The organism is Melghirimyces algeriensis (assembly GCF_900182565.1).
Classification (GTDB): domain Bacteria; phylum Bacillota; class Bacilli; order Thermoactinomycetales; family DSM-45169; genus Melghirimyces; species Melghirimyces algeriensis.
The window spans coordinates 228,890-286,560 of record NZ_FXTI01000004.1; the positions used below are offsets into that span (position 1 = coordinate 228,890).

Annotated in this window: 38 protein-coding genes, 2 pseudogenes and 1 CRISPR repeat array (2 of these 41 running past the window's edge); of the genes and pseudogenes, 33 read left to right on the forward strand and 7 right to left on the reverse strand. The window is 46.5% G+C overall.

Annotated elements, in window-relative coordinates; all coding sequences use genetic code 11:
- The 15 genes from FN782_RS08190 to gabT all read left to right on the forward strand — a co-directional run.
- Positions 1–12 carry the 3' portion of an Hsp20/alpha crystallin family protein gene (locus tag FN782_RS08190; RefSeq protein WP_142505286.1) on the forward strand. It extends 450 nt beyond the left edge of the window, so 12 of the gene's 462 nt are visible here — the last part of the coding sequence; its start codon lies off the left edge, out of view; the stop codon is at positions 10–12.
- Positions 13–525: 513 nt separating this feature from the next.
- The gene (locus FN782_RS08195; protein WP_142505287.1) at positions 526–2,019 is read left to right on the forward strand and encodes an argininosuccinate lyase; all 1,494 of its coding nucleotides are present in this window, start codon (positions 526–528) and stop codon (positions 2,017–2,019) included.
- Positions 2,020–2,053: 34 nt separating this feature from the next.
- Positions 2,054–3,094 carry a cysteine synthase family protein gene (locus tag FN782_RS08200; RefSeq protein ID WP_425462697.1) on the forward strand — a complete coding sequence of 347 codons (1,041 nt, stop codon included), beginning with the start codon at positions 2,054–2,056 and terminating at the stop codon, positions 3,092–3,094.
- Positions 3,069–4,313, forward strand: coding sequence for an ATP-grasp domain-containing protein (locus FN782_RS08205; protein WP_142505289.1), 1,245 nt, complete (start codon positions 3,069–3,071; stop codon positions 4,311–4,313). The genes FN782_RS08200 and FN782_RS08205 overlap by 26 nt, the downstream gene beginning before the upstream one ends.
- Positions 4,310–5,353, forward strand: a complete 1,044-nt coding sequence (locus FN782_RS08210; protein ID WP_142505290.1) for a GntG family PLP-dependent aldolase — start codon at positions 4,310–4,312, stop codon at positions 5,351–5,353. Before FN782_RS08205 ends, FN782_RS08210 begins: the two co-directional genes overlap by 4 nt.
- A gap of 36 nt (positions 5,354–5,389) precedes the next feature.
- Positions 5,390–6,100, forward strand: coding sequence for a thioesterase II family protein (locus tag FN782_RS08215; RefSeq protein WP_142505291.1), 711 nt, complete (start codon positions 5,390–5,392; stop codon positions 6,098–6,100).
- A complete protein-coding gene (gene fabD / locus FN782_RS08220; RefSeq protein ID WP_142505292.1) occupies positions 6,101–7,363 on the forward strand; it encodes an ACP S-malonyltransferase in 1,263 nt (420 codons plus the stop codon).
- Positions 7,364–7,382: 19 nt separating this feature from the next.
- A complete protein-coding gene (locus tag FN782_RS08225) occupies positions 7,383–16,820 on the forward strand; it encodes an aminotransferase class III-fold pyridoxal phosphate-dependent enzyme (RefSeq protein ID WP_185956145.1) in 9,438 nt (3,145 codons plus the stop codon).
- Positions 16,821–16,920: 100 nt separating this feature from the next.
- Positions 16,921–24,084, forward strand: a complete 7,164-nt coding sequence (locus FN782_RS08230; protein WP_185956146.1) for an amino acid adenylation domain-containing protein — start codon at positions 16,921–16,923, stop codon at positions 24,082–24,084.
- Complete coding sequence (locus FN782_RS08235; RefSeq protein WP_142505295.1) at positions 24,084–24,992, forward strand: GHMP family kinase ATP-binding protein; 909 nt, start codon at positions 24,084–24,086, stop codon at positions 24,990–24,992. The genes FN782_RS08230 and FN782_RS08235 overlap by 1 nt, the downstream gene beginning before the upstream one ends.
- 69 nt (positions 24,993–25,061) lie before the next feature.
- Positions 25,062–32,030 (forward strand): amino acid adenylation domain-containing protein, encoded by a 6,969-nt coding sequence (locus tag FN782_RS08240; RefSeq protein WP_142505296.1) that lies wholly within the window; start codon positions 25,062–25,064, stop codon positions 32,028–32,030.
- Between the two features lie 196 nt (positions 32,031–32,226).
- Positions 32,227–33,933 (forward strand): sigma-54 interaction domain-containing protein, encoded by a 1,707-nt coding sequence (locus FN782_RS08245; protein ID WP_185956147.1) that lies wholly within the window; start codon positions 32,227–32,229, stop codon positions 33,931–33,933.
- Between the two features lie 388 nt (positions 33,934–34,321).
- Complete coding sequence (locus FN782_RS08250) at positions 34,322–35,710, forward strand: APC family permease (RefSeq protein ID WP_142505298.1); 1,389 nt, start codon at positions 34,322–34,324, stop codon at positions 35,708–35,710.
- Positions 35,711–35,749: 39 nt separating this feature from the next.
- The gene (locus FN782_RS08255) at positions 35,750–37,201 is read left to right on the forward strand and encodes an NAD-dependent succinate-semialdehyde dehydrogenase (RefSeq protein WP_142505299.1); all 1,452 of its coding nucleotides are present in this window, start codon (positions 35,750–35,752) and stop codon (positions 37,199–37,201) included.
- A 25-nt stretch (positions 37,202–37,226) separates the two neighbouring features.
- A complete protein-coding gene (gene gabT / locus FN782_RS08260; RefSeq protein WP_142505300.1) occupies positions 37,227–38,576 on the forward strand; it encodes a 4-aminobutyrate--2-oxoglutarate transaminase in 1,350 nt (449 codons plus the stop codon).
- A 21-nt stretch (positions 38,577–38,597) separates the two neighbouring features.
- On the opposite strand, the gene FN782_RS08265 is transcribed toward gabT, so the two are convergent.
- Positions 38,598–38,780, reverse strand: a complete 183-nt coding sequence (locus tag FN782_RS08265; RefSeq protein WP_142505301.1) for a hypothetical protein — start codon at positions 38,778–38,780, stop codon at positions 38,598–38,600.
- A 199-nt stretch (positions 38,781–38,979) separates the two neighbouring features.
- Between FN782_RS08265 and FN782_RS08270 the strand changes: the two are divergent.
- Positions 38,980–39,333: pseudogene (locus FN782_RS08270) on the forward strand (sigma-70 family RNA polymerase sigma factor); the annotation flags it as partial.
- Positions 39,334–39,397: 64 nt separating this feature from the next.
- Here FN782_RS08270 and FN782_RS08275 read toward each other — a convergent pair.
- Positions 39,398–41,236 carry a glycosyl hydrolase family 18 protein gene (locus FN782_RS08275; RefSeq protein WP_246064895.1) on the reverse strand — a complete coding sequence of 613 codons (1,839 nt, stop codon included), beginning with the start codon at positions 41,234–41,236 and terminating at the stop codon, positions 39,398–39,400.
- 300 nt (positions 41,237–41,536) lie between these two features.
- On the opposite strand from FN782_RS08275, the gene FN782_RS16805 reads away from it, so the two are divergent.
- Together FN782_RS16805 and FN782_RS08280 are read left to right on the forward strand one after the other, a co-directional pair.
- The gene (locus FN782_RS16805; protein ID WP_185956148.1) at positions 41,537–41,677 is read left to right on the forward strand and encodes a hypothetical protein; all 141 of its coding nucleotides are present in this window, start codon (positions 41,537–41,539) and stop codon (positions 41,675–41,677) included.
- 171 nt (positions 41,678–41,848) lie between these two features.
- Positions 41,849–43,357, forward strand: a complete 1,509-nt coding sequence (locus FN782_RS08280; protein WP_142505303.1) for a recombinase family protein — start codon at positions 41,849–41,851, stop codon at positions 43,355–43,357.
- Between the two features lie 2 nt (positions 43,358–43,359).
- Here the strand turns inward: FN782_RS08280 and FN782_RS08285 are convergent, their stop codons facing one another.
- Positions 43,360–43,839, reverse strand: a complete 480-nt coding sequence (locus tag FN782_RS08285; RefSeq protein WP_142505304.1) for a hypothetical protein — start codon at positions 43,837–43,839, stop codon at positions 43,360–43,362.
- Between the two features lie 224 nt (positions 43,840–44,063).
- Between FN782_RS08285 and FN782_RS08290 the strand changes: the two genes are divergently transcribed.
- The 8 genes and pseudogenes from FN782_RS08290 to FN782_RS17155 form a co-directional block, all read left to right on the forward strand.
- Positions 44,064–44,849, forward strand: coding sequence for a hypothetical protein (locus FN782_RS08290; protein ID WP_142505305.1), 786 nt, complete (start codon positions 44,064–44,066; stop codon positions 44,847–44,849).
- Positions 44,850–45,189: 340 nt separating this feature from the next.
- On the forward strand, positions 45,190–45,669 hold the full coding sequence (locus tag FN782_RS08295; RefSeq protein WP_142505306.1) for a glutathione peroxidase: 480 nt from the start codon (positions 45,190–45,192) through the stop codon (positions 45,667–45,669).
- 10 nt (positions 45,670–45,679) lie between these two features.
- Positions 45,680–46,129 carry a MarR family winged helix-turn-helix transcriptional regulator gene (locus tag FN782_RS08300; RefSeq protein ID WP_142505307.1) on the forward strand — a complete coding sequence of 150 codons (450 nt, stop codon included), beginning with the start codon at positions 45,680–45,682 and terminating at the stop codon, positions 46,127–46,129.
- 17 nt (positions 46,130–46,146) lie between these two features.
- Positions 46,147–46,572 carry an organic hydroperoxide resistance protein gene (locus FN782_RS08305; RefSeq protein WP_142505308.1) on the forward strand — a complete coding sequence of 142 codons (426 nt, stop codon included), beginning with the start codon at positions 46,147–46,149 and terminating at the stop codon, positions 46,570–46,572.
- Between the two features lie 810 nt (positions 46,573–47,382).
- Positions 47,383–48,405, forward strand: a complete 1,023-nt coding sequence (locus FN782_RS08310; protein WP_185956149.1) for a DUF4244 domain-containing protein — start codon at positions 47,383–47,385, stop codon at positions 48,403–48,405.
- Between the two features lie 34 nt (positions 48,406–48,439).
- Positions 48,440–48,775: an HNH/ENDO VII family nuclease gene (locus FN782_RS08315; protein WP_246064896.1), complete on the forward strand. Its 336-nt coding sequence runs from the start codon at positions 48,440–48,442 to the stop codon at positions 48,773–48,775.
- A 2-nt stretch (positions 48,776–48,777) separates the two neighbouring features.
- On the forward strand, positions 48,778–49,221 hold the full coding sequence (locus FN782_RS08320; RefSeq protein ID WP_142505311.1) for an SMI1/KNR4 family protein: 444 nt from the start codon (positions 48,778–48,780) through the stop codon (positions 49,219–49,221).
- Between the two features lie 322 nt (positions 49,222–49,543).
- Positions 49,544–49,648, forward strand: a pseudogene (locus FN782_RS17155) (flagellar biosynthesis protein FliA); the annotation flags it as partial.
- Positions 49,649–49,668: 20 nt separating this feature from the next.
- Here the strand turns inward: FN782_RS17155 and FN782_RS08330 are convergent.
- Positions 49,669–51,210, reverse strand: coding sequence for a recombinase family protein (locus tag FN782_RS08330; RefSeq protein ID WP_142505312.1), 1,542 nt, complete (start codon positions 51,208–51,210; stop codon positions 49,669–49,671).
- Between the two features lie 79 nt (positions 51,211–51,289).
- On the opposite strand from FN782_RS08330, the gene FN782_RS16810 reads away from it, so the two are divergent.
- From FN782_RS16810 to FN782_RS08345, 4 genes are all read left to right on the forward strand, one after another.
- Positions 51,290–51,466, forward strand: a complete 177-nt coding sequence (locus tag FN782_RS16810) for a hypothetical protein (RefSeq protein WP_185956150.1) — start codon at positions 51,290–51,292, stop codon at positions 51,464–51,466.
- Positions 51,457–51,735 (forward strand): poly-gamma-glutamate hydrolase family protein, encoded by a 279-nt coding sequence (locus tag FN782_RS08335; protein ID WP_142505313.1) that lies wholly within the window; start codon positions 51,457–51,459, stop codon positions 51,733–51,735. The genes FN782_RS16810 and FN782_RS08335 overlap by 10 nt, the downstream gene beginning before the upstream one ends.
- Before the next feature lie 232 nt (positions 51,736–51,967).
- Complete coding sequence (locus tag FN782_RS08340; protein ID WP_185956152.1) at positions 51,968–53,416, forward strand: HNH endonuclease; 1,449 nt, start codon at positions 51,968–51,970, stop codon at positions 53,414–53,416.
- 15 nt (positions 53,417–53,431) lie between these two features.
- Positions 53,432–53,872, forward strand: coding sequence for an SMI1/KNR4 family protein (locus FN782_RS08345; protein WP_246064897.1), 441 nt, complete (start codon positions 53,432–53,434; stop codon positions 53,870–53,872).
- A gap of 165 nt (positions 53,873–54,037) precedes the next feature.
- Here FN782_RS08345 and FN782_RS08350 read toward each other — a convergent pair whose 3' ends face one another.
- Entirely contained in the window at positions 54,038–54,250 is a 213-nt protein-coding gene (locus tag FN782_RS08350) for a hypothetical protein (protein ID WP_185956153.1), read from the reverse strand.
- A complete protein-coding gene (locus tag FN782_RS17470; protein ID WP_142505344.1) occupies positions 54,201–54,464 on the reverse strand; it encodes a type II toxin-antitoxin system HicB family antitoxin in 264 nt (87 codons plus the stop codon). The genes FN782_RS08350 and FN782_RS17470 overlap by 50 nt, the downstream gene beginning before the upstream one ends.
- 285 nt (positions 54,465–54,749) lie before the next feature.
- Between FN782_RS17470 and FN782_RS08360 the strand changes: the two genes are divergently transcribed.
- Complete coding sequence (locus tag FN782_RS08360) at positions 54,750–55,616, forward strand: metallophosphoesterase (protein ID WP_142505317.1); 867 nt, start codon at positions 54,750–54,752, stop codon at positions 55,614–55,616.
- 98 nt (positions 55,617–55,714) lie between these two features.
- On the forward strand, positions 55,715–55,858 hold the full coding sequence (locus tag FN782_RS17060; protein ID WP_221930167.1) for a hypothetical protein: 144 nt from the start codon (positions 55,715–55,717) through the stop codon (positions 55,856–55,858).
- A gap of 220 nt (positions 55,859–56,078) precedes the next feature.
- Positions 56,079–56,911: a CRISPR direct-repeat array (repeat unit 30 nt; unit sequence GTTTCAATTCCTCATAGGTACGATACAAAC).
- 269 nt (positions 56,912–57,180) lie between these two features.
- On the opposite strand, the gene FN782_RS16815 is transcribed toward FN782_RS17060, so the two are convergent.
- On the reverse strand, positions 57,181–57,318 hold the full coding sequence (locus FN782_RS16815; RefSeq protein WP_185956154.1) for a hypothetical protein: 138 nt from the start codon (positions 57,316–57,318) through the stop codon (positions 57,181–57,183).
- A 245-nt stretch (positions 57,319–57,563) separates the two neighbouring features.
- On the opposite strand from FN782_RS16815, the gene FN782_RS08365 reads away from it, so the two are divergent.
- On the forward strand, positions 57,564–57,671 hold the start of the coding sequence (locus FN782_RS08365; RefSeq protein WP_142505318.1) for a hypothetical protein. Its footprint extends 156 nt past the window's final position; only the first 108 of its 264 coding nucleotides appear in the window; its start codon is at positions 57,564–57,566; its stop codon lies off the right edge, out of view.

The following is a 57,671-nucleotide window of genomic DNA, read 5'->3' on the forward strand; positions in this document are numbered from 1 at the left end:
CCGAATCAATAAACGGTTGGGAAGCTTATACCGCAATCCGTAAGGAATTGCGGTTTTTGTTGTATATTCTGTTTTTACTTATTATAGATTGAAGAATAAATTATATTAAGTTAGTAGACTTTATACAATCTATTCATATTATCATTATTGTAATCAATAATGTTGTTTGATAAAATATTTACATAAATATAAATACTATTTAAAAATGTTCGATGCGTGGATTATATCCATGAATTTTTGGTCATTCAAGCTTGATAGGAGTGCTCCTTTGATCCTGATTTTTATTTTTCTTTGGCATGATTTTATATTGCTATACTTGTTTATGGATTTTTGTCTGTTTTTTTAAGTTGTTAAATAGCAGAGGTAACGATCTGCCAGGGTCTTGCTTTTTAATGGGAATAATACAGGAGTGGGACTTTAGTAGAATGTTTGTTTATCTTCTCTCGGTTGCGAGAGATTACCCAAGAATCCCCTGTGTTTACGTATGGGGAGTTGGTCAAACGTTTAAAATGAGGTGTATTTTGAATGCGAGAGAAGTTGACGGGTCGTATATCAGGAATGCCCACTCATCCTCTGCATGAAGAAATTTTGGAACCGCAGTTTGCGTACGAGGTTGAAAATTTGTTACCTGCGTACATTCAAATTGAGTTGGTGATGCTTTTTGAATACGTTAGAATGGGCTACATTCCCAAACCGGAAGCACAGAAAATATCCGATCTATTGCTTTCCATCAATCACGATACGTTGACTGCAGATCCAACCAAAAATATGTCGGATATTGCCTTTGCCATTGAACGCACGGTAGAGTCTTCGCTTCCTGCTTCGGTGCCTGCTTGGCATATGGACCGGAGCCGCAATGATTTTCAAGCGTGTGCTCAGGTAATGTTTGCTCGTTCTGAGTGGCTGGAGTTAATGGAAGGTCTTCAAACACTGATTGAATCCATGGTTGTATTGGCAGAACGATATCGGGAGATGCCCATGCCGGGGTATACACACTACCAGACAGCGCAGATTATTACACCAGGTTATTATCTGACCGCAATTGCCGAGGAGCTTTTACAAACCTTCACGCGTTGGGTTCAATTATATGATGAGATCAACCAGTGCCCTCTTGGATCAGGAGCGATGTCTGGTACCGAGTTGGACTGGGATCGCAATCGGCTTTCTGGTCTGTTGGGATTTCGTCAGCCTCGTTCAAACGCTCTTGTAGCCGTCGCTTCCCGCGAATGGGTATTGCGAATATCATCTGAATGTTCTGTTTTATCTGTCTTACTATCCCGGTTTGTAACCGATCTGATTCAATGGGGCAACAGTGAGATGCGTTTGATTGATTTGCCGGATGAGCTATCCGGAATTTCCTCAGCCATGCCACAAAAGAAGAATTTCCCTATTTTGGAAAGGATACGAGGGAAAAGCGCTCATTTGTCTGCGTTTCATCTGGACATGGTTCTTGGACAGCGCAACACCCCGTTCACAAACTTAGTGGAAGTTTCAAAAGAAGCGGGTACTCATCTTTGGACCCTGTTTCAAACATGCAAGTCGTTGTTTCGCTTGTTAACCGTTGTTACGGATCATTTAAGCTTTAAGGAAAAAGAAATGCTTGCGATCTGCCAACGTGATTTCTTTGGCGGCTTTACTCTTGCCAATAGGCTGACTATGAGAGAAAACATTCCATACCGAACCTCTCAGGTGATTGCAGGAAAGTATATTATGAGTCTCATTCAACAGGGCTTAAAACCGTCCGATAAACACCCTCAATTATTGAGAGAAAAGTGTGCTGAGGAAGGTTTTGAAGTCTCGGACTTAAGTGACATACTTGCCGATGTATTTGATGTGCAGGGAAATCTGTATGTAAAAAGGTCTACAGGCTCTACCCATCCAGAACAAGTGCGGAAACGGTTGATGGTACAAAAGGATCGGGTACAGGACTTGGACAGGGAGCGGAGAAGGCGATTGAAGCAATTGGTGACGGCAGAAACAGAGAGAAAGCGGCTGTTGCAGGAACTATCCTCTACATAGAATGAAAGGACGGGGTTCGGTGTTATACAAAAGTATGGTGGATGTCATCGGCAAAACTCCGTTGGTTAAGCTGCGCTTGAACATTCCATCGGCCGCTTCGGTATACGCCAAGCTTGAATTAATGAATCCTTTTGGAATGAAAGACCGAGTGGCCAAGCAAACCATTCTTGCAGCAAAATCTTCCGGAGAATTAAGGGATGGTATACCGATCATTGAAAGCTCTTCAGGTACAATGGCTTGCGGAGTGGCACTTGTCGGAAGATATCTTGGGCACCCAGTGCACATTGTAACCGATCCGCGGATCGATTCCATCACCTATGCCAAATTGACGTCGCTGGGCTGTCACATACATATTGTAACGGAAATGGGTCAAAATGGGTGGCAGAGCTCGCGCCTTGTACGTCTACAGGAACTGATGAAGGAATATCCGGGGGCGTTTTGGCCCCGACAGTATGAGAATCCGGAAAATCCAAAAGCGTACCAAGAGTTGGCGATGGAACTCATGCATGATCTGGAACGAATTGATATCTTGGTCGGTTCTGTCGGTAGTGGAGGTTCTCTGTCCGGAACGGCACGTGCTTTGAAAGAGGTGCACCCGGAACTGAGAGTTGTGGCGGTCGATGCAACTGGAAGTGTGATTTTTGGACAACCGGATCGACCCACCCGTTTACAGGGAGGAATCGGCAACAGTTTGGTTGCAGCCAATGTAGAATTTGATGTGATGGATGATGTGCATTGGTTGAATGATGAAGAGGCCTTTGCGGCCACACTGGAGCTTGCACAAAATGAACAAATTTTTGCAGGGAACAGTTCAGGGTCCGTATATGCAGTTGCCAGATGGCTTGCAGGTCAGATTTCAGAGGAATGCAATATTGTGGCGATCCTGCCGGATCGAGGGGATCGTTATACGGATACAGTCTACAGCGATCTGTATCATAAACAGAACCAATTATCAAAAACGTGTATGTTTTCTAAAGAGCCCAAATGCGTCAATTTGGATGCTGAGGTGACCACATGGTCGTATGCAAAACTGATGGGAGTTCATCCACATGAAGAAAAAACTGTTATTCGTTGAAGGAAATACAACAGGTACAGGAATGCTGGCCATTTGCAAGGCGGAAAAACTCGGTTATCAGTCGGTGTTCTTGACACAAAATGCGAATCGTTATGATGGGCTCAATGAGTCAGGGTGTCACACGATCATAACGGACACCGATTCAATAGAAGATCTGAAGCAATGCATATTACAAGAGAATGTGGAAGAAATCGCCGGAATATTGACGACCAGTGACTTTTATCTGGAAACGGTGGCCAAATTGGTACAGGCATTTGGGCTCACTGGAAACACTCCACAGGCCATCCGCTTATGTCGAAACAAGGCGTTGTACCGGGAAACGCTTAGCTCTGAAGGAGTGCGACAACCGGGATTTACTGTGGTTCAGTCAGTGGAGGAGCTTCAGGACATTCGCAAGTCGGTTTTCCTTCCTTGTTTAGTGAAACCGGCGGATGGCAGTGGATCAAACAATGTTCGTCTCTGTTTCAATTGGGAAGAAGTAGAGCAAATGACCATGGAGATCCTTGCCAAAAAGCATAATGCGCGAGGACAGAAAACATTACAGACCGTATTGTTGGAAGAGTATATTGAAGGTCCGGAATATAGTGTGGAGATGTTTTCCTGGGAAGGAAAATCAATCTGTGTCGGGATTACAGAAAAACATGTAACGGGATTTCCACACTTTGTAGAGTCAAGACATGTTTTTCCGTCTGTACTTCCGGCTGAAGTGAAGCAGGAAATCATGCAGACGGTGAAACGTACGCTTGAGGCAGTTGATTTTCAGTTTGGGGCATCGCATTCAGAAGTGAAATGGACGCCGGACGGATGCGTCATGATTGAAACGAATGCCCGGCTTGCAGGAGGAATGATCCCGGAATTGATCCGTCATTCAACCGGAATGGATTTACTCGATTGGCAGATACGCTGTGCCGCAGGAGTGCCCCCCGAAAGCAACCAATTCGAGCAAAACAGGTACTCCGGTATTCAGTTTCTTATGGCACAAGAAGAAGGGCGACTATCCTCCGTGGACAATTTGGAAAGCCTCTTGAAGCTTGAGGGCGTGCAGGAAGTTGTGATCAAAGCACAGGTTGGACAGGCTGTTCAGCCGCCGAAAAGCTTTTCTGACCGTCTGGGATATATCATTGTTAGTGGAACGTCCTATGATGAGGTGACGGAACGGTTAGACCAGATCTCCGACATATTATCCACCAAGACATTGGTTATGGAACCGGGAGTGTGAATCGTGTGATTGAACTGAGAAGCGATACGTTTACATTGCCAACAGACAAGATGATGGAGTCTATCCAAGCAGTGGAGCTGGGTGACAATGTTTATGATGAGGACCCGATGACGCAACGATTAGAAGAAGAGGTTGCCCGAAAGCTGGGCAAAGAGGCAGCGATTTTAATGCCAAGCGGAACCATGGCCAACCTTGCATCGATACTGGCGCATTGTCCACGTGGATCAAAAGTGATTGTAGGTGATGAATCCGATATCTATATATATGAAGCCGCTGGCGCGTCTGTATGTGGTGGGATTATGTATGAACCGGTTCCGACGCAGTTGGATGGACGATTGGCAATATCCGATATGGAAAAGGCGTTTCCGATCGAGCCGGAAGATCCGCAGTTTGCCCTGCCTTCATTGATCTGTATCGAAAATACACACAATCGGATGGGTGGGCGCGTATTACCTCTTTCCTATCTGCAAGAGGTGCGGACGTTTGCTGAAATGAAGGGTGTGTCCGTACATATGGACGGGGCCCGTCTGTTTCACGCTTCGGTGGCATTGGGGATTGAGGCGTCAGAGATTGTAAGCTATGCCGATTCCGTTCAGTTTTGTTTGTCCAAAGGATTGTCAGCACCGATCGGTTCAATTGTTGCTGGAACAAAAGAATTTGTCCAAAAGGTTTATCGATTGCGTAAAATGCTTGGCGGGGGGATGCGGCAGACTGGGATTATTGCTGCACCGGGGTTGGTTGCTATCCAACATATGATTGATCGTTTAAACGATGATCATGCCAATGCATTGCGGTTAGCAAAAGGACTTTCAGAGATCCCAGGCATTGACATTCGTGTGGAAGATGTGGAGACCAATATTGTTTTTTTCCGAATCGATCATCCAAGGCATACGTGGCAAACATTTGTGCAAGCTGCCCGTGAACACGGTCTCCATATCGGGGAATTAGGGCATGGACGGATTCGGGCTGTGACGCATTCCGGTGTGCAGACGGCTGATATTGATCAGGCTTTGCTGATTATACGTAAGTTGATGTCCTGAAGAATGAGATCAAGTGATTAAAGTGAGGAATACGGGGTGGGGAAGATCAAGCTGTTTTGTTTACCTTATGCCGGTGGGTCAGCCACAATCTATCGCAAATGGAAGGATCATTTGCATCCCCAAATCGAGTGTGTGCCTATTGAGTTGGCGGGAAGAGGGCTGCGATTTTCTGAACCCTTGTATACTTCCTGGCATCAGGCGATTGAAGATCTGTTTGATCGGGTGAAGCCGTATCTGGATGGCTCTCCGGTAGCTCTTTTTGGATACAGTATGGGCAGTATGCTTGCATTTGAACTGGCGCATAAGGTAAAGGACTGGACAGGACGAGATCCTCAACACGTCTTTTTGGCGGCAAGATCGGCGCCGGATCGGCAAAGGAAAAGGAGGAGCATTCATCATTTACCGGACGCGGAGTTTTTGGATGAGGTGATGAAAATGGGGGGGACACCGGATGAAATCAAAAAACACAAGGATTTGTTACATTTGTTTCTTCCCATTTTACGAGCTGATTTCACAATCATTGAGACCTATGAATGTTTTCCGAAGGAAACAAAATTAAATTGCAACTTCACTGTTTTGGGTGGAGCGAAAGACAATATTCATAATGAAGATTTGATGGCATGGAATGCTTATACGGATGGTCATACATCCTTGTATCAACTTGATGGAGATCATTTCTTTATTCATCACAATATGGATCAGATGATCCATCTCATCCATCAAAAAATATTAAAAAGGAGGGCGTGAATGAATTTCGCTTTATTGTTTCCTGGGCAAGGAAGCCAGTATGCCGGTATGGGAAAAAGTCTCTGTCAGGATTTCGCTTCGGCTGATCTTGTGTTTGAAGAAGCAAGCGATATCCTGAAAATGGATATGAAAAAACGATGCTTCAATGATCCCCATGAATTGTCAAAAACTGTCCATGCACAACCTGCTATTTTAACGGTCAGTGTGGCCGCTTTTCGAGTGTTTATGCAGGAAGTGGCGCTTAAGCCGAAAGTTGCAGCAGGACATAGCTTAGGTGAATACTCTGCGCTTGTATGCAACGGAACATTATCGTTTTCTGATGCCTTAAGAATCGTCAAGCGGCGCGGGGAGTTGATGCAACAGGCAAAAGGGGTGATGATTTCTGTTTTTCATAACAATTTCAGATGGATGGAGCAAATCTGTGATGAGATGCTTCAGCAAGGATATTTGATTTCCATTGCCTGTTACAACACAAACAGACAGACCGTTATTTCCGGCGAAAGTCAAGCGATCACTTCCATCACCCGAAAGTTGGATGGTTGGAGGATCAAATACCGTTTTTTAAATGTTTCTGCCGCCTTTCACAGTCCGCTTATGCAACAGGCGGCCAATCAATTGGCGTTGGAATTTGAGGATTACCAATTTTGTCAATGGTCCTGGCCCGTGATCTCCAATGTGGATGCACTCCCTTATATCAAGAAGGATGAGATTAAAGGGGCACTGACATTACAGATGACGCATCCTGTTCGTTGGCTGGACACCATGGCGTATATCAAAGGGTTAGGGGTGGAGATGGCTGTTGAACTCGGCCCCAAAACCGTATTGCGTCATTTCATGAACGAGTTTGACAGTCAGATGGATGCGGTTGCCTTGGGTACAAGCACGGATCTAAACAAAGTGATATCGGTTATTTCTGAGCGGGATAAACAAACCTCTTCGGGTGACCCGTCCCCCCAACAGATGAATCTGTTCCTTGCAAAATGTTACACGGCAGCCATCAGTATGCCAAACCGAAATGAAGATGACATGGAATACCAGCGGAGTACCAGCGAGGTTTACAGGAAGCTTAAGCATTTGCAACAAGGGATGGATCATTCTTCACCCACACTTCAACATTTGCAACAGGCGGTGGATCTGTTGTGTACAGTATGGAAAGCCAAAAAAACTCCCGGTGAGGTTCAGCGAGAGCGTTTACAATCGCTATTTCAAGAGAGCGGAATGAAGGATCTATTGAGAAGTCAGAAAATCACAACCATTGAATAAATAGATGGAGGCTGTTTCCATGCAATCACCTTTAACATTGGTCGATGTGATCACGGCTTTAAAAGAAGAAGAAAATCGTGGCATCACCTTTATTTCCAGCGATAAGGAAGAAAAGTTTGTCTCCTATCAACAACTGTATAACCGTGCCCGGTCTATTTTGGGATATATGCAAAGTATGGGAATCAAAGCGGGGGACGAACTTATTCTTCAGATTCGAGACAATGACCTGTATTCGTTTACCGCAACGTTTTGGGGCTGTATTCTGGGTGGAATCATCGCGGTTCCGGTAACGGTAGGGAGTAACAATGAACAGCGCAAAAAGCTGTTTAAAATCTGGAAAACGTTGAACAACCCCTATGTGATGACCACTGATTCAGCGATTCAACGGTTGTTTCAACATACAAAAGATCCTCAGGATCTCCACTGTGTCCAACAAATGAACAAACGTTCCCTTTTGCTGGAGGATATAAACGGTGACCGGCAGAAAGGAACGGTTTACGATGCATCTCCGCAAGAACTTGCATTTATTCAGTTTTCTTCAGGGTCGACGGGATCTCCCAAAGGGGTCATGCTCACCCATGAAAATTTGATCACCAATACACGTGCTATAAAAAATCGACTTGAGATTCAGCCAAAAGATGCTTTCCTTTCCTGGATGCCATTAACCCATGATATGGGGATTATTACGTTTCATCTTACACCAGTGCTTGCAGGTGTACAACACTATTTGATGCCTACATCGCTGTTTATTCGGCGTCCATCGTTGTGGATGAAAAAAACAAATGATCATCGAGCAACGATCCTTGGTTCTCCCAATTTCGGCTATAAATATTTTCTCTCAAAACTTAAACCGAACGTTGCAAAGGGATGGGATCTGTCCCATGTCAAGGTGATCTTGAACGGAGCGGAGCCCATCTCCACGCAACTTTGCGACCAATTTTTAAACCGTTTGGGCCAGTATGGGTTAAAGCGAAATGTTATGCATATGGGATATGGTCTGGCTGAAGCTTCTGTGGCTGTATCCATTGGGAGATATGAATTTCGTCCCATTCATCTCCATCGCCATCAACTCAATGTCGGAGAGCCGATCCATGAAGTGGAAGAGGGAGACAGAGATTGTCTTACATTTGTTGATGAAGGTTTGCCCGTGGACGATTGTTCTTTTCGGATTTGTGACGATCATAACCGTCCGTTACCGGAACGGGTGATCGGTCAGATCCAGATCAAGGGGAAAAATGTGACACAGGGATATTACAATAATCCTGAAGCGACGAAAAAAGCGATTACCCAGGATGGCTGGGTACGGACGGGTGATTTGGGGTTCGTTCAAAACGGACGGTTGATTATTACCGGCAGAAGAAAAGAAATTATCTTTATCAATGGACAAAATGTTTATCCCCATGACATTGAAAGAATTGCTGAAGAAGTGCAAGGGGTTGAATTAGGGAAAGCAGCGGTTTGCGGAGTGCGTCATGCTGATACGCATGAGGAGAAGATTGTTGTTTTTGTCGTTTATAAAAATAAGCTGGAAACATTTGTTCATCTGGCTCAGGAGTTGCGCAAGCATATCAATGAACGAACGGGCTGGTTGATCAGCGATGTGATTCCCATTCGACAAATTCCAAAAACGACGAGTGGAAAAGTGCAACGTTTCAAATTGGCCTATGATTATGAGAATGGAGTCTATGATGATATTTCGAAAGAGTTGAAAAAATGGGTGTCACAAGAAGCGAATGATTCCGCTCTCTCAAAGAACCAGATAGAAAAACGGTTGTTGGAAATATTCAGGGAACATTTGCAGTCTGGAGAAATCAGCGTACAGGATCGTTTTTTTCAGATCGGTATCAGTTCGATGAAGTTGGTAGAAATTGCAGAACGCATTGATGAGGAGCTTGGGGTTCATCTTGAGGTTGCTGATTTTTTTGCCAATCCGACGATTTCCAAGCTTGCGGATTTCATCGGAACCAGTCGGCATGGTCAAGAGTCGCATTTGAACCGTCCAGCGAATAAGGCGCAAGATGGCAACACCCAACAAAGCGAAAAGGATATTGCCGTCATCGGTATTTCCCTGAAATTTCCCAAAGCAGATGATATAGACAGTTTTTGGAGAAACGTCGCAACCGGAAGGGATTGTATCGGTCCTCTGAATGAAACAAGAAGAAAGGATGCTGAAGCGTACCTGAATGGTTTGGGAAGAAAGGGGGAATTTGTGGAGGGTGGCTATCTGGATGAGATTGATACATTTGACTATCCTTTCTTTAAACTGACACCCAAAGAAGCAAGTCTGACAGATCCCAATCAACGACTGTTTTTACAAACTGCATGGAACGCAATTGAAAATGCTGGCTATGGTGGAGAGAAGTTGTCAGGGGATCAAGTAGGTGTTTATGTAGGCTTTTCTAAAAGCGGATATGAATATGATCGTTTATTGTCCGAAGTGACTCCGGAATCGTTGCCCCAGTATGCAGTGGGAAACCTTTCCTCCATTATTTCCAGTCGCATCAGTTATCTTCTGAATTTGAAGGGACCGGCCGTTACGGTTGATACCGCTTGTTCCTCCTCTCTGGTTGCGGTTCATATGGCATGCAAAAGCATGTTGAACGGCGATTGCAGGATGGCTCTTGCAGGTGGAGTCAATACCCTCCCTTTGCCTGTACGGGCGGGAATCGGAATGGAGTCGTCGGATAGCCGAGCACGAGCATTTGATGATCATGCTGACGGAACCGGATGGGGTGAGGGGGTGGCAGCCGTTCTGTTGAAACCCCTCAACCAAGCGATCCAGGATGGAGATTATATTCATGCGGTTATCAAGGGAAGCGCCATCAATCAAGACGGTACCACTGTTGGCATCACAGCGCCCAATCCCCAAGCACAGAGTGAATTGATGGTTCAGGCGTGGGAGGATGCTGATATTCATCCGGAAACCATCACCTATATGGAAACGCATGGAACGGGAACACCATTGGGAGACCCTGTGGAAATTGATGGGATTCAACGGGCATTTCGCACGTATACGTCCAAAAAACAATACTGTGCGATTGGCTCTGTCAAAGCCAACATTGGACATTTATACGAGGCGGCTGGAATTGCCGGATTGATTAAAGCAGTTTTGTGCTTACAACATCAAAAGATTCCCCAAATGACCCATTTTGAGAAACCGAACCGGAACATTCACTTTGAACAATCTCCGGTCTATGTCCCGACACAATTGACAGAATGGACAACGGACGGTGTGCCCCGAAGGTGCGGTGTCAGTTCATTCGGTTTCAGCGGGACAAACTGTCATATTGTGTTGGAAGAGTTTACAGAGAACGGTGAGGAGCATACCCAACCCTCTTCTGACGATTTAAACCTGTTTACCCTGTCCGGCAAAACCCGCGGTGCCTTAAAGAAGCTGGCACAGCGGTATGCAGACTTTGTGGTGAGGAAACCGAATGTATCTGTAAATGATCTGTGCTATACAACCAATACGGGTAGAGCGCACCATCATCATCGACTGGCCATGATCGTAAAAAATCGAAACGAACTGAAAGAAAGACTGGCAGCATTTATCGAGAACGATGCTTCATATGACAACGTATTCAGCGGTGTGTGTTCACCCGATGGAAATATGGAGCAGACCGAAGCTGCTCAGACGCTCCAGATGAAATGGTTGGAAAAGAAAAAAATCACAGAAAATGACTTGTCTGCTTTGTGCCAGTTCTATATCAAAGGGGCCAACATCGATTGGGAACAGTTTTATGTTCATAAAACACCGCGAAAAAAATGCCCATTACCGGATTATCCATTTGAAAAATTGCGTTGTTGGGTAGATTTTCCCACCGATCAAACAGATAAAAATGTTGAGGAAACGGAACATAAGAGGAGGACAAACTTGGGAGAGAAAGAGGTATATTCGATTTCACCGGATATTCATTCATCCGTAAAAAGCATCATTCAACATGCGACAGGTCTAAAATCGGATGAAATAGGGACCTCGACTCATTTCCTGGAGCTGGGAATGGATTCCATTATGCTGAATCAGGTGAGGCAGGAGATTTTGAATGCTTTTCATATAGATATTCCTGTCAACCGGTTTTTTGAATCGATCACCGATTTGCATAAATTGGTTCGCTTTATTGAAGAAAAAGTCCCTACCCAGGCGCTGAAAAAGATGCCTTCAGATACAGATACCCCCATGGAGCATACGGAACAGCCGGCACAGAAGCTGGATGACTCAATGGAAACAAAAATTTATGGTGACCGGTCATCGGTTGAACACATTATGGAGAATCAACTGCAGTTGCTGAATCAGCAGCAACAAAATATGAATCAGATCTTCAGTCAACAATTGGAAGTGCTCAAAGGGCTGCAAACAGAAAGAGAAGTTGCCGCTGCCACTTCGCTTCAGGAGTTGCCCAAGCCGGTTCAACAAGAGGGACGAGTCAAAACGTCTTCCAAGCAAGTTACATCTTCGTCCAACCGGACCCGTCCCAACGATCCATCCAATCCCTTTACTCCCTATCAACCCATTGTGGTTGGAGAAGAGGGAAATTTTACGGAAAAGCAAAAGGTGTTTTTGCATCGTTTTATTGAGAAGTATGTCAAACGGACGCAAGGCTCCAAAACCTTTATCCAGGATAACCGGTTTGTCCATGCAAATAACCGAAATGCAGCCGGGTATCGTTCCTACTGGAAGGAAATCATATACCCCATTGTTACGGAACGGGGTTTTGGTCCCTATATGTGGGATGTGGATGGAAACAAATATATTGATCTGACAATGGGATTTGGTGTCAATCTGTTCGGTCATAATCCAGAATGGATAACAGATAAATTACACAAACAGATCCATTCCAATACGCCGCCTTTGGGTCCAATGTCCAATACTGCAAGTAAAGTGGCTGAATTGATCAGTGAGCTCACAGGGGTTGAACGCGTTGCGTTTTATAACTCCGGTACCGAAGCCGTGATGGTTGCGCTTCGTTTGGCCAGAGCGGTCACGGGACGCTCCAAAATTGCTTTGTTTGCCGGCTCCTATCATGGAACGTTTGATGGGGTGCTTGCCGTTTCAGATCCCAACTCGGAAAATGCACAAGCCCAACCGATGGCTCCAGGAGTTCCTTCCAGCATGATGGAGGACGTGATCGTTCTAAACTATAACCATCCACATTCCTTGGAACTGCTTCAAAAGCATGCGGATGAACTGGCCGCCGTTCTTGTTGAACCCGTCCAAAGCCGCAGGCCTGACTTGCAACCGGAAAACTTTTTGAAGCAAGTCAGGGAAATCACCCAACAATCCGGTACCGCTCTGATCTTCGATGAGATTATTACAGGGTTTCGCATTCACCTTCGAGGTGCTCAGGCCTGGTATGGGATTGAGGCAGATTTGGTGACCTATGGAAAAGTGATCGGTGGAGGCATGCCAATCGGGGTGGTTGCAGGAAAATCTAAATTTATGGATGCTGTGGACGGAGGCATGTGGCAGTTTGGAGATGCATCTGAGCCCTCCAATGTAAGGAAGAAAACGTTTGTTGGGGGAACATTCTGTACCCATCCACTGGCAATGACGGCAGCGATGCAAGTGCTTCAGCATCTGAAATCAAAGGGAGTAGGTCTTCAATCAGAATTAAATCATCGAACGGCCAAAATGGTAGCAACACTTAACACATTCTTCAAAGAAAACAATGTACCCATGCAAGTGGTTCATTGCGGTTCATTGTTCCGATTTGTTTCCTTTGGAGATATTGAACTGTTTTTCTATCTCTTGATTCATAAAGGGATCTATATCTGGGAGGGACGCAACTGCTTTTTGTCAACGGCTCACTCCGATGAGGATATTGACCGGATCATTCAGGCGGTGAAAGAAAGTATCCATGAATTGAGAGAAGGTGGATTTCTGCCGGAACCGCCACAGCCACCGGATGGAGATGGAGATGGCAGAAGCGATGATACACCCAGCACTCCTGTAACCCTACCGTTAACAGAGGAACAGAAACAGATCTGGTTTGCTTCAAAGGCGCGGAACGACCAGTCAGTAGCATTTAATGAAACGGTGGCGCTTCGGTTGAATGGGGCATTCCAACGGAATGCATTCAATGATGCCGTAAAAACTCTTGTAAAACGCCACGAAACCTTGCGAACGGTGATCCATCCCAATGGCGAAGAGCAACATATTTTACCGGATGTTCCCGTCACCATTCCGATTGTGGATTTTTCCGATGATCCAGAGGATCAACGGGAGCAACACATGGAGGAGTGGTTTGAAAAGCAAGGCCGAATCCCGTTTGATCTGTCGTCCAATCATCCGTTGTTCCGGATTCATGTTTTAAAATCGGATCCATCTTCATATATCCTGGTGTTTACTTTCCACCATATTATGATGGATGGATGGTCGATCGATCTGTTTATCCGCGAATTGGCGACGCTTTATACCTCAATTTGTCAAGGAAAACCAACGGAGAGTTTGCCCGCTCCAACACAGTTTCAGGATTTTATGGATTGGCAGCAGCGACAATTGATGAATCATACAAACAAAGAGGCTGCTGCATTTTGGAATCAAGTGTTTGCTTCCCCCATTCCCGCGATGGACCTTCCATCCGAGCATGGAGGGATGATGAAACCATCCTTTCGGGGGGAAAGAGTCAGCATTCAAATCGATCGTTCACTGACACAGAAATTGCGAGCGCTGAGCATTCGGTCAGGAAACAGCCTATTTGTCACACTTCTTGCAGCCTATCAAGTGTTTATACATCGTTTGACCGGAAACCAATCGATTGTGGTGGGGGTTCCAATCGCCGGACAGGCCCAGATGGAACAGCCTGTTCTGATGGGCAATTGTACACACTTGCTGCCCGTTTGCACCCAGATCGGGGAGCAAGAATCCTTCTTCAACTATCTTGCTCAGGTAAAGCAATTGATGATGGATCTCGAAAACTATCAGCATATTCCATTGTCTTTGATAACAGAGAATCTAAATGAACCTGCCATTCCAAGGATGAATGTTCTGTTTAATATGGACAGGCCCATGAAAGAGCTTGATTTTGCTGGCTTTAAGGCCAAATGGATGTCCATTCCCATTCAGTATTCAAAATATGATATGTTCCTGAATGCCATGGATGTAAATGGGGAGATTTGGTTTGATTTTGATATCAATACGGACTGGGTGAGCCCTGAAACATTCCGGCAGTGGGCTAAGTATTTTCATCATCTTTTGAAAACCTTGGCCAACAGTGATAATCCCGATTTTTCAGAGCTATCTTTACTTGCCGATCCAGATCTTGAACAAGCGTTTGTGGGCTACCGGGACACCCATACTGCGGTTTATTTGTTAGATTCCTATATGCAACCGGCTCCTGTCGGTGTGATGGGTGAGTATGTTGTTCGGGATGGAAAAACGTTCTCTTCAACCGGAATGCTGGCCCTTCAAAATGCGGATGGTCGAATAACAGAATTTGGATCGGTAAAACGCCGAAAGCGGGTTCAAGGTCACGATGTATATCTGGATTTGCTTGAACAATCGATTGTAGCCATGCCATCCATCACGTCGTGCTTCGTTAGGGCACAAACGGACGAGGATGGTAAAAATGCTATGCTTACAGCTTATGTGACAACGGATGAGAACAATGTGGATACAGCACAGCTGCGAAAACAACTGTTGCAAAAAATGCCGGATTATTGGGTGCCAAAACAGTTGGTTGTCGTTGATGTGATTCCGCGGACACCAGAAGGAGATATTGATATGAACCGGTTGCCAACACCGGAAGAAGCGGCGGATGGCGAGTCGGATTTAAAAGATATGGGCAGTGAAACAGAAGAAACAATTCGAGAGATATGGAAGAACGTACTGGGGATCTCAACGGTCCGTCTGGATGATCATTTCTTTGATTTGGGCGGAAACTCTTTGCAAGCGACCATGATGTTTTCCAGAATACAGAAGGAGTTTAAAAAGCAACTTTCCCTTAGTGAGCTGTTTCAGACGCCAACCGTTTCTGAGTTGGCCAAACGATTGGATGAAATGGATGAAAAAGACTGCCGACCGATTCAGTCATTGCAAGAAACGAAGGTCAACGCGATTGAACCGGGAGTTTATGAGCTTTCCCATGGACAGAAACGCATATGGTTTCGGGAACAGTTTACCCGTCACACTGTTGGGGATTTGTACATTTACGAGATGGATGGAGAAGTGGATGCGAAAGCGATGCAACGAGCATTGCACGTCCTGATTGACCGACATGGGATTATGCGTACCACATTGATTGAACGTGAAGGGAAACCGTATCAAAAGGTGCAACCGTCATTGGACGTACCGTGTCAATATGAGGATCTGTCACAACAATCGGAGGTAGAACGCTCCAAACGATTGGCCCAAGCGGTTGCAGAAGAGAGTCACAAGTTGTTTGATTTAACACGGGAATCGTTTTACAGGATGACGCTTTTTCGGTTGACCCCGCATAAGCATTTGCTTTTGTTGTGTGTACATCACATTGGACATGATGGTTGGTCCCATCAGGTATTCATGAAAGATCTGTTTAAAATGTACCGAGCGATTGTTCAGGGAGAAGATCCATCACAGTTGCCATTGCCACTGCAATATGTAGATTTTGTCCGTTGGCAACATGAACGACTCAACGACGGTTCTTTGGAGTTACAGCGAACGTATTGGTTGGACAAGCTGAAAGACGTGGTGGAAGTACCATATGTTCCACATGATACAGATATTCCACCGGAAGAACAGAACCCTTCGGATGTTCGGGTACGCTCACTGAAAACGGAGTTGGTTCAGTCCCTTCGTCAGTTAACGTCTGAGGTGGGTGGGACAAGCTATATGACCGTTCTTGCAGCGTTGAAAATCTGGCTGGGAAGACTGACCAACCAGACTATGATTACGATTGGGTCGACACTCTCCGGACGAACACACTCCGATTTGGAAAAAATTCTTGGCGTTTGTATTAATCCGGTGGCGATGCGTACGGATTTGTCGGGCAATCCGACACTTTTGCAGATCTTGAAGCGTGTTCAGAAGACAGCGATTGGTGCTTATGAGAACCAGGATTATCCCTTTGACCTGATTGTTCAAGATCAGCGAACACGACACGGTGGGGATCCCACCTTCTATACCATCAGTTTCATCGGTCAGAATGCGCATACGGAAAAGCTGGAGTATGACGGGGTTACACTTCGCCTATGTCCGCCAGAGAGTCTCCTACAGGAAGAGAAAATGGAAAGCATTGCAAACGACAGGTTTAACGATGATGAAAAGGTTACGTTTGATCTGATGCTATATCTCTTTGAAGACCCAAACAGCCTGTTGCTGGAAGCGCGCTACAATCCGAGCAAATTTCGACCGGAGACGGTGGACAGTTTTCTGGAACAGATGGAGCATGTACTTACCCAAATGGCTGAACATCCAGAGCTTCGTCTGTCACAAGTGGAGCTATCAAAAGAAGAAGAAGATTTGGATGAATTATTTGATTAACAGATTACAATCGTGGATCTGAGTCTGATTTGGAGAACAACCTATCGCATGCGTCACGTTTTCATCGAATCAGCAGATGATTGAATGTTTAGAAAGGGTGATGGATTTGAATTATCTGTCCAAAGAAAATGTACAGGGGATAGTGGAACTTTCTCTGATACAAAAAGAGATGTTAGATGGCAATACCTTTACACAGGTTGTCTACACCCTGAGGGATCGTCTTCATCGGGATTGTCTGCGCGAGGCATGGGAGGAGACAGTGGCGGAGCATCCGTCGTTGCGATCCGTGTTTCGTACACTTAAGAACCGAATAGTGCAGGTGTTGCTCAAACAACGGCCGATTGCCATGGAATGGCAGGATCTGTGTGGTTTGAAGGAGGAGGAAAAACAGGCCCGATTTCAATCGCTTGCCAACCGTCATCGCGAACCGATCAAATTCGATCAGGGACCGTTGATCCGTTTGGCCGTGTGCCGATGGGACGATGAGCGGATGCTGCTTCTGTGGACCCATCATCCCTTGTGTATGGATGACAACAGTCGTGACATGATTGTCAACGAGTGGTTGGCGCGTGCAAAAGGGATGGAGCAAACCATCCCGCAGCGCAGGTTGTATCAGGATTACCTGAAATGGGAAGCAGGACAGGATGGGATGCCGGCCAAGCAATATTGGACAGAGAAACTGGCCGACTGGGAACCGGCTCCGATGCTGGAGACAATGAACCAGGCGCTGGAAAACGGCACAAACCTTCGTTGTCGTACTCTACTGTCAAAAGGACTTTCTCGTCAGTTGGAAGAGGTTGCGAAGCAGTACAATGTTTCTTCCGAAGCAGTGACACTTGCATCATGGTTTCTGTTGCTCAATGTGTACAGCGGGGAAGAGAGCGTTTCTTGTGGTGCAACCGTGCCAGGGCGTCCAGATTCGTGTGAAGGGGCAGAGCTGATCATTGGTCCGTTATCCCATGCCTTGCCGATGCGGACGGTTCTTGCCGCTGATCAACGTGTGGATGAATTGCTGCTCTCCACACAGCAACAATGGGAAAACTTGAACACCTTTGGTTATATCCCAAATGAGACCGTGCGCAAGTATGGCGGTTTCAGAGAAGACACCGACCTGTTTGACAGTTTGGTGACCGTACGGCACAAGGCTGAAGGTGACTCCGGCAATCCCCAGCTCCTCTGCCGTGCGGGGCAAGAACAGGTTGAAGTGATTGTATCGATTGGATCACAGTGGGAAATTGAATGCTTTCAGCCTGGCAATGGATCTTTACAATCTTTGGAACGTTTACAACAGCATTTTATCAGAATGCTGACCAATATCGCCGAACATCCGAGTGCACAACTTCGTGAACTAATTCTGTTGTCCAATGAGGAACGCCAGTTGATTCAGGAGCAGATTAACCAAACCAAACTGGCCGTACCCTCCCTCAACCGTATAGCTCATCAGGTGATTGAGGATCAGGTGGAAAAACGACCACATGCCATTGCAGCGGTGTGCGGTATGGAGTCTGTCACTTATGCGGAGTTAAACCAGCGCGCCAACCAATTGGCGCACTGGCTTCGTGAACAAGGGTTTGGGCGTGATGATCTGGCCGCTCTGTTGGCTGAACGAAGTATTGAGATGCTGGTTGGGATTCTTGGCATATTGAAAGCAGGTGGGGCTTATGTACCATTGGATTCTGCACATCCTGACAGTCGACTGTTGACTATCCTGGAAAACAGTGGTGCCAAGATGATTCTGACGGAATCCCGTTGGCAATCCCGAAGCCTAGAGTTGAGTTCGGCACTTTTGCAAGCACCTGTTGTTTTTTCTCTCAATAAGGGAGATGGTCGGTGTGCAGATATAGACGGGCTGACTTCCTACCCTGCACAAAATCCGGAGTTGGTGAATCAACAGGGAGATCTGGCCAATGTGTTCTTTACCTCCGGTTCTACGGGGCAGCCGAAGGGGGCGATGGTGGAGCATGTAGGGATGCTTAATCACCTATATGCCAAAATTCATCTCTTGGGGTTAAACGAGAACAGTGTGGTTGCCCAGAACGCATCCCATTGCTTTGATATTTCTGTCTGGCAGTTTCTGGCGCCCTTGATGACTGGTGGGCGGGTTGTGATCTATGGCAATGATACGGCGACCGATCCGCGGGCACTATTTCGTTCTGTGCAACGGGATGGTGTGACCGTCTTGGAAATGGTGCCTGCCATGATTGAAATGCTTCTGCATGAAGCAGGTGATTATGAACCAAAGCAACGCCTTCTTCCTCAGCTTCAATATATGATTTCCACAGGAGAGGGGTTGCCAGTTTCCCTTTGTCGCAAGTGGCTTAAAGCGTATCCGAACGTAAAGGTTGTCAATACGTATGGAGCAACCGAATGTTCAGATGATACGGTCCATGAAGTGATAAGTGGTTCGTATCCGCATGATGATCATTCCCATGTTGCTCTCGGAACATCGATTCCCAACATGCAACATTATCTGCTTGATCCTTGGCAACGGCCGGTGCCGGTTGGCTGTGTCGGAGAAGTTTATATTACGGGGATCGGAGTGGGACGTGGCTATTTGAACGATCCGGAACGCACGGCTGAAGCCTACCTGAAAAATCCATTTTCGGATGGATTGGGCGAGCGAATGTATAAAACGGGAGATTTGGCCCGGATAACGCCTGATGGTCGGATGGTATTTATCTCACGTGCTGATTTTCAAGTGAAAGTTCGGGGATATCGTATTGAACTGGGTGAAATCGAGTCCGTTTTATTGCGTCATCAAGCGGTCAGACAATGTCTGACACTTGTCCGGCCAGATCAAGGTGGCAACAATCGCATCTTGGCCTATATGGTGTTAAATGAATCCGTGGAAGAACACAAATTGCGCGAATACCTGGAGACACATTTGCCAGAGTATATGGTGCCGGAACACCTGATGATTCTGGAATCGATGCCTTTGAACCGCAATGGAAAGGTTGATCGCAAGGCTTTGCCGGACCCTGATGCCTCCGGACGGTCCACCACGGTTTACATACCTCCGCGTGACGATTGGGAAAAGGCACTGGTGAAGATCTGGCAAGACGTTTTGGAGGTTGACAAGATTGGTATCGACGATAATTTCTTTGATCTGGGAGGGCATTCGCTTAAAACAATTCAGATCCGTTCTCGAATCAAAGAGCTGCTTGGGGTAGAGATGGTGTTAAAAGATTTGTTTGACAACCAAACCATTCGGGAGCTGGCACCGGTGCTAAAAGCCTCACAGACTGATCAGGATGATATGGAAAAAAACTTGATTCCACAAATAGAGAAAGCCGCGTTTTATCCCATGTCCCATGCCCAGCGCCGTCTGTTTTTACTAAATCGGCTCGAACCGGAAAATCGATCCTATAATATGCCGGTTGCCATTCAATTGAAAGGTGTCTTGGATGTGGAAGCGGTTCAGGAAGCATTCCGACTGTTGTTGGACAGACATGAGGGACTGCGCACCACATTTACGGTCTATGACGGGCAACCTGTCCAACGGGTGGAGGATGCGATTTCCTGGGAATGTCCGTATGAGGATCTGTCAAACAAAGACGAAAATGCACAGCAACAATGGATGAAAGCTGTGGAACGAGAGGAGGCGGAGAGAGATTTTGATCTGGAGAGAGGACCGCTTTTCCGTGCGCGTCTATTTAAACTGGCCGAGGAGTGCCATGTGTTGTGGATGAATATGCACCATATCATTGGGGATTTCTGGTCATGGCAGGTGCTGATCCGGGATTTTGCCACTCTGTATGATGCATTGCACGAAGGAAAGACACCTTCCTTACCACCTTTGACGATACAGTACAAAGACTATGCCAGCTGGCAAAATGATCGTCTGAAGCGTGGGATGCTGGCGGAAGCGGAGTCTTATTGGCTGGAGCAGTTTAGCGGTGACCTTCCCGTTCTGGATCTGCCCACGGATCACCCGCGTCCATCGATGCAGACATTTTCTGCTTCGGAGGTAACGTTCACACTGGCACCGGAGCGCTTGGAGCGGATGAAGATGCTGGCCCAGGAGCAGGGGGCAACCTTGTTTATTACGCTCTTGTCTGCTGTTGGAGCATTTCTATCAAAAATGAGCGGGCAAAAGGATCTTGTCATCGGTACGCCGGAAGCTGGACGGGGTCAAGTGGAGCTGGAGAATCTGATTGGATTTTTTGTCAATACCTTGCCATTGCGCCTGGATGTCCACTCTGAACAAACGTTTAGGGAATGGTTGCAACATTGTAAACAGGTTGCGCTGGATGGATATACTCACCATGAATACCCCTTTGACCAATTGGTGGAAAAGCTGAAACCGGAGCGTGATTTAAGTCGATCCCCCATTTTTTCCGTGATGTTTCAGTTGGACCAACGCTCAGTTGAGGTTTCATCCAATCGATTGGACCTCCATTTGTTACCGATCGAAACCCGTATGATCCAATTTGATCTGAACATCGTCTGTGCCGAAACAGAATCGGGACTTGATATCCGGTTCCAATTCCGCACAGATCTGTTTCAGGAAGAAACCATGAACCGTTGGCTGGAGCAGTTTGTTGTGATGATGGATGCAATTTTAGAGAATCCCATGAAAAAAATTGTGGAGCTGCCTTTGTTGACGGATCAGCAACGCCATCAATTATTAGCGGAGTGGAATGAGACCAAAGTAGATGCTCCAGAAACGCTTATACATGAACGGTTTGCGGCGATCGCACAACAAAAGCCTGACCATATCGCAGTGGAATCGGATGGTGCGACCTTCACCTATCAAGAGTTGGATGAACGTTCTGAGCGTTTGGCGCACTTTCTGCGCAGCCAGGGTGTTGGACCGGATGTGCGGGTGGGGATCTGTATGGAGCGCTCCGTGGAAATGCTGGTTGGACTGTTCGGGATCTTAAAGGCGGGCGGGGCATATGTACCCATCGACCCTGCCCATCCACAGGAACGGCTGACATTTTTGCTCGCCGACTCAGCAGTATCCCTGTTGCTGACACAGGAACGGCTGCTTGCCCGGTTCTCGCAGGTTAACGGACAGGTGGTCTGTCTGGATCGCGATGCGTCCCGGATCGCCTCCACGGTGGATGGTCCACCACCAAGCCGTGTTGGCGCCGACAATCTGGCCTATATGATCTATACCTCAGGCTCCACGGGAACCCCCAAGGGAGTATTGATTCCGCACCGCGGTTTGAGCAACTATCTCACATGGGCGTTGGATGCTTATGAGGTGGAGAAAGGCATTGGATCGATTGTATCCACCTCACTGGCCTTTGATGCGACCATCACCAGTCTGTTTCTCCCCCTGTTAGCCGGCGGTCGGGTGATTCTGCTTCGGGAAGGGGAAGAGGTGGAACAACTGAGTCAGGAATTGCGGAAGCGCCGAAATGTAAGCCTGTTAAAGATTACACCGACACATTTGCAACTTCTCTCCCAACAGCTTTCTCCGGAGGAATTGTCCGGTCGTGTGCGTACCGTCGTCATCGGTGGAGAAGCCCTCTTGGGTGAACATATTGCTTTCTGGAAGCAGGCGGCTCCGGAAACCCGATTGATCAACGAGTATGGTCCCACGGAGACGGTGGTGGGTTGCGCAGTGTATGAAGCTGTCGAGGCGACAGACCGACCGGTGCCCATCGGACGGCCCATCGCCAATATGCAATTATATGTCCTGGATGAATTCATGCAACCTGTTCCGATCGGGGTGCAGGGAGAGTTGTATATCGGTGGGATTGCACTGGCGGATGGTTACCATAACCGTCCAGAGTTGACGGCTGAGCGATTTGTGCCCCATCCTTTTTCCAATCAGCCGGGTGACCGATTATATAAAACAGGGGATATGGTTCGCTATCTTTCAGACGGCAACCTGGAGTACATGGGTCGGGTGGATGATCAGGTCAAAGTGCGAGGCTACCGCATTGAACCCGGTGAAATTGAGGCGGTTTTACTTCAGCATTCCCGTGTTGCAGAGGCAACGGTGATTTTACGTGAAGATACCCCCGGTGATCAACGTTTGGTTGCGTATGTGACCGTTTCGGAGGGAAATGAATGGAATGCCCGCGATGTGCAACAGCACCTTGCAAAACGGTTGCCATCCTATATGGTACCTTCTGCGACAGTGGTGTTGGATGAACTGCCACTGAATGTAAACGGCAAAGTGGATCACAGACAACTTCCTTCCCCGGATCATGCGACACTTCATGATACCTATGCCCCTCCGCGGGATATGAATGAGCTGGGCATGGTACAGATCTGGGAGGACCTCTTGCATATCAAACCGATCGGTATTTACGACAATTTCTTTGCCATCGGAGGGAACTCGCTGAAGGCATTGCAACTGTTAAACGGGATTCGGGAGCAATTCGGTGTGGAAATACCGATGACCACGTTATTTCAGAAACCGACCATCGCTGAGTTGTGTGTGTATCTGAAAGGCCAAACGGAGATGAACAGCGATTCATGTTTGATCCAGCTTCAACAGGGGAATGGCAGCCATCCACCTTTGATATGCATCCATCCTCAGGGTGGGGGCGTATTGCCCTATGTTCATCTGGTTCAGGCACTTGGACCCCAGGAAGCGGTGTATGGCTTGCAAGCGGTTGGCTATGAGTCAGATGCTCAACCGTTGACGTCGATTGAAGCGATGGCTGAACGGTATCTGGAGGAAATTCGTCGTGTGGTGCCAAAGGGTCCGTACCGTCTGTTGGGTTGGTCCTTTGGCGGTACCGTTGCGTACGAGATGGCGAGAAAGCTGGAGAATGCAGGGGAACAGGTGGATTTCATCGGACTGTTGGATGTGCACCCGTTGGATCGCCCCGGAGAGGTGTCGGAGGAATTTACTGAACAGGATGCGATGACTTATTTTGCAACATTGTTTGATCTGCATTCGGATCAATTTGCAGGAATGGACCGGGAAGAGGGACTGGTTTTGCTTTTGGAGCATGCTAAAGAGCGTGGCGACTTACCACCAGGTATGACAATCGATTCGATGCAACGAAAGGTTGATGTCTTAATCGCATGTGGACAAGCGGCGACAAATTATCAATACCGTGGACCCATTGGTTCGGATCTTTATCTGTTTCGCGTAAACAATGTGTCCAATCACGGTCATGAACTGGTTCGACCAGAAGAGTGGACACCTCGGACCACCGGGGAGGTTCATGTGTTTCACGTACCGGGCGATCATATGACGATGGGAGAACCGCCAAATGTGGAGGAATTGGCCCAGAGGATGAAAAGTGTTTTGAGCTGGGAGAAAGCCTCTCCACTGTCGGGAGGTGAAGGGTGATGCAGAAGCAATTGAGATCAGGAGATACAACAGAGCGTGGAAGAATGGGAACGGGTACGGCAAATGGAACGTTTGGGGAATTGTTACAGGGTGTTCATGCGGATAATGATCTTGATTTTCTGGTTACATTCCCCATCGACCAAGGTTCAAGAGTCACCCTCCGTCCCGATTCATCCAATGTATTGAAAGTGGTGCCTTGCTTTAAACAAAAGTCTGTTCAGTTAGCTGCGTGTTTACTGGAGCATTTTGACCTTCCAAGCGGTGGAACACTGACGATTGAGAGTGATTTACCCGTTGGAAAAGGATTGGCGAGTTCCTCTGCAGATCTTTTGGCAACAGCACGGGCCATCGAATCATGTTATGAGATCAAGATTCCGGTTTCTTTCCTGCAGTCGTTAATGGCAAAAATTGAGCCGACCGACGGAGTGATGTATCCGGAGGTCGTCTCCTTCTATCACCGTAAAGTGGAGCTTCATCAAATATTTGGGTTTATTCCGCGTCTGACCGTTGTCGCGATCGACGAGGGTGGAGAAGTGGATACCATTGAATATAACAATTGTCGAATTCCCTATACATCAGCGGAAAAGTTGGAATATATCCGCCTCTTGGAATGTTTGAAACAAGCCGTTCAAATGAAGGATGTTCAAACGATTGGACAGGTGGCAACCCGAAGCACCATGATGAATCAATCGAGAAACAAGAAGCATTCGTTGCAATATCTATTGGAGCTTTCCCGTGAGCATGATGCACTGGGTGTTGTCAATGCACACAGTGGTACGTTCATCGGTTTGTTACTCTGTCAGGAAGATCAACGATATCGGCAAAAGTTGTCGAAGTTAAAGGAAAAATTGCAACAATCCTATTTGAACGTGTATGTGTACCATTCGCTATCTAACGAATGGAAGTGAAGGCGGCAATTTTATGATGTTTTTTCACATGTTTTGCAATGATACTCGCTTTTAAGGGTGGTTTTATCAATGACCAGCATGGTTCAACAACCTCCACAGATTGAATTACCTATCGATCAAAAAAGATCGGGAATTCACTCGTTTATGCCTGGAAATCATTCCGTATCCATTACAGGTTCTGTATGGGAAGCGTTATCTCAATATTCCCGTCGAGCGGGCGTTTCACAGAGTACCGTTTTGTTGGCAGCCTATTTCCTATTCATCCACCGCTATTCTTCACAAAACAGACTGGCAGTAGGCCTTGTGGAGGAGGGCCGATTGCAATCCGTTCCGTTTGATTGCACAGGGGATGTTTCATTCGGACAAATGCTCCGACAACTGGTTGAAAAAAAGAAGGGTGACGAGGGATTGCAGGAAAACCCGTCCACCCAGGTACTTTTTTATGGCGGAAACGATTCAGACCGTTTGGATATGAGTCAGTGGACAGGATATGATCTGTTTTTGGTATGTTCCTTTGCAGAGCAAAAGACGGATGCAACCTTTTTCTACAATGCCCAGCGGTTTGATCATTCCACGATTCAACGCATGTTGACCAATTTTTCTGTCTTACTGGAAGCGATCGTATCCAATCCCGATCAGGCGGTCAAAGATCTTCCATTCTTAAGTAAAGAAGAACGGCGGACGTTGCTGGTGGAATGGAATCAAACCGACCGTTCCTATCCCGCAGATTCCTGTCTGCATCATTTGTTTGAGAAGACAGCGCTTCATCATCCTGACCGGATTGCCGTGGAATTTGGGGAGGAACACATGACATACCGCCGACTGGACGAGCGCTCCAATCAATGGGCCCATTATCTCCGTAAGCAGGGTGTGGAATCGGGAGTGAAGGTTGCTGTCTGTATGGAACGCTCTCCCGATATGGTCGTGGCTCTTCTTGGAATTTTGAAGGCAGGCGGGACTTATGTCCCGCTTGACCCAATCTTTCCGGAACATCGTCTGGCCTATATGCTGGAAGACTCCTGTAGCGAGGTGGTGGTGACAGATCAGTCGTCCATGCCTTTATGGGCACAATCGGATGTTCAGATCATTCACTTAAATGATATTGGCAGGAAACTCGCTTCGGAGTCTTGCCAAGCAACACCGGAACTCCAAGCATCGAGTGAACAGACGGCCTATGTGATCTATACATCCGGATCAACCGGCAAACCCAAGGGGGTTCAGGTCTCACATCGATCGTTGATCAATTTTCTGACCAGCATGTCGAAAGAGCCGGGCATCCGTAAGGAAGACCGTCTGCTTTCAGTGACGACGTTGTCCTTTGATATTTGCGCATTGGAACTCTTTTTGCCATGGATGGCGGGGGCTACTACTGTACTGGTTAGTCGCGATGTAGCAATGGATGGGAAGCGTCTGGCTGAGGCGATCCAGAAGAGCAGCGCAACGGTGATGCAAGCCACTCCAGCAACATGGCGTTTATTACTCGCTGCAGGATGGAAGGGAAGCCCGCAGTTGAAGATTCTTTGCGGGGGAGAAGCGTGGACGCGCGAGTTGGCCCAGGAATTGCAAGCTCGCAGTGCAGAGCTGTGGAATATGTACGGGCCGACTGAGACTACGGTCTGGTCAACGGTACACCATGTAACGGAAGATGTTCGGATGGGGCGACCGATTGGAAATACCCAGTTGTATGTGTTGGACAAAGCGATGCAGCCAGTGCCGATCGGTGTACCGGGTGAATTGTATATCGGTGGTGAGGGGGTGGCACAAGGCTACTTGAATCGCCCGGATTTGACCGCAGAGCGCTTTCTTCCCAACCCCTTTTCAGGGAAGGGGAGGATGTATCGGACCGGTGATTTGGTACGCTATTTGTCCGACGGAACGGTGGAATATTTGGGACGTATTGACCATCAGGTGAAGGTGCGTGGTTACCGCATTGAACTGCCGGAAATTGAAACGGTGTTGCAACGACATCCAGCGGTCCATCAAGCGGTGGTGATTGCCCATGGCGATGAAACGGGTGAGAAGCGGTTGATCGCCTATCTTGAAGGTAAAGCACTGCCTGCGGACAGAATGATACGTGATTATTGCCTCACACAATTGCCGGAGTATATGGTGCCATCTGCTTATATCGAAATGGAATCGCTGCCGTTGACACCCAACGGAAAAGTGGATCGCCGTGCCTTGCCTGCCCCCAGTTCGTCTCATATAAATCGAAATGTTGCTGTTTCGCCACCGAGAACTACCGAAGAAGAGAAGTTAGTTGCTATTTTTAGTGAATTGCTGGGTGTGCAACCGATTGGAGTCGATGAGAGTTTCTTTGATCTTGGCGGCCATTCGTTGCTTGTCTCCCAGTTGATTTCCCGAATCGATGATCTGTTTCAGGTCCGGTTATCGATGCATCAGGTGTTTGAGAAGAAATCTGCGGAAAAACTGGCTGAGCGGATTGAAGATGAACGGTGTGAAAAAAAAGAGAGAGAAGCACTTTCGCTGCATCCGATTCCACGAAACCGGGCGTTGCGCATGTCATTCGCCCAGCAGCGGATGTGGTTCCTGCATTGTTTGGACCCGGAGAATCCTGCGTACAATATTCCAACGGTGCTGCATCTGAAGGGATCTTTACATGTGGATGTGTTGATGCGCAGTGTCCAGGAAATCATTCAGCGTCATGAGTCTTTTCGTACAAGGGTTTGCGAAAAAGATGGGAAACCCATACAGGTGATCCAGGAATCGATTGATGTGGAGATTCCGCTGGTGCATTTGGACCAGGCGGACTGCGGGCAAGTATATACGTTGGCAAAGGAACTGGCGAACAAGCCCTTCGATTTGACTGACGTTCCGCTGTTTCGGGGTGCACTGGTGCAGACGGACGAGCAGGAGCATTATCTGATCTGGGTTGTGCATCATATGGTCTCGGACGGATGGTCAGAAGAGTTATTCAAAAGGGAACTGGTAACGCTGTATGATGCCTTCCTCAATGGAGAGCCCTCACCATTGGCTGAATTGCCGATTCAGTATGCGGATTATGCCGATTGGCAACATGAGTGGATGAATGGGAATGTGGCAAAGCAACAGTTACAGTATTGGAAGCAACAACTTGCTGGCTCTTTGCCTGTTTTGCAATTGCCCACGGACAAGCCGCGCACGGCGGTGCAGACGTTTCGAGGAGCGATTCACCGCTTTACGATCCAAGGACGTTTCTACGAAAAGATCAAACAGTTGTCCCACGAGGCGGATCAGACCCTGTTTATGACCCTGTTGGCTGCATTTAACACCTTGCTCCATCGGTATAGTGGGGAAACGGATATTCTGGTCGGTTTCCCTGTTGCCAACCGCAATCACAGTGAAACGGAAGGGATCATGGGTTTTTTTGTCAACACTTTGGTGTTGCGCACCGATTTGTCAGGCAATCCAACCTTTCAGGATCTGTTGCATCAGGTGAAGGAAGTGGCTCTTCAAGCGTATGACAACCAGGATATTCCCTTTGAGAAATTGGTTGAAGAGTTACAGCCGGAACGTAACCTCAGTTACTCACCGCTTTTTCAGGTGATGTTTGTGATGGAAAACACTTCTGTGAAAGCGATGGAAATGTCAGGGCTAAGCATCCAACCGACTGAATTTGATCCTGGAACATCCAAGTTTGATCTGACCTTGTTTGTAAAAGAGACGGAGGACGGATTGCTGGCCAGTTTTGAATATAATACAGACCTGTTTGAAGCCGCGACAATCGAGCGAATAGCCAATCATTTTTGTCATCTCCTGCATCATGTGGCAACCCATCCACAGCAAAGGGTGAGTGAGCTACCCCTTCTTACCGAGGAAGAGCGCAAATGGATTTTGTCAGAATTTAACAAAACAGAAACGGACGTTTCAGAAACGCTTATACATGAACGGTTTGCGGCGATCGCACAACAAAAGCCTGACCATATTGCAGTGGAATCGGATGGTGCGACCTTCACCTATCAAGAGTTGGATGAACGTTCTGAACGTTTGGCGCACTTTCTGCGCAGCCAGGGTGTTGGACCGGATGTGCGGGTAGGGATCTGTATGGAGCGCTCCGTGGAAATGCTGGTTGGACTGTTCGGGATCTTAAAGGCGGGCGGGGCATATGTACCCATCGACCCTGCGCATCCACAGGAACGGCTGACATTTTTGCTCACCGACTCAGCAGTATCCCTGTTGCTGACACAGGAACGGCTGCTTGCCCGGTTCTCGCAGGTTAACGGACAGGTGGTCTGTTTGGATCGCGATGCGTCCCGGATCGCCTCCACGGTGGATGGTCCACCACCAAGCCGTGTTGGCGCCGACAATCTGGCCTATATGATCTATACCTCAGGCTCCACGGGAACCCCCAAGGGAGTATTGATTCCGCACCGCGGTTTGAGCAACTATCTCACATGGGCGTTGGATGCTTATGAGGTGGAGAAAGGCATTGGATCGATTGTATCCACCTCACTGGCCTTTGATGCGACCATCACCAGTCTGTTTCTCCCCCTGTTAGCCGGCGGTCGGGTGATTCTGCTTCGGGAAGGGGAAGAGGTGGAACAACTGAGTCAGGAATTGCGGAAGCGCCGAAATGTAAGCCTGTTAAAGATTACACCGACACATTTGCAACTTCTCTCCCAACAGCTTTCTCCGGAGGAATTGTCCGGTCGTGTGCGTACCGTCGTCATCGGTGGAGAAGCCCTCTTGGGTGAACATATTGCTTTCTGGAAGCAGGCGGCTCCGGAAACCCGATTGATCAACGAGTATGGTCCCACGGAGACGGTGGTGGGTTGCGCAGTGTATGAAGCTGTCGAGGCGACAGACCGACCGGTGCCCATCGGACGGCCCATCGCCAATATGCAATTATATGTCCTGGATGAATTCATGCAACCTGTTCCGATCGGGGTGCAGGGAGAGTTGTATATCGGTGGGATTGCACTGGCGGATGGTTACCATAACCGTCCAGAGTTGACGGCTGAGCGATTTGTGCCCCATCCTTTTTCCAATCAGCCGGGTGACCGATTATATAAAACAGGGGATATGGTTCGCTATCTTTCAGACGGCAACCTGGAGTACATGGGTCGGGTGGATGATCAGGTCAAAGTGCGAGGCTACCGCATTGAACCCGGTGAAATTGAGGCGGTTTTACTTCAGCATTCCCGTGTTGCAGAGGCAACGGTGATTTTACGTGAAGATACCCCCGGTGATCAACGTTTGGTTGCGTATGTAACTGTTTCGGAGGGAAATGAATGGAATGCCCGCGATGTGCAACAGCACCTTGCGGAACGGTTGCCATCCTATATGGTGCCTCAGACAATCATGGTTCTGGATGCCATTCCGCTGACTGTAAACGGTAAGGCAGACCGTCAACAGCTTCCACCCCCAACACAGGAACAAACCGAAGGGGAGTATGTGGCTCCACGTACACTGACCGAAAAACGGCTGGCAACGATATATCAGGATGTATTGAATGTGGAAAAGATAAGTGCAGAGGATCATTTCTTTGCGAGGGGAGGCCACTCGCTGTTGGCGGTTCAAGTCATTTCCCGAATCCGTAACATGTGGAATATTGAACTGCCGGTACGTGCATTGTTTGAAGCTCCATCCATTGCTGAACTTGCCGAACAGGTGGATGAAACGGTATCAGAATCGACAGAGAAGGTTCCGCTGGTACCTGTTGAGCGGACAGAAGCGTTGCCTGCTTCCTTTGCCCAGCAACGTCTATGGTTTTTGGAGCAATTGGAAGGAACGAGTGCTCTGTATCATATTCCCTTACCGCTATACATCGAGGGAAGACTGAATCAAAAGGCTCTCACATCTGCCATTCAGGAGATTGTTCAGCGTCATGAAATCTTACGTACAACCTTTAAAGAGGTGGATGGTGACGTTGTACAGGATATTGCACCAGCGCCTTCCGGCTGGCACATCCCGTTGATTGATCTGAGCGGGGAGGAAGGGGTGGAACTCCGGAGCGAACGGGTTCAGCGCTTGATTTACCAGCTGGCAGAAGAGACGTTTGATCTGGCGGAAGGTCCCCTGTTTCGCAGTCATTTAGTCAAGCTTTCCGATGTGGAACATCTATTGGTTCTCAATTTGCACCATATTATTTCAGATGGTTGGTCAAATAACATTCTGATCCAGGAACTTACCCAGCTTTATGAAGCATTCGCGGAAGGTCAATCGTCGCCATTGCCAAAGCTTGCGGTTCAGTATGCGGATTATGCGGTGTGGCAACGGAAGTGGTTGCAAGGGGGGAGGTTGGAAAAACAGCTGCGATATTGGAAAAATCAACTTGCAAACGCACCATCCCTTCTGTCCTTGCCAACCGATTACCAGCGTCCTTCCATACAGTCCTATCGCGGAGCGGTTCGATTTTTTGAGCTGTCAGCAGCTCTGAGTGACAGATTGAAAAAACAATCCGACCATGCAGGTGTTACCCTGTTTATGACCCTAATCACGGCTTACAAGGTTTTGTTGTTCCGCGAGTCCGGAGCAGAGGATCTTTTGGTGGGTTTTCCGGTTGCCAACCGGAATCACAGTAAAATTGAAGGATTGGTTGGATTTTTTGTCAATACGTTAGTCCTGCGCAGTGACTTATCGGGAAACCCAACCTTTGAGGAACTGCTGAATCATGTAAGGAAAAGAGCCCTAGAGGCCTATGCCAACCAGGATGTTCCATTTGAGAAATTGGTTGAGGAACTGCAACCCGAACGGGATCGAAGCTACTCGCCACTCTGTCAAGTTTTATTCGCGTTTGAACAGGAACCTCTGAAACGTGTCGTTTGTCAGGATGTGACGATCCATGTATGCGAAATCGGTCTTGAGTGCTCAAAGTTTGATCTCACCTTTTTTATGGAAGAACGAGGGGACCGACTGGTAGGCAGTGTGGAGTACTGTACCGACCTTTTTACCGAGGAAACGATTGAGCGAATGATTGATCAATATAAAACGTTGCTTGAGAGTGTGGTGGAATCTCCACAACAACGTTTACGTGAGATACCGTTATATTCGGAAGAAGGAGCGTTTAATGAACAGGACGATGAGCTGTTTGACGAATAAGGCAGGGACGTTGAGTCTATATTTTGCCATTTACAACAACAGTAGTAAAGCGTGAAAAATATACTTTGACGGCGGTGAGGAGAACCTTGCCGCCATTTTTAATGCCTTTATGGGAATTGTCATTTTTTTCAGCCCCTTATGCAAAATTGCATCATTCGCTACAATGGGGATAAACCGTATAGAAGTAGGTGAGAACGTGACATCGATCCCAACGTCAGATGGGATATGGAAATCGTTTGTGGATACCTTTCCATATCCCATCATCGTGATCGGAAAAGATCATGATATTCACTATGTCAACGAACAGGCATCCATGGTCTTTGGCATCGACGAAAGTGAGTCGCGAAGGGAAAGGGTACAGCATTACTTCCCCAAATCTCCATGGTTGTGGGATACCAGCCAGCGAGAAGAAGAGGGAACCCTGATGTTTGAAAAGAGACGGTGGAAAGGGGTTCGCTGTTCCATTCCCAGCGGAATGTCCTGGATATTTTTTCCTTGCGATGAGGACATCTCTACGTTGCTGTCTGAAGAAAGCACAAAAGGTGGCTGGGAATTGGAAGAAGTGATTGGCTCACTGTATGACGATATTCTGATTACAGATCGCAACGGAAACATCTTAAAACTGAGCGGTCATTTTGAACAGCTATATGGGAAATATTCAGAAGAATTAATCGGGAAAAATGTACGGGATCTTGAACGGAAGGGGGTTTTTCGTCCGTCAATTACCAAAAAGGTGCTGGAAACCAAAACGAAGCAGACGGGTATGCAGACGACGGAAAAAGGGCGCAGGGTACAAGTGACCGCGATTCCAGCCTTTGACGGTGAGGGACGATTTGCCAGAGTGATCTGTTTTTCCCGTGATATTACGGAGCCGATGCGTTTAAAAGAGCACTTAACGTTAATGGAGCAGGAGATGGAACGGTTCCGGTCTGAATTGGGCAATCTTCGCCAAGAAGCACTGGACTCCACCGAATTTGTCGCCAAACATCCAGCAATGAAGCAGACGCTGGAAACCGCCCGCCGCGTCGCGCAGGTGGATGTTCATGTGTTGTTGCAGGGAGAATCTGGGGTGGGGAAAACAGCACTCGCTCGTTATATTCATCAACAAAGCCCCCGCTCGAAGGGTCCATTGATTGAGGTAAACTGTGGTGCCATCCCGGAGCCGCTGTTTGAATCAGAGCTATTTGGCTATGAAGCGGGTGCATTTACCGGTGCCAAGAAAAAGGGGAAACTTGGATTTGCTGAATTGGCGCACAAGGGGACCCTTTTCCTGGATGAAGTGGGAGAGATCCCGAAATCCCTTCAGGTAAAGGTACTGAAGCTGATTCAGGAAAAGCAATTTTATCGGATTGGCGGAACGCGCCCCATTCAATCGGATTTTCGGTTGATTGCAGCCACAAATCGGGATCTGGCCAGGCAAGTTCAAGCCGGTGATTTTCGGGATGATTTATTTTTCCGGCTCAATGTTGTTCCCATCACGGTACCGCCGTTAAGGGAACGCCTGGAGGATTTGCTGGTCCTGATTGATTCCCTGTTGGAAAAATACTGTCGCAAGCATCAACTTCAGAAGTGGCTGGATGCTCCGGTCAAAAAACGTTTGATGGAGTATTCATGGCCGGGTAACGTGAGAGAATTGGAAAACTGGATCGAACGCTTAGTGGTGGTTTCCCCCTATTCGCTGATTCGGGTGGAGGATTTACCGACACAGATGCAACGGACAGCCGTTCCCGATGTTTCATGGGAAGCGATTCAAGGTAAAACATTGCCGGAAATTGTTGCCCAGGTGGAAAAAGACTTATTGGTCAAGGCGAGAAAGGCAGGGAAAAGCACGACGGAGATCGCCAAACGGTTTGGAATCAGCCAATCTACGGTGGTTCGGAAATTACAACGTTATACAGAATGAGGGGTAAACTCGCTTACCTTATCTAATAATGCATAAATTATGCAAAATTGAATAATGAATCGGCGGTTAATAGGACGCTCTTCCAAACATTGTGTAGACCTTTTTTGAAAATATCTGCGTAATACAATGGACTTGTTTTTTAAACAAGGGAGACTGCCGACAAAAATAATAAGAAGAAGGGGATATCCGGTAAAGCGGACTCCTTCCACTTCTTTGTTGGAGGAAAGAGATGCGGAGACGGAAATCCCCTTTCCCCCATTTTGTCATGAACCTCACTTGTTTTTTAAACAAGGTTTTATAGGTCTTTGGCATGGTTTTTGCAAGTTTATGATTGGGTGACAGGAGGGGTGATGGTAAAAATATGGAATAGTAAAAAAGGAGGGTTCTCATGGGGAATGCAAATGAGAAAATGACGAAAATTTTGTCTCGGAAAGATGTGATTGCTCTGGCCTTTGGTGCGATGATTGGCTGGGGCTGGGTGGTTCTCTCCGGTGATTGGATCACCCAAGCGGGTACATTGGGTGGAATGGTTGCCTTCTTGATCGGTGGCTTGATGGTTACGTTTGTCGGCTTAACCTATGCAGAATTGGTGGCTGCCATGCCCAAAGTGGGAGGGGAGCACTATTACACGCTGCGGGCGTTGGGACCCAAGGCCTCCTTCATTGCATCCTGGGCGATTGCGATGGGCTATCTCACGGTCGTCGGTATAGAAGCTGTGGCCTTTCCTTCTGTGTTGGACTATTTGTTTCCTGGGTATGGACAAGGCTATCTTTGGACGGTTGCCGGGTCTGAAGTAACCATCACATGGGTTCTGGTTGGGGTACTCGGATCGATTGTGATCACAGCTTTAAACTATTTCGGGATTCAGCCAGCTGCCGTTTTTCAGACGATATGTACACTGTTTATCATCGTGGTCGGTCTCTTGCTGTTTATCGGTGCACCGATTGGGGGAAGTACCGAAAATTTTCATCCCTTCTTTGTCAATGGATTTGGCGGTGTCATGTCGGTAATTGTCATGGTTCCGTTCCTGTTCGTAGGCTTTGATGTGATTCCTCAGGCAGCGGAAGAAATGAATGTGCCCAGCAAAAAAATTGGCAGTTTGCTACTGATTTCAGTCACGCTGGCAGTCGTCTATTATATGGCGATTGTTGTGGGGGTTGGGATGGGATTGGACCAAGCGGCTCTCAAGCAATCCGATTTGGCAGCAGCGGATGCCATCGCCGCAATCTTTGGAACCCCACTCATAGGCAACGTGTTGGTTTTGGCGGGGGTTGCTGGGATTTTGACCAGTTGGAATGCTTTTTTAATCGGTGGCAGCCGTGTGTTGTATGCCATGGCGGAGTCTGGTATGCTACCAGCTTGGCTCGGTCAGCTGCACCCCAAATACCATACCCCATCCAATGCCATTCTATTACTGGGTGGGCTGTCTTGTATCGCTCCCTTTTTCGGAGAGGAAATGTTGACCTGGCTGGTGAATGCAGGAGGACTCAACATTGTCGTATCTTACTTCCTCGTCGCCGTTTCTTTCCTCTTTTTAAGAAAGAAAGAACCCAATATGAAGCGCCCTTTCCGTGCAGGCAAAGGTCCGGTTGTAGGGTATTTGGCCATTCTGCTCAGTCTCTTTATTGCCGTGCAGTATATGCCAGGAATGGAGGCCTCGCTAAATTGGCAGGAATGGTTGATTAACCTTTTGTGGTGGGTAGCAGGAGTCCTGTTCCTCCTCCGTATGAACGTATCGGAATCGTATTTGGCTGAAGTGAAAACGCACATGGAGTAATGTTGGAGAACGAATCATTTCAAGAAAGGATCGTGGTGTATGAAACAATATGGATTATATATTGATGGCGTATGGAAAAATGCCGATCAAGGGGCGTTCTTTGATGTAACAAATCCCGCCAATAATGAAATGGTTGGACAAATGGCTGATGCTGGTGCAAAAGAAACCCGGCAGGCAGTGGATGCGGCTTATCGTGCTTTTCCCGATTGGTCCCAGAAAGCGGCAAAAGAACGGGCTGTCATCTTGGAACGGGTGTATGACAAAATGATAGAGCAAAAAGAACAGATGGCGCGTTTGATGACCATGGAGCAGGGAAAGCCACTGGCGGAAGCCCAGGGGGAAGTGCAATATGCGGCGGACTTCTTTAAATGGTATGCGGAAGAAGCGAAGCGCATCTACGGGGATACGGTTCCCTCCTCCTCCCCAGATAAGCGAATTTGGGTGTTGCGTCAGCCTGTAGGTGTGACAGCGGCGATTACTCCTTGGAATTTTCCTGCTGCCATGATTACTCGTAAAGTCGCCCCTGCATTGGCTGCTGGCTGTACGATGGTTGTCAAACCTGCGGAGCAAACACCGCTGACGGCGGCCTTTCTGATGGAAATCATGGATCAGGCGGGAGTACCTGCGGGAGTTGTCAACTTAGTGACCGGGACCCATGCGGATATAATCGGGGAGGCCCTGCTGGAAGACAAGCGGGTACGAAAGATTACCTTTACCGGCTCCACGGAAGTAGGAAAGTTGTTGATGAGGAAAGCTGCGGATACGGTCAAACGGATTAGCCTGGAGTTGGGTGGTCATGCCCCCTTCCTGGTGTTTGAAGATGCAGATCTAAAACAGGCAGCCAGGGAAGTGTTGGCCAGCAAGTTTCGCAATGCGGGGCAAACCTGTGTCTGCACCAACCGGGTCTATGTCCATCACCGGATCAAAGAGGCTTTTGCAGATATCCTGGCTCAGGAAGTGGAAAGGCTTCAAGTGGGTGAAGGGTTGCAGGAACAGGTACAGATTGGCCCCCTGATTGATGAGAAAGCATTGACGAAGGTAGAGCGTCACGTTGCAGATGCAAAAGAAAAGGGTGCCAAAGTGGTTACTGGTGGTACACGGATCACGGGTAAGGAATGGGATGGCGGCTGTTTCTATGCTCCAACCGTTTTACTGGATACCACACAGGAAATGTTGGTGGAACAGGAGGAGACCTTTGGTCCTGTTTTACCCCTGCATGGTTTTACGGAGGAAGAGGAAGCCGTTACTCTGGCCAATGATACACCTTACGGCTTAGCCGCATATTTGTATACACATGATCTCGCACGGGCAATCCGGGTATCTGAAGCGTTGGAATATGGGATTGTCGGGGTGAATGATGGAATGCCTTCCACCGCCCAAGCGCCGTTTGGGGGAGTGAAGGAGAGCGGTCTGGGTCGGGAAGGTGGCAAGTACGGTATCGAGGAATACCTGGAAACGAAGTATGTCTCTGTATCCCTGAAGTCAAAGTGAGAAAAGAATGGAGGAGGAACCGACCATGCCATCTGCTACCCGTAACTATATCCAGTTGAACACCCCGATCCCTGGACCAAAGGCTCAAAGCCTGTTACAACGTCGTCAGGCCCATGTTCCTCAGGGGCCGGCTTGCAACCTCCCTACATTTGCAGAAAAAGGGGAAGGAGCGTTGTTAACCGATGTGGATGGAAACCGATTGATCGACTTTGCGGGAGCCATCGGTACGCTGAATGTCGGCCACTGTCCACCTTCTGTGGTTGAGGCGTTAAAACGACAGTTGGACAAGTATATTCATCCGGGGTTTAACTGTATGATGTATGAGCCCTACATTCAACTTGCCGAAAAATTGAATGAACTGACACCGGGAGATTATGAGAAAAAAACCTTCTTCCTCAACAGTGGGGCGGAAGCTGTGGAAAATGCAGTGAAGCTGGCTCGTAAATACACCGGACGACAAGCGATTGTTTCCTTTAATCGGGGATTTCATGGGCGAACGCTGTTGACCATGTCTCTGACCAGCAAGGTGAAGCCCTATAAGTTCGGTTTTGGCCCTTTTGCACCGGAAACGTACAAATTGCCGTATCCATACTACTATCGGAGACCCGAAGGGATGACTCCGGAAGAGTTGGATCAGGAATTGTTGCGCCAAACAAAAGAATTTTTCCTGGGAGAGGTTGAACCGGAAAATATTGCGGCGGTCATTATGGAACCGGTGCAAGGGGAAGGTGGCTTTATCATCCCTTCAAAAACCTTTATACAGGGGATAAAAGCGCTGTGTGAGGAGCATGGCATCCTATTTATCGCCGATGAGGTGCAGACCGGATTCGGACGTACCGGCAAACTCTTTGCGATGGAGCATTTTGGAGTTATCCCGGATCTGGTCACCCTATCTAAATCATTGGGTGCCGGTCTGCCGATCAGTGCTGTAACCGGGCGGGCAGAAATCATGGATGCCGCATCCCCCGGTGAAATCGGCGGAACCTATGGGGGGAGTCCATTGGGATGTGTTTCGGCTCTGGAAGTGATTCGGATGATGGAAGAAGAGAAACTGCCGGAGCGGGCGCAAGTCATTGGAGAACACATTTTGTCCCATTTTCACCGTTTGAAAGATAAGCATCCGCAAATCGGAGAAGTTCGGGGGATCGGGGCCATGTGTGCCTTTGAAACAGTTAAAGATCCCCGATCCAAGGAACCGGATAAAGAGCTGGCTGGACGCATTATCCATGAATGCGGGCAACGGGGAGTCATTCTGATGGGTGCCGGGTTATACAGCAATGTGATTCGGACTTTGGTCCCACTTGTCATTACAGAGGATCAATTAAAGGAAGCGTTGGATGTGATGGAAGAAGTGGTGGATCACCTGTTGGGATAAATTGTGGGGCATTGTTGAGGTTCATGACAAAGTGGGGGAGAGGGGATTTCCGTCTCCGCATCTCTTTCCTCCAGCAAGGAAGTGGAAGGAGTCCGCTTCACCCCCTCCGGTCCCAACCAGCGGACAAAAAGGAAAAGCAGGTTGTCCGCTAAACGGTTGGGACCTCCAGGGGTTCCGCTGGGTCGTCGGAAAAGGATGCTCCACCGGATATCCCCCTCTTATTTATCTTTGTCAGCAGTCTCATTGTTTTGCTTTTTAAAAGTATCCTTTCCAGATCCGTCGCTATTTTCTATTTTCTTTGCCGGATAAAGAAATCTCTCCCGTACAGGCACGTGTCATTTGTCCCTCACATAAGTTAGAAACACCTGTTTTTTACGGGAACAGGAGCGGAGGTGACGGTGGCTTGCCTGGATTGTTTACGACCATTGCGATGCTGTTCCGTGAAGTGATGTTGTTCGTGGCCTACATTAAGAACAACGCTTTTCCTCAGCCATTGAAAGAGGAGGAAGAGGTCCAGTGCCTGAAACGGATGGCGAAAGGGGACACCGAAGCGAGAAACGCCTTGATCGAACACAATCTGCGTCTTGTTGCCCACATTGTTAAAAAGTTTGAGAATACCAATGAAGACAATGAGGACTTGATTTCCATCGGCACCATCGGCTTAATCAAAGCGATTGAATCCTACCGGCCGAACAAAGGAACAAAATTGGCCACATATGCTGCCCGTTGCATTGAGAATGAGATTCTAATGTCATTAGGGGTGCATCGGTGAGCGGAATGATCAATTCCCCCCACAGGCTCTTCCTGTGGGGGTTTTTTCGTTACGGCAAGTCGTTGCGTACTTTCTCCAGGAGCTCGTGATTGCGGTCGGCGGAAAGTTCCCAGAACATTGCGCCTGCCAAACCCTGTTTCTTGATAAAGCTGGTTTTGTAGCCGATCGATTCTTTATCGTCGTATGTGATGAACGTTCCCGTCTTGGGGTTAAACAACCAGGGCACTTTGGCGGTGTCATTCCAGTAGCGAGTAAATCCGTTTTTGTTTAAGTAGTTGTTTTTAATATCGGTGTAGTCCAAAACACCTGCTTCCCATGTACCGTCTGAGGGTCCCGTACAATCTTGATACAAGCCGTTGTTGGTTGAATCACAGCCTTTCCAGCCCCGACCGTAAAAGGGAAGGCCCATGACCAGTTTGTTGGCAGGTACACCTGCGTCCAGGTGACCTTGTACCCCAGCCTGAACATTAAAGGTGTCTGCTTTGGGGAAGGGATCTTCGGGGTCCCGGAAGAGCGGGGAATTGAAGCCACTCGTCTTTTCCCAACTCCCATGGAAGTCATAGGTCATAATATTGATCCAGTCCAGGTGTTGTTGGACCTGATCCAATTCGGTATTTTTCACATAGTCGGGTCCCGCTCCCGAAGCGATGGTCAACAGATATTCCTTCCCGTCTTCTTTTCCCGCTTCATTTAGCTTTTCCCGCACCTTTTGCAACAATAAGGTGAAATTACGTTTATCCTCCGGTCGTCCAGGCTTTAATCCCCCGGATACCGGGTACTCCCAATCCAGGTCCACCCCATCAAATCCCCACTTCCGAACAAAGCGAACGGCGCTGTTGGCAAATTTGGTGCGGGAGGCATCCGTGAGGGCTGCATCGGAAAAATTGCCGGACCAAGTCCATCCACCCACCGAGATCAGGGTTTTAATGTGAGGATATTTCTGCTTCAGTTTGTGTAACTGGTTGAAATTCCCCCGTTTACATCCCGGTTCCCAGCAGTCCCCAGGAAAAAACTTATCCGTGTCCGCATACGTGTCCCCCACCACAACTTCTCCGTTGCGGACGTTGGCAAAGGCGTAATTGATGTGAGTCACTTTGGAAGCATCGATATCCATCACTTGGTAATCGCGTCCGTAAGTGGCCCAACTGGGATAATAGGAAATGATCTTGTGTTGGGAGGGTTCGTTTCCGTCTTCTTTTTTCGTGCGAGCCTTGACGGCAGAACTGGCAGGAGAGATGTTTCCTGCGGCATCAAACGCTTTTACTGTGTAGGTGTACGTGGTGTCAGCGTTTAATCCGGTATCCGTAAACGATGGGCTTTGAACGGTGGCGATTTCCGTATCTTCGCGGTATACATGGTATCCCGTTACACCGACATTGTCTTCGGAAGTGTCCCAACGAAGGGAGACAGAGGAAGCTGTAGTAGAAGTGACTTGCAAATTGGAGGGAGCGGTTGGGGCTTTGGTGTCTTCTTCATCCCCTTCGCCATTGATTCGAAGTGTGATGGTTTCACTGGAGGTGGAACCCGCGCTGTTGATCAGTTCCGCCCGATATTTGTAGGTTCCTGGGGACTTATCCTGAAAGGAGACGGATGCATGTTGGGGTTGAGGGGAGTTTTCTTTCAACTTTTCTTCGTGGATGAGTTGTCCGTTTTCATAGAGTTTCCAGGAGCTGCCGTTGACTCCCCACCAGAGGTTCATTTCCACTTTGTAATTGCCATCATTGTTCCAGTGCGTGTGACTCAAGGCAGGTTTTCCGGGTGGTTCGGATGCAGCTGCGACAGGTTCGATGGGTGGTCCCCATAAAGGAACCAGCAGAACAAGGACCATCAACAGGGAAAACCAAGGCTTGCGCACCTGTGAGCGGAGAAACTCAAACCACTTTTCCATATGGTTCACTCCATTTCGAATATTTGGAATAATACGGGACGACTGACAGCAAATAAAAGCGCTTTCACCTCCTTATAGGACTAATCATCTAGATGTATAGACCAATTTTCGGTCAATTCACAGTATATCGAAAATATCTTCATCTTTCAATTGGGGACTTGAAAAAAATAATAAAAAGTAGAGGATTCCTGACAAAGAGGGGGAGATCCGGTGGAGCATCCTTTTCCGACAACCTAGTGGACTCGCTTTCGGTCCCAACCGTTTAGCGGATATTTTGTCCGCTGGTTGGGATCGGAGGGGGTGAAGCGGACTCCTTCCGCTTCCTTGCTGGAGGAAAGAGATGCGGAAACGGATATCGCCCCTTCACCACTTTGTCATGAACCTCAAAAAGTAAGTTGGCATTTTGCCTCGATAGCCGGGAAATGTATGATTCGATTGTAATAACAATGAAAGGCTAGTCCCCTGTGGAAAGCGGACATGCGGTGATTGCATACCCTTTTATGGGTGAGGCATTGATGGATTTGAAAATGATTGAAGGGGACTCCGCAGACCGAATCCGTCGGGCTTGTTATGTTTATCTTGTGCAGAAATACAGGAGGGAGAAGTTGCAGGGTGGTGGGGATTTACGTTCGAGTCAGTACGGAGGAGTCGGCGAAACGGGGATACAGTATCAAGGATCAGATTCAGGATTGTCGAAAGAAAGCGGCGACGGATGAAATCATGGAGTATATTGATGAAGGGATTTCCGGGGAGTTTCTGGATCGACCGGGATTAAGCAAACTTCGGGAGGATATAAGGAAAGGGCTGATCACCAAGGTGGTCTGTCTGGACCCCGACCGGTTATCCCGGAAACTGATGAATCAACTGATTGTCACAGAAGAGTTGGACCGCCAAGGCGTTCCATTGCTTTTTGTAAATGGCGAGTATGCCAGAACGCCTGAAGGACAGTTGTTTTATAGTATGCGCGGAGCGATTTCAGAGTTTGAGAAAGCGAAAATTAATGAACGGATGACGCGAGGCAGGAAGCAGAAAGCCCGACAAGGGAAGCTGTTACGGGATTTCCAGGTTTATGGGTATGATTACGATAAGGAAAAAGAATCGTTTGTCATCCATGATCAGGAAGCGGAAGTCGTGCGTCTGATCTTTACTCTCTTCACCCAACCAAATAACCGGGTGAAGGGGATCAATGGCATTGCCCATTACCTAACGGAACAAGGGATCCCTACAAAGCGCGGGGCTAACGTTTGGCATCGCCAAGTGGTTCGTCAGATCTTGATGAACCGGGCTTATATCGGGGAATTCTACCAAAACAAATGGAATACAGAGGGAATGCTGGGAAATAAGTTTAAGCCATCTGAAGAACGGGTGCAAATGCGGATGCGTCCGAAAGAAGAGTGGATCAAGATTCCTTGTCCCCCAATTGTGGATGAAGCTGTCTTTTATCACGCCCAGAGTTTACTGAAGGAATCCCGGCGAAGATGGGCAAAGAAGGGGAAACGTGAGTACCTGTTAAGTGGTCTGATCCGTTGTGGAGAGTGTCACAACACGATGACTGGGCGAAAGGTGAAAAACTGGGGAAAGTATGTATATGAGTATACAGATGTCAAAAATTACGCTGGGGCGAAACATAGAGGATGTGGGAAAAGGGTAAAGTGCGAAGAGCTGGATCAACCGGTGTGGGAACAGATTGTTCGCTGGCTGGATCATCCTGGGGAAATCGCAGTCGTGGCTGAAGAGATGTCAGAGACTTCCCCCTCCACTTGGGAAGAGATGGAGACGAAGCGGTTGGAAAAAGAGATTGAAAAGACAAAGGAAGGACGAAAGCGGGTGTTAAACCTCTTCGCTCAAGGGCTAGACATTGCAGAGGAGGAAGTACGGGAGTCCATCCAGGAGCTGAAAGAAAAAGAAGAACAGTTGCGGGTTCGGTTGAGAGAAATGAAGGAAATAATCACCAATCGGGATAAATCCCAATATAGTCAGGAACTGACCCAGGAAGCGGTTACCTATTATTTCAGCAAAGGAGAAAAAGACTTAACCTTTGCAGACAAAAAAGAACTGATCCGTCAGGTGGTTCGGGAAATAACAGTGCATGGTAATCGGGTGGAGATCTATACCTTTTAAAGCTATCCATCTGGAAACAAAGATTCCTTGATCCAAACAACCCATATACAAAGAAACCATACAGTGATTGGTAGGGATAAACTTTTAATTGCTTCTAACCAATTATCATTATGGTTTCTTTTTCGTAGGATTTGATCCGTAATAAAAAACAATATAGAGGCACCTAAACTGACCGGAAACAATATAAGGCCAAACATAATATGTAAAATCCCTGAAAGAATCAGCTCTGCTTTTTCTATTCTGATTTTGGAAGATATGAGTTCACCAATTTTATCACTCACCATAGAAGTAAGAACACCGTAAATTAAAATAGCTGGAAAGCTATACAGCATATATATGGGGAGAATGGAAACCACAGAGAATAAATAATCTTGTATGGAAACAATCGGTTCGCCAAATGGATTGGGATTGATGATCCCCAGTAAAGCAGCAAATAAAGAACCAGAGATCGATGCTGAAATCATTTTCCTTGATAAAATCATCGTTCACCCCTTATTTTGACACATATGATTGGTTTCAGATACCCGTGAGGCGGCAAAGAGTTTTTGTGTTCTTCAGTAAGAGATCAGCCCCACTTTCTTTCCTGCACCAAGTGTGGATTTTTTTATATTAATTAACACATTTTTTATGTTAAAATAACATAAAACCTAAAGCTGTTGATCAATAAGCTTCACAAAACCATTTTACATAGGAGAGATAATAGTTCATGAAAAAAAAGGGAATCATTGTCTCCATCTGTATGTTGCTGATCAGCTTATCATTGGTAGGCTGTTTTAGTAAAAAAGAGGCTGCCAAGGAGGAAGAAGTCAAGCCGGAAGAAGTTGCCAAAGCAGATGCCAGTACTTTGCTAGCCTTTCTGTATGAAGGTAAGAAAGGAACCATTAAAGATGTCACAGGGATGTCGGGTGATGATACAACGGCTTACTTGGAAAAAAGCTTATATGAAAGAAAAGTGAAAGATTATCCAGGCGATGATTGGCAGCTTGTGGTGGATGGCTCAACGTATACAGCTGATGAAATTATTCAAGACTACAGCCGTGTTTCTATTAAATCCTTGCAAAACGTTACTTACTCTGTTGAAAAAGTAAAAATCACGAAAGATACGGCTGAAATTACTGCAAAAATTGACCCTATTGCTTTAAAATCTGTAGCCAATGCGATTACCATTGCTCGCAGCCAAATTTTTGGTGATGTGAATACCTCAAAAATGATTCTGGACTCCCAAAACAAAGATATGAAAGCAATCAATAATTTGCTTAACTTCAAACTTTACTCAATTATTTACGGAGATCAAAACTATCCAATCGATACAGTGGGCGAGGAAAAAGAAATCACTTTTACCATGACAAAAGCGGGGGATCATTTCCAAGTATCAAAAGATACCTTGGACGACATCGTAGGTGATTCCGGTGAAATGGAATATGCCAAAGAGAAAGGTAACAGCACAGAAGAAAAGTTAAAAGAAAAGACCCTAAACAAAAGTGACTTTTAATAATAGCTGCGGACATAGTTGTATGTAACTACGTCCGCTTTTTAATTATTCAAAGGTCTAGAGTGTATAACGCATATCTATTGCAAGCGTCAAAAATAATGTTCTATGGAGAGATTCAGACCTTCTTTTGGAAGATTTTGATTGGGAGATGGCTTTTAAGTGGATCTCCAAGCATTAAAAACAGCTGGGGAATTGGTCATCACTTAAAGTGGGTTGATCCTCCAAACGGCGGGAGAAAAGAGAAACCCCTTTTCCTCCGCCGTTATTTTTATATTGATTTTAACCAATTTAATTGTGTACAATGTAATTGCGAAACAATAATTCCAGGGAGGTGGGGTGGATGAGTGTCTATGAATACAGTGCTACCACAATTGATGGGAAAGAACGATCCCTGTCCGAGTACAATGGTCGGGTGCTCCTGATCGTCAACACCGCCAGTAAATGCGGATTCACTCCGCAGTACAAAGAATTGCAGGAGCTGTACGAGCAATACCGTGAGCAGGGATTTGAGGTGCTCGGATTCCCCAGCAACCAGTTCATGAATCAGGAACCCGGAGAAGAAGGGGAGATCCGGGAGTTTTGTGAACTGAACTATGGGGTTACATTTCCACTGTTTGCAAAAACGGATGTAAAGGGTGAAAATGCTCATCCTCTGTTCCGTTATCTGAGTAAAAACGCTCCTGGCATTTTCTTCAATGCTGTAAAATGGAACTTCACCAAGTTCCTCGTAAGCCGAAAAGGTGAAGTGATCGGACGTTATGCTCCGGCGACAAAGCCTTCCACCATCAGGAACGATATCGAAAAAGCCCTTGCCCAATGAAGGTGTTACCATGAACAAAGACTCAATGCTCGCCTTGGACAATCAACTTTGCTTTGCCGTCTATGCCTGTTCCAGGGAGATCTTTCGCTTTTATCGACCGTTGTTGGACGAACTGGGTCTCACCTATCCCCAGTATCTCACCCTGCTGGTCCTTTGGGAGAAAGGGGAACTTACCGTCAAGGAACTGGGTTCTCTTCTCTTCCTCGATTCAGGCACGTTGACTCCGATGCTGAAACGGATGGAAAGCGCCGGTCTGATCCGCCGTCAACGGTCTCCCAAAGACGAACGCAAAGTCAATGTCAGTCTGACAGAAGACGGAAAAGCCCTGAAAGAACGGGCTCGTTGCATCCCAGAGACCTTCCTCCAAAAAAGTGATCTTCCTGAGAAGGAGTTGCGCGATCTTCTGGAACGGTTGCAGGGATTGCAGCAACAGATCCGATGCTTAAATGAATCCCAATGACAAGGAGTGCTCGCTTTATGAAGCCGATCTATACTGCTTCGGTCACCGCTGAAGGCGGCCGCAATGGTAAAGTAGTCTCCCCGGACGGGGTGATCAACCTCGATGTCCGCATGCCCAAGGAAATGGGTGGCCCCGGTGGAGACGCCTCCAATCCGGAACAGCTTTTCGCCGCGGGATATGCCGCCTGCTTTGACAGTGCCCTCGCCCTGGTCGCCCGTCAGAAACGGGTGAAAACCGGAGAAACCCAAGTCACCGCCCATGTTTCCATCGGCAAAGATGAAGAAGGGGGATTTGCGCTGTCCGCACGTTTGGAAGTGCAAATCCCCGGCGTTGAAGAAGAAACAGCCCAAGAACTAGTGGAGGCGGCCCATCAGGTCTGCCCCTACTCAAAGGCCACACGCGGTAACATCGACGTGACACTCAACGTATTGGATACAGCGTAAGACCGGATTCCGCAGGACTCGGCTTTGACCATTTGTTCCGCGTATGTGATACACAGGACGATTTCCGACGAAACGCGGAAAAGCTTCGGCTTGAAAAAACCGCGTTTGATACGCGGTTTTCTTTATATCTTTGAGAGCGAGAAAACCCCTGGATTTAAGGTCAGATGAGGGAGGGGTGCATATTCCCCCTGTATAAAATCTGACCATTTTTTGGTAGAATCACATTCGCTCGTTGAAAACTGAAGATATAGGGTTGCTACAGGAAATCGGTCTGTCGTGTAAAATCTTCAACCACCCGGCTCTCCGAAGTTGCGAAAACCAAGCGAAAGCAGGAGAGCATAGCAGAGCATTCTTTGTTTGCACCGTGGGGCCCACGGGTAGAGCCTGCTAAGATAACGGGTCGTTAGATTGGTGTTCGCAGGAATCCCCTGCGTTTACGCATGGGGAGCGGTCAACAGCTAAGAAAGATGTTAGGACCCCATATGTGAATATAAATAACACTAAAAATGACAAAAATACCCAAAAATAATTAGGGCTTGATCCTTGAACTTACAAACGGTTTGCCCCGATCTGTTTGACGAATTTACAGCGGTAGGACGGTGGAGAAGTCGGAATGAACGATTTCATGCATTTGTGGCAACCGTCCGGGGTGTTTTGAGTCAGACAGGGTGTTATATGAAAGGGACCTGGAATATGAAAGTTTGCACCCAATCGGGTGCTTTTTTATGTTTTTACTCTAAGAAAATATATAATAACCATTTTCTCCCTCTGAAAAATATAGTAAATTATGAACAAAGGAGGGAGGCTTATTTGAAATTATTACATCATTTTTTGAAAGTTCTACATAGGAAGAAGGGTTCTCCCACTGTTGAATATGTCATGATTATTGTAGCGGGGGCTTTACTTGCCAGCATTTTAGTGAATGTTGCAAACAGTGAAACTGTGAAAGAAGAACTGCAACAAGCGATTGCTTGTAAGTTTTCTACGATCATGGTGGATGAAAATGGCAATCCTGCCTGTAAAGATCCAAACATTGTGAAAGAAAAACCGAATACGAGCCTTTCGGAATCCAATTCTCATATTGTTCTCAAACCTGTTTCTAAACCGTTATCCAAACCTGATTCTAAGCCTAAGAATGAAGAAAAAGGGTTTTTCGATCAGTTGGGAGACGGTCTGTCGAGTACATGGAATGGTTTCAAAAAGGATGCAAAAGAATTTGTTGAAGATCCATGGGGGAAGACAAAAGAAGTTGCAGGTGATGTTTGGGAAGGTACTAAGGAAGTTGCTTCCGACACTTGGGAGTGGACGAAAGAACATAAAGAAGAGATTGCAGCGGGTTTGACCGTTGCGGCTGGAGTAGGGTTGTTATTTGTTCCGGGTGCACAGGCATTTGGAGCCGGGATCTTAATTGGAGCTGCCGTAGGTGGCGGGATCTCTGCTGTACAGGGAAACGATTTCAAGACCATTATGGCGGACACCGCTATCGGTGGATTGGCAGGGGCTGTAGGCGGTGGAGTAACCGGTGGTGTTATCCGAGGAGTTGGGCGGTATATTGGAAGAAGAGCCACACAACTGCTTGGCAACTCGGTTGGTGCATCTACCGGGAGTCTTGCGGACGATTTTTTGAGAGGGAAAACGTTTAATTGGAAGAATGCTGCTGTTGCAGGTCTGCTTGCTTTTGGGATCACTCATGGGGTACAGGTGGCGAAAACTACGGCACCTGTGTTTGGTTTTACGCCAAAGGCGAATCAAGCAACGACAAAAGTTGAAAAAGTTGGTTTAGTCTATCGGGGATTAAAAGAATCAAAAATATACAGTCCTGCTGAATTTTGAGGGCACAGTTAGAGTAGGCGGTGAAATCCGAAATGTGAGCAGGAGAATTTACCAAAGAAAGGATATTGACTGGAAAGCTGTTGATCCCAACACAGGATTGTCAAATCTTCAATTAGCCAAAAAGGGAAGGGCTCCAATAGGTCCTGATGGAAATCAAATTGAACTGCACCATGTTATCCAAAAGGAAACAGGGCCTATGGTAGAGATTATGGAATTAACTCATGATCAATACCATAGGCAATTACACGGGTTAGTTGGAAATGGAAGGAGTTTCAGCAATGATCCGGTATTGGATAAACAGTATAATAATTTCAGAAAAAAATATTGGAGGTGGAGAGCAAGGCAAATACAAGATGGGGGAGGCGATTAAACATGGAAAAAGAAAAAATATTAATGATAATACGAGAATATGGTGATAGCCATGATTTCACAGGCTCTGTAGATGAAACACGAATCGAACAAATTGAAAATATGCTGGAGGTTACTCTTCCTGAAGATTATAAATGGTTTGTTCGGAACTTTGGTCATGGAGGCATTGCTGGAATTGAAATCCTTGGTGTCGCAAAATCAGAGATACCTACGTGTGTTAGATACACACAGAAATACAGAGAGTATGGCTTACCTCATTCTTTCGTTGTTATCGAGAACTGCAATGAATGGATTTATTGTTTGGACACGTCAAAAATGAATAATGGAGAGTGTCCGGTTATTGACTGGGATCGTTTAGGTAATGTAGGAATACAACAATACAAGAACTTCTATAAATTTCTCCTTGATGAGTTAACAGAAGCAGCAAACAATCTAGATGATGATTAGATATTACTAACTGTTCTTTTTTCTTCATTGAATAGTCTAGGCACCCAACCGGGTGCTTTTTCTTATATTCTTGCGCTGATTGATGAAATGAACTTGATCCCTTATCTTGGAACATGTCAGGATGATCCTGCCACCTATTCAGGATTTTGGTTCAACGAAAATCTGACATGAGGAGGGAGAGGTTTACTCCGATCATCACAGCCGTCATCATTTGAAACTATTGGTACAGACGGCACCTCAGATGAGCTTTTTGCAGGGCTCTCCAAAATCCATTTTTATCCAGAGTGGATGCAATACGTTCGAATCGTTGCAATCTAATGACATTAGAAATGAAATTCTGATGCATCTGCGCTCATTGAAAAAAGCAAGAAAGGATGTCTCCCTTCAAGACCCAATTGGTACAGATAAAGAAGGGAATGAGTTCACATCATCGGTTTATCCGTAAAGCTATAACTTGGGATAGACCGTCAATGTAAACGCATCCCCGCGTTGAACCTGCTCTTTTCGATAGATAGCATGGTCCAAAATACTCTTCAAAAGGGTGTTTTTTTGTTTGGGATCCTCCAGTTTCGGATAGATTTCCAAAACGTGTTCCACTTTCGGAATAATCTCCACCTGGGCTTTTGCCCGTTTCTTTTCGTTCTCTAACTCCTGGTTTGTGGTTTCAATGGAAGCTCGAATCCTGTTGATTCGATGTGTTACCTGTTGCAAACGTTCCAGGAAGGTTTCTTCATCATAGATTCCGCGTTCCAACAGATCATGCAGTCTGCTTCGCTGGGTTTCCAGGTTTTTCAGTTCTTGCTGTAGGGTTCTCAAGGCAGCCTCTTTCAGTTCAATTTTATGCATGGACTGATCCGGGCGCTGACCGGTCTCCCACTCCAGTTTGTATGCTTGAAGCCATTGCTCCAAAGCGTGTAACAACCGATTTTCTATATGGGAAAAGCGAGTGCTTCGACTCTCGCAGTGGCGGTTGTAGCATTTAATATGAGCAGGTTGCTTGGTATAGGAACGGTACACCATGGATGATCCACACATGTCACAACGGATCAGACCAGCTAGCGGATTGGTAACTCCATGTTCCAGCTGATAAGGAATGTGGTATTTGCGTTTCAGGATCTCCTGGGCTTTCTGGTATGTCTCCATACTCACCAGTGGTTCATGCTTTCCCTTTACGTCAATCCATTCATCCTGGGGTCGTGTTTTGGTTTCCCTGCGTTTCAGTGGGGTGGAAGATTTGCTGTATGCTTTCTTTTTCCACTGAATCCGACCGGCATAGACTGCGTTTTTGATAATCGTCAAAACGGATGGAGCAGTCCATTCTTTTTCCGTGTAGCTCCGATATCCCAGTTGGTTTAATTTGTTGGCAATTTTGCTGGTCCCCATTCGCTCGTCAGGATTCTCATGGGTATACCATTGGAAAATCATTTTTACAACCGGCGCCTGATCCGGATCGGGTACCAGATACCGGCCTCGATCGTCTGTGGTGATTTGGTAGCCGTAGGGAGGACGGGTTCCGATGTAATTTCCCTCTTCTACGGATCGGACCCGCCCACCCTGTAACCGGCGGGTGATCACCTTGAGTTCCTTCCGGGCCATAAATGCTTCAAACTCGGAATATTCCTCATCCCACTCATCCTGAAGGTTATACGTCTTCCGGAGCGTGATAATTTTGGTTCCGCTGTTTTGAAACGTCTCCAAGATCAGACCTTGTTCCCTCATATTGCCTCTTCCCAGTCGGTCCATGTCCATGACCAGGACAGCATCATATAAACCGGACTCCACTTCCTTCAGTAACTCCATCATTTCCGGGCGATGAATCATACTCTCCCCGGAAGCGATTTCCTGTCGGATTCGGACAATATTCAAGTGTTGTTGTTTCGCAACGGTCAAGAGTGCTTTTTTGTGCTTCGCCAAGGTTTCTCCTTCCCCCCTGGCTTCAGCCTCCATATCCGCCCTGGACTTCCGCAAATACATACATACCCTCTCCATATTTCACCTCCACAATCCATTATATTCCAATGCCAGTACGAACAGTCATCCTGCATAAGGTGTATTGAGGTGAAAAACCATGCGGGATCGGAAAGAGTATGATGCCACCTATCAGATCGGAAACACCACCATCCACATAGTGGCCCCGGATCTTACAGAAGAGGAAAGACAACGGAGGTTGGAGGAAGTCAAGAAAGTGATCTGGTCCCTTTGGGTTGAGGTTCAATCATTTCGGGACCGTGATGGATGCAATTAAACGTTCAATGGGGACGATATATGGTACAACAGACTACGCAGGTGATCAGTGTTCATGGCTGTTACGGAAGTGAACAAATCTGTTATGTGGGCGGATTGGATCGGTCTATGGGAAGACCGGATCATTACGGCGCTGAATGCAGCCGGAATCAATGCAAGTTGGTACCCTCAGATATCGTCGGAACCGTTCCGGCGAACATCTGCAATGATAACCTGACTGGGCGCGGGGTACAGCTTGAACTTACAAGCGGTTTGCTCCGATCTGTTTGATGAATATACAGCGGTAGGACGGTGGGGAAGTCGGAATGAACGGTTTCATGCATTTGTGGCAACCGTCCGGGGTGTTTTGAGTCAGACAGGGTGTTATATGAAAGGGACCTAGAATATGAAAGCTTGCACCCAATCGGGTGCTTTTTTATGTTTTTACTCTAAGAAAATATATAATAACCATTTTCTCCCTCTGAAAAATATAGTAAATTATGAACAAAGGAGGGAGGCTTATTTGAAATTATTACATCATTTTTTGAAAGTTCTACATAGGAAGAAGGGTTCTCCCACTGTTGAATATGTCATGATTATTGTAGCGGGGGCTCTTCTTGCCAGCATTTTAGTGAATGTTGCAAACAGTGAAACTGTGAAAGAAGAACTGCAACAAGCGATTGCTTGTAAGTTTTCTACGATCATGGTGGATGAAAATGGAAATCCTGCCTGTAAAGATCCAAACATTGTGAAAGAAAAACCGAATACGAGCCTTTCGGAATCCAATTCTCATATTGTTCTCAAACCTGTTTCTAAACCGTTATCCAAACCTGATTCTAAGCCTAAGAATGAAGAAAAAGGGTTTTTCGATCAGTTGGGAGACGGTCTGTCGAGTACATGGAATGGTTTCAAAAAGGATGCAAAAGAATTTGTTGAAGATCCATGGGGGAAGACAAAAGAAGCTGCAGGTGATGTTTGGGAAGGTACTAAGGAAGTTGCTTCCGACACTTGGGAGTGGACGAAGGAACATAAAGAAGAGATTGCAGCGGGTTTGACCGTTGCGGCTGGAGTAGGGTTGTTATTTGTTCCGGGTGCACAGGCATTTGGAGCCGGGATCTTAATTGGAGCTGCCGTAGGTGGCGGGATCTCTGCTGTACAGGGAAACGATTTCAAGACCATTATGGCGGATACCGCTATCGGTGGATTGGCTGGAGCCGTAGGCGGTGGAGTAACCGGTGGTGTTATCCGAGGAGTTGGGCGGTATATTGGAAGAAGAGCCACACAACTGCTTGGCAACTCGGTTGGTGCATCTGCCGGGAGTCTTGCGGATGATTCTTTGAGAGGAAAAAAGTTTAATTGGAAGAATGCTGCTGTTGCGGGTGTACTTGCTTTTGGAATCACTCATGGGGTACAGGTGGCGAAAACTGCGGCACCTGTGTTTGGGATTACACCAAAGGCACAGAAGGCGACTAATCAAGTTGATGACATTATTGGGAAAAGAACAGGGGTTTCTACTTACAAAGGTGTAAAAGCACCAACTTTTTATGGAAAAACAAACGGTAAACGCTATGCAACTAGCACTGAAACGGGGAAAGAGATTAAGCTTAAAATGGGTCATATGGCTGGTAAAACTCATCCAAAAACGAATATCCGCTATGATGAAAATGGGTTCCCGGAATTTAATAGTGACTTTGATACTTACCTTCCTGAAGATACGCTTTTATCATCACGAGAAGTGCATTTTAACCGATGTAATAAAGCCATAGCTGAAACCATTGAAAAGGATCCGGAATTTGCTAAAAAATTTACTCAAGATGAAATTGATCAATTTAAGAAAGGATTAACGCCCAAGCGTTTTACTTGGCACCATCATCAAGAAGTTGGTAAAATGCAATTAGTAGACTATGAAATTCACAGAAAGACTGGTCATACCGGTGGTTATAAAATTTGGGGTAAAGACCAGTATGACTGATCGGAGGGGAATATATTGGTACGATGGAAGTCATCCAATAAAACGGCTACAGATACGGAAATTCAAATTGTTGAAAAAGAACTTGATATTCGCTTTCCCCAAGATTTCGTTCTCTGTGTAAAAAAAAATAATGGAGGCTGTCCGGAGCCTAATGTCATTAATATAAAGGGATCCGGCGAAGTTTTTCGTCAGCTTCTGGATTTTCATCATGACCAACCCATGTACATTGTTGAGGAAGCTGAGGATTTACAAATCGAAGGATTGAGTGAAAGAATTATTCCTTTTGCCAATGATCCTTTTGGAAATTACTTTTGCTTTGACTATCGAGAATCTGAATCTAACCCAGCTATCGTATTTTACGACCATGAGACTGATCCGGATGACGATATGGCTTTAACCTATGTATGTGATACATTTACTGAGTTGATAGAAAGTTTGCATGAAGGGAATAGTTGAATTAAAAAATCCTTGTTTGGCACCCCAGCGAAGGGTGCTTATTTATATGGGAAGGTGTGGAAATGGGGGATTTTGGTTCGCCGTAGGGTGTTGAACCGTTTTTACGACTTGGCGTGGTATTGGTGTGTTGTGGTATCAGCCTATAAATAGGCGATAGGATTTTATTTAATTTGTTGGGAATGTTTTTGGAAAACGAAAAACACCCAGTGATACGGGCGTATAATTCATTCCATCCTCTAACGCTAGATCCAGCCACTTATTCTTTCGAATTTTGGTCAGGGAAATGCTGACCAAAACCACAACGCCTTTTTCCCCTTCTTCTACGTATTCATCCAGTTGGAGATCCCGCATTAAAGTAGGTTTTGGTAAAAGGTTCACCGTCTTCCAGCATGCTGAAGATGTGAAGGGCGAGTGCTTCCTGTGCTATGGTGATGGGCGTGATTTCGTTTTTTCCATGAGATACACATCCCGGAAAATCAGGGAAGGTGACACCAACCCCAGGTGATTCACATAATGATAAACAGCCGGGTACACATAATAAGTATCTTTTCTGTTTATGATCAGTTCTCCTTTTTTGTTCTTGAAAGAAAATTAAGAAAAATTATATCAAGCCAATTGCAAACAGAAAAAGACGTGCAGGTTTTACTTGAAATGAAATTATAAACAAAATTAAAGAGAAATAATGTTAGAATTGTAAACACAGTATAATTTATAAAAAAACTAGTGATCTATTTTACAAAAGCTTACTTAAAATGAGAGTGAAACACTATGTTTTACCAGTTTTACGATTCCCGTTTTCTCTTATGGAATGAATGTTCTAAATCATGCAATGTAGGAACCTGGACTCTGAAGAAATCTGTTTAAAGGGAGCTATTCAATGGATACGAAGCCAGTGCTTGGTCGACGACAGTTCATAAAGAAAATATGGGTAAGGTTGATGGGAGCAGCTACTGTTGCAGGAATTGGAACGTATTCCGCTATAATTGAACCGAATTGGCTTGAGGTTACGCGGGTGAAGATCCGCTTGTCTCGACTTCCTTCTAATTTTTTAGGTTTAAAGATTGTACACTTTAGTGATACACATCTGGGGCTGTATTTCTCTCCTGATGATTTATATGATGTCGTAGAAGAAGTGAACAAGCTTCAACCGGATGTTATCTGTTTTACAGGTGACCTACTTGATAGTCGTTTTGGCTTTGATTATTTGCCAGAATCAAGTACGATTTTGTCCCGGCTAAAGGCACCGCTGGGCAAGTGGGCCATTCTGGGGAATCATGATTACCGGGCAGATCCTCAATCGATTTCTTCTGCATTTAAAAAAGCTGGGTTTCACCTTCTGAAAAATCAGTATCAAGCGATTGAAAAAGGAAAGGAGAAGATTTATCTGCTTGGCTTGGATGATGTGTTGGAGGGTGAAGTAAACATGGAACCAATGCTACAGAACCTGGAAAAGGATGCTTTTAAAATCCTTTTGGTCCATGAACCTGACTTTGTAGATGAGGTAGCAGACTATTCATCCAGTTTAATCGATTTGCAGCTTTCCGGTCATAGTCATGGAGGGCAGATCGCTTTTCCTCTGATCGGTCCTGTAATTACTCCCCCCTTGGGACAAAAATATCCCGCTGGTCTGTATAAAGTTAAAAATACGGCGGTGTACACCAATCGAGGGATAGGAACTACCATTTTGCCATTTCGTTTTTGGTGCCGGCCTGAAATTACTTTCATGACATTAACAGGTGGGTAAGAAAGTTTTATGTAAGAATATCCTTTTTTCACTGTTAGATATTTTTGCTCACTAATACCGTGTGATACCCCAATTAACTATAGGAGGGATAATATATAATGACACGATATAGGGGATTGCAAATATTATTTTCCCTTATTTTTATGGGTTGCATGTTGTTTGGATTAAGTTCGGCAGATAAAGAACGTGGATTCATGGTTGTTTTGGTAAGTGCTATTGTTCTTCCATTGCAACAATTTTAAATTACATGTTTAATCATCCTAACAAGAAATAAACATGATGCCCGCATTTTCATCCGCGTATGAAAATGTACCATGCAGTGGATGGATAGACTAGACGAACCATTCGAATAGATTGGACAAACCGGGTGGGAAAGATCCCTACCCGGCTTTTTGTTTGGTTTTATCCTCATGGGTACGATACAAACAGGATTAAGCGGAAGGTTCCCATCGTGGAAGGAAGGTTTCAATTCCTCATAGGTTCGATACAAACGGACGATCCATCGAAGCGAGGAAACAAGGCCGAGACGAGTTTCAATTCCTCATAGGTACGATACAAACGATACAATCGAATCAAGATTGAATTATTTTCGTGGGTTTCAATTCCTCATAGGTACGATACAAACCGCCAAGGAACGCATGACGTTCAATTCTTCCAACTTCAGTTTCAATTCCTCATAGGTACGATACAAACTCAAAAAGTCATCAACATTTTGAGTTGCAACCATCAGGGTTTCAATTCCTCATAGGTACGATACAAACGCACTAGGGGAAAATCCGTGTAGTCCATGACTTCGGTTTCAATTCCTCATAGGTACGATACAAACGACCGGAAGGACAGCGAAAACGATTTTACTTTCTCTTTCGTTTCAATTCCTCATAGGTACGATACAAACCCATAGCCAACGCCGCAAACGCGGGAACGGCCATGTTTCAATTCCTCATAGGTACGATACAAACCATCAGGGTCCCCTTTCCTTCCCTGCCACTGAGTGCCGTTTCAATTCCTCATAGGTACGATACAAACATTCAGCGAGTGGGAGTTCAAGCGCATTCTCGACATGCGTTTCAATTCCTCATAGGTACGATACAAACCCAAAGAGCCATCAGGATGCCAAAACTACAAACCAGGTTTCAATTCCTCATAGGTACGATACAAACGAGTTTAGCTGAATTTTACCGGACTGTAGAATACATGTTTCAATTCCTCATAGGTACGATACAAACTCGTACTTATATCCGACAGAAGAGCGAAGACGGTCCTTGTTTCAATTCCTCATAGGTACGATACAAACCCATTTTAAGCCCAAAACAAAGGGATTTCCCTGACACCTATATCATATAGAAAAAAATCGGTGGAAACAATAGAGTGTTCGTTTTCCCTGTTATACCGTGTGATTTCTTTATTTTGCGGTTGTCGTCGATCTCCGGGGGTTTTTGCATTACTGGGGGTCGACGACAATCTTCTCAAACGTTGTATATTGAATATCTTTACCAAAAATGTGTATAATAAAGGCAAAAGAAGCCACCACCGTGGGCCTGTGGCCATAGGTAAAGTGCCAGCTTTACCTATGACTTTTAATTTCTGCCCAACTCAGAGGGTCAACGCTGCTTCTTCCGATGGCGATCATGCCCTCCAGGAAGAAGCGAGCAATGGTCACAAGTGCGACGATGATCGCCACAATTCCTTGCAGCCATTCCATGGCCTCACCCCCTTTGCCGTAAACTCGGCCCTGGCGGTGAGGCTTTTCCATTCTCCCTTGCCTATGAATATTTTACTATGTACTAGAAGAAGGGGATAGACAGACTTAGAAAAGCCGGTGGGGAATAAACTCCGGCTCGGCTTTTTGTGTGGATTTCCTTATAGGTACGATGCAAACCCTGTAGAAAAATTTGTGAAAAAGAAGAGTTCATTGATTGATTCTGAATATAGAAAGGAAAAAGATAAGTGAAAAAGCTGATCGCTTCTAATGTGTTACTCCTGTCTAGCCTCCTTTACACTTTATGGTCTATTTCTAAAAATCCACTCTACCTTTCTGATATTTCAATGGAAGTC

Coding starts and splice junctions, on each gene's coding strand:
- FN782_RS08230 (WP_185956146.1), top strand. CDS start 16,921: ATGGATTTGAATTATCTGTCCAAAGAAAATGTACAGGGGATAGTGGAA.
- FN782_RS17060 (WP_221930167.1), top strand. CDS start 55,715: ATGACACGATATAGGGGATTGCAAATATTATTTTCCCTTATTTTTATG.
- FN782_RS16810 (WP_185956150.1), top strand. CDS start 51,290: ATGCGGGATCGGAAAGAGTATGATGCCACCTATCAGATCGGAAACACC.
- FN782_RS08320 (WP_142505311.1), top strand. CDS start 48,778: ATGGAAAAAGAAAAAATATTAATGATAATACGAGAATATGGTGATAGC.
- FN782_RS08255 (WP_142505299.1), top strand. CDS start 35,750: ATGAAACAATATGGATTATATATTGATGGCGTATGGAAAAATGCCGAT.
- FN782_RS08285 (WP_142505304.1), bottom strand. CDS start 43,839: ATGATTTTATCAAGGAAAATGATTTCAGCATCGATCTCTGGTTCTTTA.
- FN782_RS08240 (WP_142505296.1), top strand. CDS start 25,062: ATGACCAGCATGGTTCAACAACCTCCACAGATTGAATTACCTATCGAT.
- FN782_RS08335 (WP_142505313.1), top strand. CDS start 51,457: ATGCAATTAAACGTTCAATGGGGACGATATATGGTACAACAGACTACG.
- FN782_RS08235 (WP_142505295.1), top strand. CDS start 24,084: ATGCAGAAGCAATTGAGATCAGGAGATACAACAGAGCGTGGAAGAATG.
- FN782_RS08305 (WP_142505308.1), top strand. CDS start 46,147: ATGAAGCCGATCTATACTGCTTCGGTCACCGCTGAAGGCGGCCGCAAT.
- FN782_RS08195 (WP_142505287.1), top strand. CDS start 526: ATGCGAGAGAAGTTGACGGGTCGTATATCAGGAATGCCCACTCATCCT.
- fabD (WP_142505292.1), top strand. CDS start 6,101: ATGAATTTCGCTTTATTGTTTCCTGGGCAAGGAAGCCAGTATGCCGGT.
- FN782_RS08200 (WP_425462697.1), top strand. CDS start 2,054: ATGGTGGATGTCATCGGCAAAACTCCGTTGGTTAAGCTGCGCTTGAAC.
- FN782_RS16815 (WP_185956154.1), bottom strand. CDS start 57,318: ATGGAATGGCTGCAAGGAATTGTGGCGATCATCGTCGCACTTGTGACC.
- FN782_RS08300 (WP_142505307.1), top strand. CDS start 45,680: ATGAACAAAGACTCAATGCTCGCCTTGGACAATCAACTTTGCTTTGCC.
- FN782_RS08295 (WP_142505306.1), top strand. CDS start 45,190: ATGAGTGTCTATGAATACAGTGCTACCACAATTGATGGGAAAGAACGA.
- FN782_RS08330 (WP_142505312.1), bottom strand. CDS start 51,210: ATGGAGAGGGTATGTATGTATTTGCGGAAGTCCAGGGCGGATATGGAG.
- FN782_RS08290 (WP_142505305.1), top strand. CDS start 44,064: ATGAAAAAAAAGGGAATCATTGTCTCCATCTGTATGTTGCTGATCAGC.
- FN782_RS08225 (WP_185956145.1), top strand. CDS start 7,383: ATGCAATCACCTTTAACATTGGTCGATGTGATCACGGCTTTAAAAGAA.
- FN782_RS08250 (WP_142505298.1), top strand. CDS start 34,322: ATGGGGAATGCAAATGAGAAAATGACGAAAATTTTGTCTCGGAAAGAT.
- gabT (WP_142505300.1), top strand. CDS start 37,227: ATGCCATCTGCTACCCGTAACTATATCCAGTTGAACACCCCGATCCCT.
- FN782_RS08360 (WP_142505317.1), top strand. CDS start 54,750: ATGGATACGAAGCCAGTGCTTGGTCGACGACAGTTCATAAAGAAAATA.
- FN782_RS08275 (WP_246064895.1), bottom strand. CDS start 41,236: ATGGAAAAGTGGTTTGAGTTTCTCCGCTCACAGGTGCGCAAGCCTTGG.
- FN782_RS08205 (WP_142505289.1), top strand. CDS start 3,069: ATGAAGAAAAAACTGTTATTCGTTGAAGGAAATACAACAGGTACAGGA.